Below are 54,949 nucleotides of genomic sequence, written 5' to 3' on the forward strand. Positions count from 1 at the left end.
CGGAAAGCTCGGACAAGATCGAGCAGCGCTACGACCGCGCCTCCGGCGAACTGGCCGAGCGGATGCGTCTCAGCGAAGAGCGCACCGCCCGTCTGCTGGCCGAGGCCCGCGAAAGCATCGACGCCCGCGCGCCCACGCCGATCCGTGACAAGCCGCTGGACAATGAGCCGGCGTGGACGCCGGCGCGACAGGTGCTGGAACGCGCCGGCTCGGCGACGATACAGGCGCCGATCCAGTCCGCATCCATCGAAGGCGACTGGCGCGCCGCCGCCTTCCCCGATGAGACCTTCACCGACCAGGACGCCTGGTCCAGCGATCCGGTAACGCCCGAAGTCGCGACCGCCGCGCCCTTCCCCTCGTCGCCCGTCGCCCAGACCGAGGCCGAGCCCGCCGAGGCGCTGGCTGACGACATGCCGATGCGCCAGGTCGATCCCGACGGCGTCGAACCCATCATCCAGCCCTTCAGCGGTTTCGGCGGCGCCGACGTCGAGGACGCGCTGGAGGCGACGTCGCCGGGCTTCTCGACCGCACCGGCCGAAAAGCGCAACGCCGCCGTCCTGGATGCGGACGACGACGATTTCGGCGGTGAGACCGAGTTCGTGGATCCGCGCCGGCTGCGCTCCAGCATGGAAGCCGCCGCCGCCGCCGGCCGCGCCGCCTCGACCCGCAGCACCATCGACGCCGCCCGTGCTGCGATCACCGCGCCGGCCGAGCCGGAACCTGCGCCCCGCTCGGGCTTCGGCCTGAAGCGCGGCGGTAAGTCCAAGCTGCAGGAACGGCTGGACCGGCAGGCGTCAAAAGACGGCTCGACGGTCAAGAAGACCTTTCTGGCTTCGGTCACTGCGGTCGCCCTGACCGGGGGCGTCTATGGCTATCTGTCCCTGACCGACGGCGGCGCCCCGGACTTCGAGATGCCCAGCTTCGGCGGCGGCTCGACGACGAACGGCGCCGTGCCTCTGGCCGCGTCGGCGGTGACGCCGACCGGCCCGAAAGCGACCTTCGACATCGGCGGCCCTGGCGCTGCGGACTATGAGGCTGCGATCGGCAAGCTTGAGGCCGGCGACAACTCGGGCCTGGACGGCATGAAGCGCGCCGCCAACCTGGGCTACGCCCCCGCCCAGACCTATCTGGGTCAGCTGTATCTAGATGGCGCCAACGGCGTGCCCGCCGATCCGGTCCAAAGCCGTCAGTGGGGCCGTCGCGCGGCCGAGGGCGGCGATCCGCGCGGGATGCATCTGTATGGGATGCAGCTCTATGAAGGCGACGGCGGCGCGACCAATCAGGCCGAGGCCCTGACCTGGCTGCTGAACGCGGCCGAGCGCGGCCTGCCGGACAGCCAGTACAATGTCGCGCGCATCTATGAGACCGGCGCCGACGGCGTGGCCAAGAATCCGACCGAAGCGCTGAAGTGGTACATGATCGCCGCGCGCGGCGGGGATGCGGAGGCCCAGGCCGCCGTGACGCGTCTGCGCCCGACGGCCAGCGCCACGGCCCAGCGCGCGGCCCGCACCGCCGCCGACGCCTTCGTGGCTCAGTCGCAGGGTCAATCGCAGGCCCAAGCCCAGGCGACAGGCTAGATTCCCAGGCGCCGGGCGGCTATCGGTCGCCCGGTCGTCCCCGACCTCGCCCGCCTGACGGCGATTCTTGTGTCCGCTCCAGCCGAAGGCGCGTCCTTTGGACATCTATCTGCCGATCGCCGAGGTTTCGGTGAACTGGCCGACCCTAGTGATCCTGGGGGCGGTGGTCGGATTCGTGTCCGGCCTGTTCGGCATCGGCGGCGGCTTCCTGATGGCGCCGATCCTAGTCTTCCTGGGCATTCCACCGACCGTCGCTGTCGCCAGCCAGGCCAGCCATGTCGTGGCCTCCTCGACCTCGGGCGTCATCCGCTATGCCGGGGCGGGTTCGGTCGATTTCAAGATGGGGTCGGTGATGGCAGCCGGCGGCGCGGCCGGCGCCCTGGCGGGGGTCGAACTGTTTCGCTACCTGCGCCTTCTGGGCCAGGCCGACCTGGTCGTGGCCCTGTCCTATCTCGTCTTCCTGGGCGCGATCGGCATTCTGATGCTCAACGAGAGCCTGACCGAGATCCTGCGCCGTCGCCGGGGGCTGCCCGCGCCGCACAAGCAGCGTCGGCGGCCGATGTGGCTGTATGGCCTGCCGCTGAAGATGAAGTTCCCGAAGTCAGGTCTCTATATCAGCGCCCTGCCGCCGTTCGGCCTGGGGGTCTTCGCAGGCGTCCTGTCGGCCATCATGGGGGTGGGCGGCGGGTTCATCTTGGTGCCGGCCATGCTCTATATCCTGCGCATGCGGGCGGGCGCGGTGGTGGGCACCAGCCTGTTCCAGATCATCATCACCACCGCCATCACCACCATTCTTCAGGCCGGGCGTAACCAGACGGTCGACATCGTCCTGTCCACAATCCTGCTGCTGGGCGGCGTCGTCGGCGCCCAGATCGGCGCGCGCTTCGCCGGGCGGTTCCGCGCCGAGGAACTCCGCGCGGCGCTGGGCCTGATCGTGCTGCTGGTCGGGATCCAGATGGGGCTGGATCTGTTCGTGCGGCCCAACGACATCTTCATGATCGCGCCGGGGATCGCCGACTGATGCAGGCGCTTCCTCCCCCTCCGCCCCCCGTCGCGGCCCCGCCGCTTGATCGGTCCGAAGCGACGACCGGAGAGCTGCGCGTCGCCGCCGCCCTGACCGACGCCCAGGTTCGGGTCGACAGCAGTTTCCGGGGCGCGTCCATTGTCCTCTACGGCGCGGTGTTCAATCCGACGCCTGAACCGGCCGACGTGGTGGTGGTGGTGCGGGGGCCGGACGCGCCGATCCGCCTGGTCAAGAAGACGCGCACCTCGGGTGTCTGGCTGAACAGCCGGCCCGTGCTGTTCGAGGGCGCGCCCGGCTTCTACATGACCGCCTCGACGCGCCCGCTCAGCGACATCGCCGACTTCGGCCAGCTGCGCCGCCTCGGCGTCGGCGTCGATCACCTGCGCATCGACGCGCCCGAGGAAAGCCGCACCGTCACCCGCTACGGCGTGCGTGACGTGGTCGTCAGCCGTCTCGGCGACGACTATCTGGACTGGCGTCGCGCGGTGATCCGGCTGAAGGAAGCCGCCGCCCTTTACGATACCGATTCCGAAGGGGTCGAGTTCGTCGACCGGGGCCTGTTCCGCGCCGAGGTCAAACTGCCGACCGTCGCGCCCACCGGAAAATACTACGCCGAGGTCTGGCTGTTTCAGGACGGCGAGCCGCAGTCGGTGTCGAACCTGACCCTGACGGTCGAGAAGGTCGGGCTGGAGCGCGACATCTATGAGTTCGCCCACCGTCGGCCGTGGCTGTACGGCGTGCTGTGCGTCGTGCTGGCCGCGCTCACAGGCTACGGCGCCTCGCGCATCTTCAGCCGGCGGAGCTGAAGCCCAGCTCGGCGCGCAGGCCCTCGGCCGTCAATCCGTCGGCCCTCAGCTCGGCCAGGGTGATGGAACGATCCCGCTTGGCGTAGCGCCGTCCGTCCGGCCCTATCAGCAAGGCATGATGGCGATAGGTCGGCGCCGGCCACCCCATCAGGGTCTGGATCAGCCGCTGCACATGCGTGGCCTGAAACAGGTCCTGGCCGCGGATCACATGGGTGATCCCCTGCAGGGCGTCGTCATGGGTCACGGCCAGATGATAGGCGACGCCCGTGTCCTTGCGCGCCAGGACGACATCGCCCGCCGCCTGCGGATCGACGGCGATGACGCCGGTTTCGCCGTTCGGACCCTCGCCCTCCTCGACGAAACTCAGGCCGTTCCAGGTCGCCTCGCCCAAGGCCTCTCGCGCCCGATCCAGCGACAGCCGCCAGGCGAATGGCGCACCCGAGGCCAGCAGGTGCGCCTCCTCGTCCGCTGAATGCGGACCGGGTCTCGCTGCCTCCATCGTCCCGTGCGGCGCCTCGCCGATGGCGCTCAGGATCTCCTTGCGCGTGCGGAAACACCGATAGAGCAGGCCGCGCGCCCGCAGAATCTCGATCGCGGCGGCATACTCGGCCAGATGATCGGACTGGCGCCGGACCGGCGTCTCCCAATCCAGACCCAGCCAGACCAAGTCCTCCAGAATGCCCGCCTCGTATTGCGGCCGGCATCGTGTCGGATCGATATCCTCGATGCGCAGCACGAACCGCCCGCCCGCCGCCTTCGCCGCCGTCCAGGCGGTCAGGGCCGAAAAAGCGTGGCCCTTGTGAAGGCGGCCGGTAGGCGATGGAGCGAAGCGGGTGGCGAACATCACGACGCTCCTTAGCGGTTTGCGGCCCTCAACGGCGCCCCCGCTCTTTCCGACAAGCGCGACGGGCCGTAAGCATGGCGAATGCCGTTCGCACCCACGCCCGATGACATCGCCGCTGCGCGCCAGGCGCTGGTCGCCGCCGATCCGGCGCTCGCGCGCGTGGACGCCCAGACGCCGCCGCTGGAATGGCGGTTGAGAGTGGGCGGGTTCGAAGGCTTGTTCCGCATGATCGTGGAGCAGCAGGTCTCGGTGGCCTCGGCCGCTTCAGTCTGGGCGCGGCTGCGCGAAGGCATGGGCGGCATCACGCCCGAGCGATTGCTGGCGCACGATCTGGATCAACTGCGCGGCATGGGCCTGTCGCGACAAAAAGCGACCTATGGACAGGGCATCGCGCGGGCGCAGATCGCGGGCGAGATCGATCTGGAGCATCTGGCCAACCTCGATGACGAGGCGGCGATCGCGTCCCTGACGGCGCTGAAGGGCGTGGGCCTGTGGACGGCCGAGGCCTATCTGATGATGTGCGAGGGGCGGCTGGATGTCTTTCCCGGCGGCGACGTGGCCTTGCAGGAGGCGATCCGCTGGGCGGACGGCGCAGAGGTGCGGCCCGATCAAAAGGGCGCCTATGCCCGCGCCGAGATCTGGCGGCCCTATCGTGCGGTCGCCACTCATCTGCTGTGGGCGTGGTACACGGGCGTGAAGCGCGGCGAGATCGCGCTGGATGCGCCGGTATGACCCCGCTCGATCCCGCTCTGACCGAACCGCTGCGCAATCCGCAGACCGTGCTGACCGCGCTGGATTTCGCCGGCGTGGCGGTGTTCGCCGCCACCGGCGCCCTGGCCGCCGCGCGGGAGAAGCACGACGTCGTCACCTTCGCCTTCTTCGGCGCCATCACCGGCGTGGGCGGCGGGACGCTGCGTGACCTGTTGCTGGGCCTTCCGGTCTTCTGGGTGCAGGACTGGCGCTATCTGGCGGTCTGCCTGTTCGCCTCGACGGCCCTGTGGCTGGTGGGGCAGCGCGACTGGCGGTTTCGCGCCCTGCTGTGGCTCGATGCCGTGGGTCTTGCGGCCTATGGCGTGATGGGGGCGGCAAAAGCCGAGGCGGCCGGGGCGCCGGCCCTGATCTGCATCGTCATGGGCACGCTGACGGCCTGTTTCGGCGGGGTGGTGCGCGACACCCTGGCGGGCCAGCCGTCGATCCTGCTGCGGCGAGAGATCAACGTCACGGCCGCGATCCTGGCGGCGACGGTCTATATGGTGCTGCGGGGGCCAGGCGTCGGCGTCTGGCCCGCCGCCATCGTCGCGGCGCTGTCGGGCTTCCTGCTGCGCGCGGCCGCCTTGCGCTGGGGCTGGACCCTGCCGGGGTTCCCGACCCACGCGCGCCGGGTCTGAGGCAGGACGTCACGAAAACGCTGCACACTGGTCATGGCGATGAGCGGGAATCAGGGGTAGGCTGATCTCACAAGACTAGGGAAGGAGACGTGTCCTCACCTCTGTCGCCTCAAAATCCCCCCGTCCGCGCGGGAGGGCCTGATGCAGGTTCTCCATCGACCGCCTTCCGGCTTCCCCGCGTTGGTGTTGAACGCCGACTTCCGGCCGCTGTCCTACTATCCGCTGTCGCTGTGGCCGTGGGAGGAGGCGGTCAAGGCGGTCTATCAGGACCGCGTGGACGTGGTGTCCCTGTATGACAAGGTCGTCCGCTCGCCGTCGATGGAGATGCAGCTTCCCAGCGTGATTGCGCTGCGCAGCTATGTGGATCAGGACCGCAGCCCCGCCTTCACCCGCTTCAACGTCTTTCTGCGCGACGGCTTCGCCTGTCAGTACTGCGGTCAGTCGGCTGAACTGACCTTCGACCACGTCATCCCGCGCTCACAGGGCGGACGCACGACCTGGGACAATATCGTCGCGGCCTGCAGCCCCTGCAATCTGGCGAAGGGCGGACGAACGCCGCGCCAGGCCATGATGCCGATCCGCCGCGAACCCTATCGCCCCAACGCCTGGCAGCTTCAGGACGCCGGCCGACGCTTCCCGCCGCACTATCTGCACCAGAGCTGGCTGGACTATCTCTATTGGGACATCGAGCTGGAGCCCTAGAGCGAAATCGGTTGAGTTGGACCCAGTCCAACTCGGCTCAGATTTCGCTCCAGCATGAATCTGGAGCCTGACTCACGGCATCAGCGGAATCGCGAAGCGATTTCTCCTCAGCCGATCAGGCCCTAGGGCCGCAGGACTGCGACGCCCGGGCGGCTGGTTTCGACGCGGCGACGGCGCAGCCGGCGATCCAGACGATCGATCTCGGCCAGAGTCATGTCCGGATGGCGGCGGAAGGCCTGGCGCAACTGTTCGATCCGGCCGGGCGCCCAAGCGGCGGCGACGCCGGCCGCGCCCGCCAGGAAATCGATGACGGAGACGCTTCGGCCGGTCAGAGCCTGAAGCAGTTCGGCGCCGAAAGCGGCGGCGATGACATAGAGGGCCAGGTCGTCGCGGCGCTGGTTCGGCGCGATCAGAAACAGGCCGCTGGCCACGCCATAGAAGGCGATGACGTGGGCGGCCTTGTCGTTCAGCCCGAAGACCTGTTCCAGACCCTGGAACGGTCCCAGCATCAGGACGGCCATGCCCAGCGCCGCCAGGGCGAAGCCGAGGCGGGCGGCCATGACGATGCGGCGGGGCGTGAGCATGAGGCGGGTGTCCGTAACCTTGATCCGCCGTCATCCTGCATCGCCGTCCGCCAAGATGCGGTGAAGCGACGTGCTGAACGCTTTACGAACAACTTATCGCAGGATCGCCCAATCCAGAGCGTGGACACGGTCTCGTCCCAGGGCGGCGGCCATAGGAGGGGCGGCGAACAGGTCGGCGATGGCGGGATCGAGCACGTTCAGCCCGCCGGTGAAGGCCCCGAAGGCCGGCAGGACGATCCGCGATCCGTCCGTGACGAAGCAAGGACGGCGCACGCCGCGCCCATAGGCGGCGATCTTGGCGGCGGGATGCAGGTGGCCCGCGACCTCGCCGCGCCGGTCCTCGCCGGCCGTCAGCGCCTCCGGCTCGTGGGTCAGGCGCAACGCGCCGAGGATCATATCGCCGACGATCCGGCCGGGCAGGCGGGACGCCGTGTCCGCATCGCGAGCCATGCTGCGATTCAGGGCCTCGCGGTCGTGATTGCCTTCCAGCCACAGCCAGTCGCGCCCGGCCGCCAGCCGGTCCAGCCGCGCCCGGTCGTCGGCCGCCATGCGGGGAATGGCCTTGGTGTCATGGAAGCTGTCGCCCAGCAGCACGACCACGGCCGGGTTCAGTTCGACGATCTCGGCTTCCAGCCTGTCCAGCGTGGCGCGGCTGTCATAGGGCGGCAGAAGTTGGCCGCGCACCGCGAAGGCAGAGCCCTTTTCCAGATGCAGGTCTGCGACGATCAGGGTGCGGTGTGCCGGAACCCACATCGCGCCGGAACAGCGCAGCACGCAGGCCTCGCCCGCGATCCGCACGCTCAGCGAACCGCAGATCTTGCGGGCCGGGGACAGGGTCTGGCGCAGGGCGGCGTTCATGCGGCGGCCCCAGACTGGCTGGGCGGCTCGGCGTCGTCCATGACCTCGGCGATCAGCAGGTCGGCGCTTTCGTCCAGGATCATTTCGGCGGCGTCTCCGCTGACCCGCTCGCGTCCGATCTGGACCAGCACGGGCACGCAGAAGGGCGAGGCGCGGTTCAGGGGTTGGTGGCGGATGCGTCCCTCGATGCGGGTCAGCATCTGGCCCAGGCGCGCCACGTCCAGCAGGCCGGATGCGGCGTCGGCGCGGGCGGTCTTGAGCAGCAGATGGTCAGGTTGGTGGCGGCGCAGCACGTCGTAGATCAGGTCGGTGGAGAAGGTCACCTGCCGGCCGGTCTTTTCGGCGCCGGGCTGGCGACGTTCGATCAAGCCCGAGATCAGGGCGCAATTGCGGAAGGATCGCTTCATCATGAAGCTTTCCTCCAGCCAGGCTTCCAGATCGTCGCCCAGCATGTCCGGCTGGAACAGGGCGTCCAGATCGATCGTGTCCATCGGCTTGATCGACCAGATCGCCAGCGAATAGTCGGTCACGACAAAGCCCAGCGGCCCGACGCCCATCCGGTCCAGCCGCCTGGTCAGCAGCATGCACAGGGTGGTGTGGGCCAGATTGCCCTCGAACGGATAGGCCACCAGGAAATGCCGGCTGCCGCGCGGAAAGGTTTCGACCAGCATGGATTCGGCGTCGGGAATGACCGAGCGGGTTTCCTGCAACTCCAGCCATTCCTGCACGTCGGGCGGCAGGACACGCCAGTGGTCGCGGTCGTGGATCATCGTCCGCACCCGGTCCGCCAACGAGGTCGACAGCGGGAACTTCGATCCGCCCCACGACGGAATCTTGGGGTCGCTGTCATTGGCGTGGGTGACCAGGGCGTCGGTGCCGGTGATGCCCTGAAACGCCCAGGTCTGGCCGGCGAACTGGAAGGTGTCGCCGGGTGTCAGCTGTTCGAAATACCACTCCTCGGCCTCGCCCACCTTGCGGCCGCCGATCAGCTGGCGCGAGGCGCCGCCGCGACGGCTGGCGACGCGGACGTTCAGCGTGCCGGCTGAGACGATGGCGCCGACGTTCATGCGGTGGCGCTGGGCGATATGCTGGTTTCTGACCTTCCAGCGTCCATCCGGCGTGCGCACGATCCGGGCGAACCGGTCGTAGGTGCGCAGCGCATAGCCGCCGGTGGCGACGAAGTCGACCACCTCCTCGAACTGCTCCCACGTCAGGGCGCGATAGGGGCCGCAGCCGGTGATCTCGTCATACAGGACCTGCATGTCGAACGGCTCGGAACAGGCGACGCCCATGACGTGCTGGGCCAGGGTGTCGAGCGTGCCGATGTGGACCGGCTCCCAGTCGAAGGCGTTGTCGGCGACGGCCTCGCGCGCCGCCTGGCACTCCAGCATCTCGAACCGGCTGGCGGGCACCAGAAGCGCACGCGACGGCTCGTCCAGCCGGTGGTTGGCGCGGCCGATCCGCTGGACCAGGCGGCTGGAGCCCTTTGGCGCCGCCATCTGGATCACCAGATCCACATCGCCCCAGTCGATGCCCAGATCCAGCGTCGAGGTGCAGACCACGGCCCTGAGGTCGCCGCGCGCCATGGCGGCCTCGATCTTGCGCCGTTGTTCGGCGGCGAGCGAGCCGTGGTGCAGGCCGATGGGCAGATTTTCGTCGTTGATGGCCCACAGCTGCTGGAACACAAACTCCGACTGCCAGCGGGTGTTGACGAAGATCAGCGCCAGGGTCGAACGCTGGATGGCGGCGTATACCTCCGGAATGGCGTGCTGGCCCGTGTGGCCGGCCCAGGGCACCTTGCCCTCTGAAATCAGCACGTCGATAACCGCAGGCGCGCCGGGGTCGCCGCGGACGAGGGTCACCGCGTCAAGAGCCCCTCCACCGCCTTCAGCGGTCCCCCTCCCCATGGCATGGGGAGGAGACAAGTCGGCTTGCGTCTCCTCACCGCTTTGCGGGGAGGGGGACCGCGAAGCGGTGGAGGGGTTCTTCGTCTCCGCATCGCCCGGCGCCAACCATCCCCGGATCAGATTGGGATCCTCGATGGTCGCGCTCAGCCCCACCCGGCGCATATCGGGTGCGAAGCTTTGCAATCGTCCCAGACCCAGCGACAGCAGGTCCCCCCGCTTGCCACTCCAGATCGCGTGCACCTCGTCCAGCACCACGCACTTCAGATCGGCGAAATAGGACCGGGCGCCTTCCCAGGCGCAGAACAGCGCCAACTGCTCGGGCGTGGTCAGCAGGATGTCGGGCGGAAAATCACGCTGTCGCTGGCGTTTGGACTGTTTGGTGTCGCCGGTGCGCGTCTCGACGTGGATGTTCAGCCCGATCTCGCGGATAGGGGTCATCAGATTGCGCTCGACGTCCGTCGTCAGGGCCTTCAGCGGCGACAGATAAAGCGTATGCACGCCTGACCCCGGTCCGGTTGCCGGCTTCGGTCCGCGCTCGGCCAGGTCGATCAGGCTGGGCAGAAACCCCGCCAGCGTCTTGCCCCCGCCGGTCGGCGCGACCAGCAGGGCGTGGCTGCCGGCCGCCCCCGCCGCGACCATCTCCAGCTGATGCCGCCGGGGCGACCAGCCGCGCGACGCGAACCAGTCGGCGAACAGAGGCGGAAGCGTTGCGGGAGCGGCGGCGGTCGTCACGGACGGGATATAGCATGTTCCCGTTCCGTTTCAGCCCCAGGCTCGCTATCTATCGGAAGTGTTCGACGAATCCGTCCTTTCCGAAACCCGCCTGACCGGCGCCCAGCCGTGGGCGGACTTGCCGCCAGCGCTCGCCACGCCGCCGGGCGCAGGTGCGGTATGCGACGAGGCGGGGGCCAGGAAGATCGGGCGCGGGGCGGCCGAGGGGTTCTTCAGCACCGGGCCGGTGATGGTGGCGCATGCCTCGCTGACGGCGCGCCGGCTGGGGCTGACGCCGCCGCCGCGATCAGCTGATCTGATGGATGTGCTGGAACTTTACGCCTTCGTGCGGCCGGCGCGGTTCTGTGCGCCGTCGCCGACGGGGCTGGCGCTGTCGCTGGGGCTGGCCGAGCCGAAGTCGGCGGAGGAACAGGCGGCGGCCCTGCGTGAGGCGGCGGGGCTGCTGCTGCGCGAACTGGCTGATCCGGCCTATGTCGAGCGCGAGGCGGCCTATGTCCTGGCGCTGACGATGCAGCGGGCGGGCTGGGCCTGGGGCGAACGTGTCGTTCAGGCGCTGGAGGCCGGTGGCGTGCGGGCGCGCCAGCATCGCGGGTCGGGGATGGATGTCTGGTCGCGCCTGACCGAATGGGAGGACGAGGCGCCGCGCGGCGAGGCGGGATCGGCGCCGGTCGACAGCGAGAGCGCCCGCATTCGGCTGGAGAAGCTGCTTCAGGCCTCGGGTCTGGACGAGACGCGGCCGACCCAGTCGGACTACGCCGCCGAAGCCGCCTTCGCCTTTTCGCCGAGGAACGAAGAGGGGCGGCCCCGCATGCTGCTGGCCGAGGCGGGGACCGGCACGGGCAAGACCCTGGGCTATCTGGCGCCCGCCTCCCTGTGGGCCGAGCGGAACCAGGGAGCGGCCTGGATCTCGACCTACACCCGCGCGCTGCAACGCCAGATCGACCGTGAAAGCCATTCGCTGTGGCTCGATCCGGCCGAGCGCAAGAAGAAGGCGGTGATCCGCAAGGGGCGCGAGAACTATCTGTGCGTCCTTAATCTGCAGGACATGGTGCAGGCGGCCCAGCTGGGGAATGGCGACCTGATCGGCCTGGCGCTGGCCGGGCGCTGGGCGCTGCATACGCGCGACGGCGATATGACGGGCGGGGATTTTCCCGGCTGGCTGCCTGGCCTGTTCGCCATGCCGGCCGCCCATGCGGCGGGAGCGGCTAATCTGGTGGATCGGCGCGGCGAGTGCGTCCACGCGGCCTGTCCGCACTACCGCACCTGTTTCGTGGAGAAGACCATTCGCGCCAGCCGCCGCGCGGATCTGGTCATCGCCAACCACGCCCTGGTCCTGACTCAGGCGGCGTTCGACGGCGCGCGGTCGGCGCGGGGCCAGAAGTCTGACGGTGAGACGGCGGCGCTGAAGCGGATCGTCTTCGACGAGGGCCACCACCTGTTCGACGCCGCCGACAGCGCCTTTTCCGCCTGCCTCTCGGGGCAGGAGGCGGCCGAGCTGCGCCGCTGGATTCGGGGGCCGGAGGGGCGGGGGCGTCGCGGTCGCGGGCTGGAACAGCGGCTGGGCGACATGGTCAACGACAATGAGGCGGCGATGAAGGCGCTGCAGGACGCCATCCGCGCCTCGGCCGCCCTGCCGGGGGAAGGCGTATCGGGCCGCGTTGCGCCAGCCTCCGGCGAGGTCAATCCGATCGGCCCGATCGAGGCGTTCCTGGCCGCCGCCCTGGACCAGCTTCGGGCGCGCACCGCCGAGACCAACAGCAATGGCGGATTCGGGGGCGGGCCCGAGTTCGGCATGGAGTGCGCGCTGAAGCCGGTGACCGATCCCGTCGCCGAAACGGCGCGTGCGGCGGCCCAGGCCCTGGCCGCCATCGAGGCGCCGTTGCTGGCCCTGTCGCGACATCTGGAAGACATTCTGGACGACGAGGCGGCCGAGCTGGACGGGTCGCAACGGTCGCGGATCGAAGGGGCGCTGCGCGGACTGGATCGGCGCGCGCGCATGACCCTGCCGGGGTGGCGGTCGATGCTGGCGGCGCTGGAGGACGGGGGCGATCAGCCCGATCCTGATTTCGTCGATTGGCTGTCGGCCGAGACGGCGTTCGGCCGTATCCACGACGTGGCGCTGCGTCGCCACTGGATCGACCCGACGGTTCCGCTGGAGGCCGCCGTGATCGTGCCGTCGCACGGGGTGCTGGTGACGTCGGCCACCCTGTCCGATCCCTTGCAGGAAGACCCGTTCGATCTGGCGCGGATGCGGACCGGCTCGGCGCGTTTGATCGAGCCGCCTCGCACCCTGAAGGTCGAGAGCCCGTTCGACTATGCGGCCAACAGCCGGGTCATCGTCGTCAACGATCTGGTCAAGGACGATCCGCGCCAGACGGCGGCGGCGATGCGCGAACTGTTCCTGGCGGCGGGCGGCGGGGGGCTGGGCCTGTTCACCGCCATTCGCCGATTGAAGGCGGTCTATGAGCGGCTGGGGCCGGATCTGGCGAAGTCGGGCGTGCCTCTGTATGCCCAGCACGTCGATCCGCTGGAGGTCGGGGCGCTGGTGGACATGTTCCGGGTCGAGGAGAATTCCTGCCTTTTGGGCACCGACGCCGTGCGCGACGGGGTTGACGTGCCGGGACGGTCGCTGCGGGTGCTCGCCTTCGACCGTGTGCCGTGGCCGCGCCCGGATTTGCTGCACAAGGCGCGGCGCGAACGGTTGGGAGGCAAGGGCTATGACGATGCCCTGGCCCGCGCTCGCATCGCCCAGGCGTTTGGCCGGCTGATCCGGCGCGGCGACGACAAGGGGGTGTTCCTGATGCTGGACGCCGCCACTCCCACCCGCCTGTTCGCCAGCCTGCCGCCCGGGACCGAGGTCCAGCGCATGGGCCTGGCCGATGCGGTCGAACTGACCCGCACTTTCCTGAACCCCGAGACGACGTAGGATGTCCAAGACCACGCCTGCCACCGTCGCCCTGACCAAGGCCGGCGTCGCCTTCGATCTGTTTCCCTACGACTATGATCCCGACGCGCCGCGCGTGGGATTGCAGGCCGCCGAGGCGTTGGGCGTGGCGCCAGAGCAGGTGTTCAAGACCCTCATGGTCCTGATCGACGGCGCTCCGGCCTGCGTCATCGTGCCGTCCGACTGCGAGGTCAGCATGAAGAAGCTGGCGGCGGTGCTGGGCGGCAAGTCGGCCCAGATGATGAAGCCGGCCGACGCCGAACGTCTGACCGGATACAAGGTCGGCGGGGTCAGCCCGTTCGGCCAGCGAAAGGCCGTGCCCACTGCGATGGACGAAACCGCCATCCTGTTCGATCAGGTCCTGATCAACGGCGGTCAGCGGGGGCTGCTGCTGGGCCTGGCGCCGGAGGATGTGCGTCGGGCGGCCAAGGCGGTGCTGGCCGATCTGACCGCCTAGAAGGGCGAGGTGCGGCGCGCTATAGGTCCGGCATGACCGACGCCTCGACGACCAAGCGACACAGCCGCAAAGGCCTGTATGCGCCCTTCATCCTGGTGCTGATCGCGCTGGCGGCCTGGACCGGATGGTGGATCTTCCTGACGCGCCAGATCGACACGCGGCTGGAGGCCCAGGTCCAGACCCTGCGTCAGGACGGCTGGGACATCCGCTTCGCCGACAAGACCATCAACGGCTGGCCGTTTCGCACCCATGTGGCCTTGACGAACCTGATCGTTCAGGCGCCGTCGGGCCATGCGATCAAGGCGATCGAACTGACCGCAGAGGCCAACGCCTATCAGCCGACCAAATGGGTCGTGGTGGCTCCGCAAGGCCTGATGCTGACCCGCGCCGGCAAGGGCGAGGTCGCGGTCAAGGGCGACGCCATCCGCATGAGCGCCAGCGGCATCCATCAACGCTGGCCAAACTTGGCGCTTGAGATGGTCAATCCGGTCTTCACGGCCCAGACCGGCGCCGAACCCTTCCCCATCGCCCGCGCAGCGCGGATCGAATTCTACGCCCGGCCGCATCTGGAGGGCTCGACCGCGCCGACCGACGACGTCGACGTCATGTTCCGTCTGGTGGATGGGCAGGGGCGGGCGGACGGCCCCGTCGAAGGCTTCGCCCAAGACGGCCGCCTGACGACGCAGCTGGAGGCCGAGATCGGCCAGGCCAGCCTGCTGAAGACCGGCGGCGATGCGGCGGGCGTCTTCTCCGCCTGGACGAAGGCGGGCGGGACATTCCGCAATGTGCGCGGCGATCTGCAGGCCGGCGACAGCCGCGCGACCCTCTCGAGCGACGTGTTGCGAGCCGATGCGAACGGCCGGCTGACCGGCCAGGTCCAGCTTCAGGCGCAGAAGCCTTTGCCCGCCCTGGCCGGCCTGATGGCGACGCGTCAGGGGCCGGTGAATCGCATCGGTGCGGCAGGGGCCGCCGCCGCAGCGGGCGCCGCCGAGGCGACGGGTAAGGAGCAGCTGCCGCTGACGCTGGTCTTCCGCGACGGCCGCACCTGGCTCGGCCCCTTCCCGCTGGCCCCGGCGCCGAAGCTGTTCTAATGGCCCTGCTGGACGAGCCCGAAGCCGACGACGTCCTGCTGGCGCTGGATCGCGCCCTGGTCGAGGCGGTGCGGGCGCGGGTCGCCGCCGGTCCGCGCGACCGAGCCGACGCCTCGGCCATCGCCCTGCGTCAACTGTTAGACGGCGCCTCGCCCGATGAGGGTGCGGCGGTCAAGGCGGTGTGGGGCCGGATCGAGGTAGCGACCGGACCCGCGCTGGTCGTCTGTGGCGGCGTGGCCCAGGCCCTGGCCACGGACCGCTATGGCCTGCGGTCGCGGCCTATGTCCGCCGACGAGGCGTTGAAGGCGGCAGAGGCCGGCTCGCGCGCCGTGATCGACCTGTCGCCCGACCGGCCGTGGTGGGGCCGCCTGCTGGCGCGGCCCGAACTGAAGATCGTCGCCGCCCTGCCGGACGACCGGCGCGGCCGGCCCCAGGCCTTCGTCGTGTCCAAGGAGATGTCCGGCCCCACGGGCGACGACCGCAGCTTCTGGGTCACCGACAGCGGCTGGTCCGAGACCAAGATCGTGGACGCCCTGGGTGACGCGGGACTGGTCGCAGATCCGCTGGCGGCGGCGGGCGGGTTGAAGCTGTTCATGCTGACGGGCTATGTGCAGGTCGACGACGGGCGGCTGAAGAGCGCGCCCGGACGAATGAGCGGCGTGATCGGCGCCGCCCCCATCTTCTGAGATCAAGGCTTTCCATGACCGACGCGACCGCGCCACACGGCCCTGCCCCCAAGCCCGGCATCCTCGACATCGCCCCCTATGTCGGCGGCAAGTCGTCCATCGCCGGCGTCGCCGAGCCGATGAAGCTGTCGTCCAACGAGAACATGCTGGGCGCGGGCGAAAAGGCGCGTGCGGCCTATGAGACGGCAGTCAAGAATATCCACATCTATCCCGACGGCCGGGCGACCAAGCTGCGGAACGCGGTATCGGAACTGCACGGGCTGGAGCCTGACAGGCTGATCTTCGGCAACGGCTCGGACGAGGTCTTCGCCCTGTTGAACCAGACCTATCTGACGGCGGGCGACAACATCGTCTGCGGCCAGTACGGTTTCCTCGCCTACCGCATCAGCGCCCTGGGCTGCGAAGCCCAGGTCAAGCTGGCGCCCGAGCCGAACTTCAAGGCCGAGGTCGATGCGCTCCTGGCCCAGGTCGATGACCGCACCAAGATCGTCTATGTCTCCAATCCGTCCAACCCGACCGGCAGCTACAACACGGGCGAGGAAATCCGCCGCCTGCACGCCGCCCTGCCGGCCCACATCATCCTGGTCGTGGACGAGGCCTATGCGGAATATGTGACCGAGGCCGACTGGGAAACCGCCTTCCCGCTGGCCAAGGACGCCGGGAACATCGTCGTCACCCGCACCTTCTCCAAGATCCACGGCCTGGGCGGTTTGCGCATCGGTTTCGGATATGCGCCGCTAAAGGTCGCCGAGGCCATCGACCGCATCCGCCTGCCGTTCAACGTCTCTGTGCCGGGGCTTGAGGCCGCAACGGCCGCGCTGTCGGATGAGGCGCACCAGACGGCGTCGCGCGATCTGATCTCGAACTGGAAGCCGCGCCTGACCCAGGCCCTGCGCGGCTTTGGGCTGAACGTCCTGCCCAGCGCCGGCAACTTCGTGCTGGTGCTGTTCGATAGCGCCGACCGCGCCGCCGCCGCCAACGACTATCTGAACACCAAGGGCATCATCGTCCGCCCTGTCGGCGGTTATGGCCTGCCTCAGGCCCTGCGCATCACCATCGGCACCGAAGACCAGAACCGCGCCGTCATCGACGCGCTGAGTGAGTTCGCGGCCACCTGATCAAAGGGCAAGAAGCGGCGGCCGCATCCGCAGCCGCCGCCTTGCTATCAGCCGCCGAAGCGACGGGCGATGAAGACGCCGGTGCGGACGGCGTCGTCGCTTTGCGACAGGGGGCTGTCGGCCACGTCGCCCAGGCGGCGTTCGTAGTTGAGCAAGGCCCCCGCGCCCCATTTGTCGCCGATTGGGACCAGCAGGACCAGGCTGGCGCCCGCGCCCTGCAGACCGCCGCCGGGGGAATAGGCGCTGATGCCATTTGCGGCCGCCTCGGCGGTGCTGACGCCATAGTAGGCATCGGCCAGTTTGGAATCGCCGCCGCGCACATAAACCGAGGCGTTCAGCAGGCCGACCGACGTCACGCGCTGATGACCGACGGAGGCATAGTATTCCGTGCCCTCGCTGACGTCGGACACGTCGCGGCTGATCCGACCGCCGACCACCACATTGCCGGGCAAACGCTTGTAGGCGTAGGCGGCCAAGTCGGCGCCGAAGCCCGGACGATCCAGCGTCAGGCCTTCGATATCATCGGCCGAAAAGCGCGGGCGCAGTTGCAGGCCGGCACGGAATTCATCGGTCTTGATCGCGTTCCAGCCCAGGCCGTCGATCGGGTTCAGATAGACCAGGTCGCGATAATTGGCCGAAACCCACGGGGCGACCGTCGTCTTGGAGCCCGTGTCGCCGTTGGAGTCGTTGCGATAAAGGACGCCCGCGCCGAGATCGACGGTCCAGTTCTGGGGAGTAGGCCGGACCTGCTCATACGGTTGCGACTGGGCCAGGGCGGAGCCGGCGACGGCGGCGAAGGCGACGGAGAGCAGAAGGGAACGAAGCATCGGACGATTTCCATTGAACGCGCCCGAACGGGGAGGTCAGGCCGGTTCAGAATGCGCAAGCTGGGCCTTTGGCTCCAGTAGCGCCAACGACGCCGTCTCTATGCGACTTTCCAGCAACGCCATCATCGCGCCGCGCTTCAGCAGGGCCGGAATCGGCTCAAGGAATTCGAAAACGACCGTGCCGGGATACCGGCGGAAACCATGAGCCGGCCAGTGGACGCCGGAGTTGGTGGCGACGGGCCAGCAGGGGCCTTCCAGATCGCGATAGATGGCGGCGACGCCGGGCTTGTAGTCGCCGGGCACGCCCGGACTGTTGCGAGTGCCCTCGGGGAAGATGACGATCTGGCGGCCTTCGGACAGGCGGTCGCGCGCCTGTCGCGTCATGTCCTTCAGCGCCTTGGCGTGGCCCGCGCGATCCACGGCGATCATCTTGGCCTTCCAGGCGAACCAGCCGAAGAAGGGCAGGGGCATCAGCTCCTTCTTCATCACGAAACAGGCGTCGGGCAGGACGGCCAGCAGGGCCACGATGTCCAGCATCCCCTGGTGTTTAGACGCGATCAGGGCGGCGCCGGACGGGGCGTGCTCCAGACCGCGCACCTCGACCTTGACCCCCACGATCCAGCGCAGGCCGAACAGGACGATCTTCGCCCACAGCTTGCACACGCCCTGCACATAGCGGTGCGGCAGCAGCAGGACCGGCGACAGGCCGATGGCGATGATCGGCATCGACAAATAGAGCCAGGCGGTGAAGATCAGGGAACGCAGGGTGTTCACTTAGGACGCGGCCTTTTCGTCAGGGGCGGTTTCGCTCTCGGCTTGTACGGCGGCGGGCCGGTCGCGGGTGATGCGGCGCACGCCCTCACGGCCCAGGACGGCGAGGTATTTCATATATTCCAGCGTCATCCGACGCGCGGTCACCGCCGCCCGCCACCAGCGCGCATTGTCCAGCGAGGGGGTGGAGATGGCGTAGGGCGTCAGTTTCACGCCCGGCAGCTGGCCCCGAATCTCGACCAGCGAACGCGGCATATGATAGTCGGAGGTCACGACGATCAGGCTGCGATAGCCCTTGGCGCGGCTCCAGGCGGCGATCTCCTGGGCGTTGCCGACGGTGTCCTCGGCCTCGAAGCCCAGATCGACGCAGCAGTTGAACAGGCGGCTGGAGCCGGGGGTCAGCTCACGCAGCTCCTGACGGCGCACCTCGCGATTGACGCCGGAGATCAGCACCCGCTCGCCCTTGCCCTGTTCCAACAGGCGGATGGCGGTGTTGACCCGTTCGGACGACGGACCGGTCAGGGCCACGATGGCGTCGGCGCGGGCAGGGTCGTCGGCCGGCGTCAGTTCGCGCACCCGGTGGGCGAAGGCGAACAGGCCGACCAGCCAGATCAGACCGGCGATGAAGATTACGCTCAACAGTCTCATGCGCCCCCTCCCTCTTTCGGCCGTCCTGAAGCCAGCATTCGCATGGCGGCGAATCTCGCCGCGAGAACCGCAACCGTAGCCGCGAGCAGCGGGCAAGGCGAGAGCAACGCCAGGTCGCTCCAGCTGATCGGCAGGGCCGCCGTCAGGCCGCCCGATCCGCCGATGAACCGCAGGAGGATCAGAAGGACCGCCGCCAGTCCGGCGCCGATCGCGCCCGCGCCGGCCGCCATAAGGCCGAACCGCCGCTGGAACAGCCAGGCGATGGCGCCGTCGGTCGCGCCGTTCAGGCTCAGGGTCTCGATCACGCCTTGACCCGCCGCCAACCCAGCCCGGGTCGCATAGGCGATGGCGGCGGCCGCAGCGAAGGCGACGGCCAGGAAGGCGGCGCCGGCCAGGACAGTGATCATGCCGGCGGACCGCTCGACCTCGCCGCGCCACAGGCTGTGATCGTCCACCGTGGCGTCCAGCCCGGCCTCGGCCAGGGCGCGGCTCAGGGTGACGGCGCTGGCCGGCGCCTGGGCGTTCAGCCGCACCGTCACCAGATGGGGCAGGGGCAGATCGGGCAGGACCGCGTCGCCCAGCCAGGGGCGCAGCAGATCCTCGGCCGCCTTGCGGCTCAGGGCGGCGGCCTCTTCCACCCCATCCACGCCGGATAGGGTCTCGGCCGCGCGGGCGGCGGCGGTGTCGCCGGTTTCGCCGACGCGGGGACGGACCTGCACGGTGGCCTCCGCGCCCAGCTGTCGGGCCCAGCCGTGCGCGGCGCGGTCGGCGGCCGAGGCGGCGACGGCGGCGAGGCAGGCCAAAAAGCACAGGACGGCGATGACGGTCATCAGCCACGGCTCGCCGGCTGCGGCGGGCGGCAGCAGGCCGGGCCGGCGGCTGGAGAGACTAAAGTCGGACAGACGGATCATGCGGCGACCCGCGAGGGTTCGCTGAGCCGTCCGGCCTCCAGCCTCAAGACGCGCGCGCCCGACCGCTGGGCCAGGGCCTCGTCATGGCTGGCGATCAGGACGGTGGCCCCCAGCTTGTTCAGCGACTGGAACAGCCGCAGCAGCTTGTCGGCCATCACGGCGTCCACGCTGCCGGTCGGTTCGTCGGCCACGATCAGGCCGGGGCGGGTGATGACGGCGCGGGCGATGGCCAGCCGCTGCTTCTCACCGCCGGACAGGGCGGGGGGACGGGCCTCCATCCGGCGACCCAGGCCCACCCATTTCAGCATCTCGCGCACGTCGTCGGCGTACTCGGCCTCGGATCCGCTCGCGAGACGCAAGGGCAGGGCGACATTGTCGAAGGCCGACAGATGATCCAGCAGGCGAAAATCCTGGAACACCACGCCCATCCGCCGCCGAAAGGCCGGGATGTCGCGACGATCGATGCGCGTGACATCCGATCCGAACAGGCGGAGGGTTCCCGTCCGGGGTTGGTCCGCCAGCGTCAGCAGACGCAGCAACGAGGACTTTCCGGCCCCGGACGGCCCGGTAAGAAAGTGGAAAGAGCCGCGCGGCAAAATGAGGTTAACGTCCCGCAGCACGTCGGGCGCGCCGACATAGCCGAAGCCGACGCCGGACAGGCGAACGGTCTCGGTCATAGCGGCGGGTTCGGCGGGCGAGGACGGCATGGTATGTGTTTCAGGAACAGGGCGCGGCGTCGCGCCTTACGGGAGGGGGCGACAGCCTCGCAGTCAGCCACATGATACTGACCTGCCCCGCCTGCGCCACCAGCTATTTCATTCGTGACGAAGCCATAGGGCCCGAAGGCCGTAAGGTGCGCTGCCAATCGTGCGGCGAAGTCTGGCGCGCGACCCCTGACGAGCCGCTGGAACTGACCTTGACGCCCGACCCGGCGGTCGCAGCCGCCGCCACGCCTGCAACCTCGCCCGAACCCGATCCCGCACCGACCGCCGCCAGCCTGGCCGAAACGCCGGCGCCGGAGCTGCCTCGCGCGTTCCGCGCCCGCGCCGATCGCCAGAAGAAGCTGCGCCGCGCCGCCACCCAGGGCGTGATCTGGGCGGGTCTGGCCAGCGTCTTCATCGGCCTGATCGTTTCGGCCTTCCTGTTCCGCGTCGAGATCGTTCAGGCCTTCCCCCGAGCCGCTTCGGCCTACAAATTCTTCGGCGCGCCGGTCAATCCGGTCGGGCTGGACTTCGAGGCGCTGACGGCCAAGGCTGCGCCGAACCATCCCGGCATGGTCGTGGTGTCCGGCGCCATCCGCAATGTGCGCGACGTCGAGATCGTCTCGCCGCCGATTCGCGTGGCTCTGCTGGACGCTGCCGGCGCCGAGGTCGGGTTCAAGATCGTAAAGATCGACGCGGCGCCGGTCCTGCCGGGCAAGGTCCAAGGCTTCGCCGCCCTGATCCCCGATCCGGGCGGCCACGGGGCGGGGATCGGCGTCGACTTCGCGCCGGCCAGCCCGGCGCCTGCCAAACCCCCAGCTGAACACGGCGGACAGGATGCGAAGGCCGCGCCCGCGCACGCAGCGCAGCCCGCCGCCGAAACCTCGCAGGGACTGCGCTCGGCGACGGCGCCCGGCGCCGAGGCGCCGAACACGGCCGCGCCGATCGACGCGCGACCGGTCGGGGCTGTGGACAAGGGGCATGGTGAGGCGGTATCGGCCTCGCATCATGGCTGATCCCTCCCCGACGCCGACCGTTCTTCTGTCCGAGGCCGAGGTGGCGCGCATCGTCGCCGACCTGGCCCAGCGCATCGCGCCCGTCATCGACGACGACACGGTCGCCGCCGTGCTGCTGACCGGCGGCCTGTGGTTCGCCGCCGACCTGACCCGCGCCCTGTCGCGCGTCGGCCGCAACGTCCGTTTCGACGCCCTGTGGCTGGCCTCCTATGGCGACGAGCAGACCAGCCGAGGCCGGATCGACGTCTATGCGCCGTTCCAGCGCCCGATCGCGGGCCGCCGCGTCCTGATACTGGACGACGTGTTCGATACCGGCCTGTCGCTGGCGGAGGCCGTGCGCATCGCCAAGGACGCCGGCGCGTCCGAAGTCCTGACCTGCGTGTTCGCCAGGAAGCCCTGGCCCAAGCCCCGCGCGCCCGAGCCGGACTTCGTCGGTTGGGAGGCGCCGAACCGCTTCCTGGTCGGTTATGGCCTGGACCACGCCGGCACGCTGAGGGGCCTGCCGGACATCTGCGCCCTGGACTGAGTTTCAGACGCGGCGACAGCGGGGATAATCCGTCCGGGGCTGAATTTCCGCCCGGTTCGGCGTTGACTCTCCGACACCCTTCCGTATATGTCGCCGCTCTTCGCCGCCGGGGCCCTCTCCGGGGGCGTATCTTTTTTTGCGTTTGCGCTGAGGCTTCAACATGTACGCGGTGATCAAGACCGGCGGCAAGCAGTACCGGGTCCAACCGGGCGACACCATCGTCGTCGAAAAGCTCGACGGCGACGCCGGCGCTGAGCTGAAGTTCGACAGCGTCCTGATGCTGGGCGGCGACAAGGGCGTGACCCTGGGCGCCCCCCTGATCGACGGCGCCTTCGTCGGCGCGACCCTGGTCGAGACCCGCAAGGGTGAGAAGATCAAGATCTTCAAGAAGACCCGTCGCCAGGGCTATCGCCGCACGAACGGCCATCGCCAGATGGAATCGGTCCTGCGCATCACCGGCATCGAAGGCGCCGGCGAGACCGCCAAGTGGGACGGCAAGGTCGATCTGACGACCAAGGCCGAGATCAACCTGCGCGCTCGCAACCTGGCCGCTCGTGACGCCACCTCCTCGCTGGGTTCGACCGAGACGGTCGTGACCGACGTGGACGGCGCCGAGGTCAAGGGCGTCGTGGTCGAGAGCTCGGCTCCCGCCAAGAAGGCTCCGGCCAAGAAGAAGGCCGCGCCCAAGGCTGAAGCCGCCGGCGACGAAGCCTAAGACATTCACCGGCGCCTCGGCGCCAGACCTAAGTTACGGACGCGCTCAAGTAGGCCGAAAGGCCGGTAGCGCACCAAGAAAGTACGGAGCGGCAAGATGGCTCACAAGAAATCCGGTGGTTCGTCGCGTAACGGTCGCGACTCCGAGTCGAAGCGCCTTGGCGTGAAGAAGTATGGCGGCGAGCGCGTGCTGGCCGGCAACATCATCGTGCGCCAACGCGGCACCACCTTCCACGCCGGTGAGAACATGGGCATGGGCCGCGACCACACCCTGTTCGCCCTGACGAACGGCGCTGTGAAATTCACCACCAAACGTGGCGGCCGTTGTTACGTGTCGATCCTCGCGGCCAATGACGACGCCGCTCAGGCGATGGCCGCCGAGTAACGCAGTCTGGACCTTCCCGGATCGCGTTGCTCCTGCCAGCAGCCGATCCGGACCAGGGATGATAATCCGCGGGGAGTCTGGATCACCAGGCTCCCCGTTTGCGTTTCCCCGCCTCGAAGACCGTCCGAGCCCTTCAAGGAGATGGTCGACAATCCGAGGCAACGCCCATGTGCGTCATCGAAACCTCTCCTGTCGTCGAGACCCGGCGCCTGATCCTGCGCGCGCCCGCGCCCCAGGATGCGCCGCGCATCGCCGCCCTGGCCAACGACCTGGACATCGCGCGCATGACCAAGCGGATGCCGCATCCGTTCCAGATGCGCGACGCCGACGACTTCGTGCTGCAGGTGGCCTCCCAGGATCCCAGGCGAGCCAACACCTTCGTCATCGACCATGAGGACGTGGGGCCTATCGGCGTCATCGGCCTGTTCGAGGGCGAGGACCGGGTGCCGGAAACCGGCTACTGGATCGGGCGTGAATACTGGGGTCGGGGCTTCGCCACCGAGGCGCTGGACGCCGCCCTGGTCTGGGCCAGCCGCAAGTGGAAGCGCCGGGCGCTGGTCGCCGGGCATTTCGCCGATAATCCGGCCTCTGGCCGCGTGTTGGAAAAGGCGGGCTTCCTCTACACCGGCGAGACGCGCCGGGCATGGAGCCGGGCGCGTCGGGCCGAGGCCGATACGCGCATGATGGTGTGGCTGGCCTGACGGCCAGCCCGCAATGTCAGCCGCCCGCCAGGGCGGGGCCATAGACGGCCGCGACGGCGACGGCGCCCACCACCAGCATGGCGCCCGCGCCGGCGATGAAGGTGGCGATGGTCTTGGACCGGCGACGCCGCATGCCGCCCGCCTTGTATTTGCGGATGATGACCGAAGGCCCTCGCGTAAAGGCCTCGGATCCTATGATATTGTGTTGGGACAAGAAAAAAGCTCCCCGAACTCTCGCACAGAAGCAGCGATCAGTCCGGGGCGCTCGTGGTCAGAAGATGGCGATCCGCGTTACCGGGGTCGCATCTTCGTGAGAAGGGGCACGCGGGTCACAGGGTGACGGAGACGACCCGGCCGCCGCGCGTCTGCACCGACTGCATCAGCACCAGGGGCGCGTCGCCCGAGGTGACCGGCACGATCAGGAACCAGCCGCCGTCCGGCAGGCCGTCGAAGCGGAAACGGCCGTTCTCGCACCGCTCGGAGCGGACATAGTTGCGATAGTCGGCGTTGGCGTCGGCGACGGTGCGGGCGCGGACGACGGCGGCAGGCACGGCTGCGCGCTGGGTCGAACCATAAAGGGTGCGAATGCGGGCGCGGGTGTAGGGGGTGTCCGGCGTCAGGCCGACGCTGGCGACGCAGTCGAAGGCCTTGCCGTCCCGGGCGAAGGCGATCTGGCCCTGAATGCTGTTGCGGCCGGGCATTTGGGACCAGCCGAAATCGGCCTCGTTGAAGGCGGCGGGGCCCCCGTTAGGCAGGCCGCCGCCGGCGGTCGGCGCACAGGCGGAGAGGGCTGCGGCGGTCAGGGCGAGAGCCAGGCCAGGGGCGGCGAACGAACGGATCGACATGGGGCTTCCTCCGGGATTTCGGGGTCGTGGGGGACGACGGGCCTCACTATCGCACGACAGGCCGGGCGACTTCCACGCCCAAGATTCCCCCTCTGGACCCGGACCCGACAACGCGCGAAACAGGCCCGACAACGCGCCCAGTCGTCGAGGCGCGACAGCTCGGAAACGCCCCGTATGACCGTCACCTTCGCCGATATCCAAGCCGCGCGCACCCGGATCGCCGGCGCGGTCGACCGCACCCCGACCCGCTATTCCAGAAAGCTGTCGCAGCTGACCGGAGCCGAGGTCTGGGTGAAGTTCGACAATCTGCAATTCACCGGCAGCTTCAAGGAGCGCGGGGCCCTGAACCGGCTGCTGATGCTGAGCCCCGAGGAGATGAAGCGCGGCGTGGTGGCCGCCAGCGCCGGCAACCACGCCCAGGCCCTGGCCTATCACGGCGGACGGCTGGGCGTGCCGGTGACCATCGTCATGCCCGAGGGCACGCCCTTCGCCAAGATCAACGGCACCCGCTCGCACGGCGCGACCGTGGTGATCGAGGGGCTGGACTTCACCGGCTCGACCGAAGCGGCCAAGCGGCTGGAAGCGGAAAAGGGCTATGTCTTCGTCTCGGCCTTCGACGACGAAGGCATCGTGGCGGGCCAAGGCGTCTGCGCGATCGAGCTTCTGGAGGATGCGCCCGAGGTCGAGGCCCTGATCATCCCCATCGGCGGCGGCGGGCTGATCGCGGGCTGCGCCATCGCGGCCAAGGCGATGAAGCCGGACATCAAGGTCTTCGGCGTCGAGGCCGCCCGCTATCCGTCCTTCACCGCCAAACGGGCGGGCAAGCCGCCGGTCTGCACCGGCCAGACCATCGCCGAGGGCATCGCCATCAAAGCCGTGGGCGACATTCCCTTCGCCCTGGCCGACCCGCTGGTGGACGAGGTCTTCGTCTGCCAGGAAGCCGACTTCGAACGGGCCGTCGCCACCTATGTCACCTATGAGAAGACGGTGTCCGAAGGCGCGGGCGCCGGCGGTCTGGCGGCGCTTCTTGCCTATCCCGACCGGTTCAAGGGGATGAAGGTCGGGCTGGAGTTGTGCGGCGGAAACATCGATGCGCGCATGCTGGCGGTCGTCCTGAACCGCGAAATGGTCCGTGAGCGCAGATTGATCGTCTATCGCATCCTGGGCGACGACCGGCCGGGCATGTTGTCGGCCATGGCGGCGGTGATCGGCGGCCTGGGCGGCAACATCATCGACGTGGTCCACAACCGCCTGGCGCTGGACGTGCCGGCCAAGGGCGCCGAGTTCGACATCATGGTCGAAACGCGCGATAGCGCCCACGCTGACGAGATCGGCGAGGCCTTGAAGGAACGCGGCTATGAACTTCGGATGGGGTAAGGCGGCAATCGTCGCGGCCTTCTTGCTGTCGGGCTGCGGCCAGGCCGAGCCGGTCGATCCGAACGCGGGCAAGGCCGAGGCGGCCGCCTTCATGGCCAAGAACGCCAAGGAAGAGGGCGTCCAGACCCTGCCCAGCGGCCTGCAATACAAGGTGGTGCAGGCGGGACCGGCCGGCGGCGTCAGCCCGGACCGCAATGACCTGGTCAAGGTCGACTACGAGGGCAAGCTGGTCGACAACAGCGTGTTCGACAGTTCCTTCGCGCGCGGGGCGCCGGCGGTGTTCACGCCCGAGGAGGTGGTCAAGGGCTGGACCGAGGCGCTGCAGAAGATGCGCGTCGGCGACGAATGGCTGCTCTATGTCCCGCCCGAGCTGGGTTATGGCGAGCAGGGCAATCCCAAGATCCCCGCCAACTCGGTGCTGATCTTCCGCCTGAAGCTGCTCGACGTGGCCAAGGTGCCCGGCGGCGGATCGGGCGTCGGCACGGCGATGGGGTGACCCTCACGCAATTCGTCGACTCGCTGCGAAGCGGGACCTAGACCTCAAGCGCGCCGCCATTCGCCTAGAACCTGAGGCTCGGTCTCGGTCGTCGCCTTGGCCAGGGCCGCGAAGTCGTCGGGCGGCGTCAGTTGCGACAGGGCCCAAACCGCCGCGCCGCGCACCAGGGGCGAGGGGTCGGCCAGCAGGGCTTTCGTCGGGGCGATCAGGGTCGCGTCGTCCGAGTTGCCGACGGCGTAGAGGACGTTTCTGAGGAAGCGGTCGCGGCCGATCCGCTTGACCGGGCTCTTGGTGAAAAGGGCGCGGAAGGCGGCGTCGTCAAGCGCCAGCAGGTCATGCAGGCGCGGGCTTTCAAAGGCCGGGCGGGGCGCCAGCCGGATCTCGCGGGCTTCCTGGGCGAACTTGTTCCACGGGCAGACCGCCAGACAGTCGTCGCAGCCATAGATGCGTGACCCGGTCAGGGTGCGGAACTCGACCGGCCAGGGACCGGCGAACTCGATGGTCAGGTAGGACAGGCAGCGCCGGGCGTCGAGCTGGAACGGGGCGGGGAAGGCGTTCGTCGGGCAGGCGTCTAGACAGGCGGTGCAGCGGCCGCAGTGTTCGCTCTCGGCCGCGTCCGGCGCGATCTCGGCGGCGGTCAGGATGGTCCCGAGGAACAGCCAGTTGCCGTGGGTGCGGCTGAGCAGATTGGTGTGCTTGCCCTGCCAACCCAGGCCGGCGCGCTGGGCCAACGGCTTTTCCATCAGGGGGGCGGTGTCGACGAAGACCTTGATGTCCGCGCCATTGCGGGCGGCGATCTGGCCGGCCAGCTGTTTCAGCCGGCCCTTGATGACCTCGTGATAGTCGTCGCCGCGCGCATAGACCGAGATGTATCCGGCCGAACGGTCGGCCAACTGGTCCAGCGGGTTCTCCTCGGGGCCGTAGTTCATGCCCAGGACGATGGCGGTCCTGGCCTCGTCCCACATGGCGGTGGGGTGCTGGCGGCGATCCAGCGTCGTTTCCATCCATTCCATGTCGCCATGCCGGCCCTCGTCCACGAAACGCCGCAGCCGCTCGCCCGCCGGCCAAGCGTCGGCCGCCGAGGCGAAACGGCAGACATCGAAGCCCAGCTCGGCCGCGCGCTGGCGGATGAAGGTTTTCAGGCGGTCGGACACGGGGCGGGGGATAGCATGAAGTCGCCTCCCTGCGGAGCGGGGAGGTGGCGCGGCGCGTCTTCGCGTCGTGACGGAGGGGTTCTTCAGCGCATCACTGGCGTCTGTGGGACTTCAAGAGCCCTTCCACCGCTACGCGGTCCCCCTCCCCACAAGTGGGGAGGGGACGACGTCGTCATTCGCGCGATGCAGGCTCGCCGTCGAACAGTTCGAGAATTTGGGCCCGAGCGTCAGTGGGCCAGGGGGCGATCAGGGCCGTCAGACGATCGCGATCGCCCGCGAACAGGGCGCGGCTGGCCTCTTCGAAGTCGGGGGCGTCGCCGGCCATCTCGACCATGAACCCGTAGGCGGCGTCAGTGCGACGGCGGCGTGCATCGTTTCCGGCGCCGGTCTTGCGGGCCTGTTCCACCAGACGGCGCAGGGCGGCCGAGGCGCCGCCCGGCTGGGTCGCCAGCCAGTCCCAGTGGCGAGGCAAAAGCGTGACCTCGCGCGCGGCGACTCCCAGGCGCGGACGGCCGCGCCTGGGAGTTTGGGCCAAAGCCGGTTCTTGTTCCCGAAGATCCAGATCGACCAGGCGACCGGTCGCCAGATCGAACACGCGCAGCGCAGCTTGAGGCGAGGCCGCCAGGGTTTTGCGAAAGGCGGCCGCCACGGCGGCGTCCGAGCCTCTTGCGATGCGTCGGGGGCCGTCGAACAGGACCAGATCACGATCTTCGTCGCTCATGTATTTACCCGGATGAAATTATCTGTCATGTTTCTACCCAGATAAATAAGAGAACGCCATGACCCCGACAAATCGCAAGAGCCTGATCGCCGAATATAAGGAGCGCGCGACCATCGCCGGGGTCTATGCCGTGATCTGCAGCGCGACGGGTCAGGCCTGGGTCGGCAAGAGCCGCCACATCGACACCGAGCAGAACGGCCTGTGGTTCGCGCTGCGCCACGGCGGCAGTCCGTATCGGTCGCTTCAGGCGGCGTGGACGGCGCACACGCCCGAAGATTTCCGCTTCGAACAGCTTGACCGTCTGCCGGAAGACATCTCGGATCTGAGGCGCAAGGACGAACTGGTCAGTCGCGCCAAGCTGTGGATCGCCCGGTTGAGCGCGGAGGCGCTTTAGAAATCCAGATCCGCATACCATGCCGAAGGCGGCACGCCGACGAAGCGGTCGGCGAGGAGGGGGCGGAAGCAGGGGCGGGATTTGAGCTTGGAGTACCAGGTCTTCAGACCGGGCCAGGTTTTCCACTGGATTTCGCCGAAATAGTCCAGCACCGACAGGTGGGCGGCGGCGATCAGGTCGGCCTGGGACAGGCGGCGGCCGGCCAGCCAGTCGCGCGCGGCGACCAGGTCCTCCAGCATGGCGAGATGTGATTTCAGGGCGTCGCGGCCGTCGCGCAGGGCGCGGGCTTCGGGCGGGCCCAGCTTGAGCAGCGGCTTTTCCATCCGCTCGTGCAGCAGGACGGCGTCGACCTCGTCCATGAAGCGGCGCTCGAACCAGCCGGTCAGGCGGCGCGCCTCGGCCCGTTCGGCGAGGTCGGCGGGCAGCAGCAGCGGCCCCTTCTGCTGATCCTCGATCCAGCCCAGGATGGCGGGCAGTTCGCACAGCACCAGCGGACGGCCGCGATCCATTGTCTGGATCACCGGCGGCAGGCCGGACGGATTGAAGTCATTGACCGGGCAATCGTCCTCCCACGGACGGACCGGGGTGTCGGTCCATTCGATCCGCGCCTCTCCCAGGGCCAGTCGCGCGGCGCGCGAGGCGGGCTGGAAGGCGAAGTGGAAAAGAACGCAAGGGTCGGCCATCTAAGGGTGATGCGCCCGGACCCGTTAAATCGGCGTTTACCGCATCAGGACCACGGCCCCTTGGGCGCGGGGCCGGTCGGGGCGGGCGTGGCTTGCGGGTCGGCGGGTGCAGCGGCGGGGATCACGGGCTGCGGACGGGCGTGGCCGCGCGGGTCGGCGTGGATCAGGATGTCGGCGGCGGGATATTGAGCCAGCACCCGGTTCTCGGCGGCGACGACGATGGCGTGGGCGGCGTCCAGGGTCTGGTGCGCGTCCAGGTCGACATGCATCTGGATCATCATCACCTGACCGGACATGCGGGTGCGCAACTGGTGCACGCCGAAGACCTGGGAGTCGGCGAGGACGGCCTTGGTGATGGCGGCGCGGTCGGCCTCGGGCACGGCGCGGTCCAGCAGGTGATCGGCGGCGGCCTTCAACATGCCGGTCGCGCCCCAGAACAGCCAGACGGCGACGACGATGCCTGCGGCCGCATCCAGTCCCGGCGCACCCAGGAAGGCGCCCGAAATCACGCCGATCAGCACCACGACGTTGGCAGCGAGGTCCGCCGCATAGTGGGCGCGGTCGCCGGCGACGGCGACAGAGCCGGTCTTCTTCAGCGTCTGGGTCTGCATCCACACCAGCCAGGCCGTGATGACGATGGTGGCGACCACGATCCCGCTCGCCCACAGACCAGCGGTCACGGGGCGAGGATCGAAGATGCGCTGCACGCCCTCCCAGGCGATGAAAATGGCCGAGGCGAAAACCAGCCCGGCCTGGACCAATGCCGACAGGGCCTCGCCCTTGCCATGGCCATAGCGATGGTCCTCGTCAGCCGGCGCGGCGGCCCAGCGCACGGCGAAGAAGGTGGTCAGGGACGCCGCCAGATCCAGAACAGAATCCGCCAGGGTCGCCAGGATGGAGACCGATCCTGAGGCGCCCAGCGCAAAGGCCTTCATCGCGATCAGCACCACCGCGACCCCGACCGACAGTCGGGTGATGCGGCGCGTGGCCAGATGGGCGTCGTCAAGCGAGGCGGGAGCGGGGGCGGGCGTCGTCATTGTCGGCTTCTTCTCGCGCAATCGTGGCTGAAAGCCAACCGCTGGCCCAAACGGGTCGTTCCGTCAGAAACGATCATGCTCTAGGGGGAAGGCATCCGGGCGCGGCGCGTTCCGGGCGCATTGGTTTTCGAGGGTCTCATGTCGGACTGGCTTGCCGCCATTATTCTGGGTCTGGTCGAGGGGCTGACCGAGTTCATTCCGGTCTCGTCGACCGGCCATATGCTGCTGCTGGGCCACTTCATGGGCTTCGAAAGCGCGGGCAAGACCTTCGAGATCGTGATCCAGCTGGGCGCATTGCTGGCCATCGTCAGCGTCTATTTCAAAAAGCTGTGGATCCTGGCGACGCGCTGGCCCTTCGACGCCGAGGCGCGCCGGTTCCTGATCGGGCTGCTGGTCGCCTTCGCGCCGGCTGTCGTGATCGGTTTCCTGGCCTATGACTTCATCAAGACGGTGCTGTTCGAGACGCCGCAGGTGGTGTGCATCGCCCTGATCGTCGGCGGCGTGATCCTGCTGCTGCTTGACCGGATGGACAAGACGCCCAAATGGCTGGACGCCGAGGCCTATCCGATGCGCATCTATTTTCTGATCGGCCTGTTCCAGTGCCTGGCCATGATCCCCGGCGTGTCGCGGTCCGGCGCCACCATCGCGGGCGGACTGCTGCTGAAGACCGACAAGCGGTCGGCGGCTGAGTTCAGCTTCTTTCTGGCCTTGCCCACCATGGGGGCGGCGGTGGCCTATGACCTGCTGAAGAACCACAAGACGCTGGATTTCAGCGACATCGGCCTGATTGTCGTGGGCTTCGTCGTGGCCTTCATCTCGGCCCTGGCGGTGGTGCGGTTCCTGCTGGATTTCGTGTCCAAGCGCGGCTTCGGCATCTTCGCCTGGTGGCGGATCGTGGTCGGGGTCGTAGGGTTGGCGCTGTTGCAGGCGGGGTTCTGAGACCATGACCACGCTTCTGTATGGCCGGCCGCCGGTCGTCTTCGATCCGCCCGGCGATGCGATCCAGACCTCGCCTCTGATCCCGGACTCGGCTGCGCTGGAGGCGCAGGACCCTGGCTCGGCCGACAGCGTCACGATCTACGCCCCGCCCGGCGTGCTGGAGCGGCGCTATGTGCTGGCCCTGGCGTTGAAGGCGCTGAAGGTCGGCGGACGGCTGGACGTCATGGCGCCCAAGGACAAGGGCGGCTCGCGCCTGGGCAAGGAACTGAAGACGTTCGGCCTCGAGGTCGCCGAGACCGCCAAGGCGCACCATCGCCGCTGCATCGTCATTCGACCCGAAACGGTCGAGGGGCAGGGCGAGGCCATTGCGGCGGGCGGGCCGCAGATCGTGCCAGGACTGGAAGCCTGGTCGCAGCCCGGCGTGTTCGCCTGGGACCGGATCGATCCGGGTTCGGCGCTGCTGGCCGAACATCTGCCGGCGATGAAGGGCGAGGGGGTCGATCTGGGCTGCGGCTATGGCGCGCTGTCGATCGTGGTGCTGCGCTCGCCTGCCGTGACCAAGCTGAAGATGGTCGACCTGGACCGCCGCGCCATCCAGGCCGCACGACGCAATATCGAGGACGACCGCGCCAAGGTCTGGTGGTTGGACGCCCGCACCCTGGAGGCCAAGGGCGACAAGGATTTCGTGGTCAGCAATCCGCCCTTTCACGACGGCGGGGCCGAGGACCGGCGGCTGGGTCAGGCCTTTATCCGGAAGGCGGCGGAACTTCTGAAGAAGGGCGGCGTCGCCTGGGTCGTCGCCAACCGGCACCTGCCCTATGAGGCCGAGCTGAACGCGGCGTTCAAACGGGTGCGGCTGGTCGCCGAGGCGGGCGGCTACAAGCTGTTCGAGGCGGTGAAGTGACCGCGCTCAAGCAGTCCGAAGGGCGGTAGCGCATGAAGAAAACCCCGACGTCGAGGGTCGATCGTCTGCTGGGCTCGATGGGCTATGGATCACGCGCCGAAATGGCGCGGATGGCCAAGGCGGGCGGCATCGTGCTGGACGGGGCGGACCTGACGGACGTGTCCAAACGCATTGCGGTGACGCCGGACCTGCCCACGCGAATGGAGATCGACGGCGAGCCGCTGGACCCCGTGCAGGGGCTGGTGATCCTGCTGAACAAGCCGCTGGGCATGACCTGCTCACACAAGGAAGAGGGGGCGCTGGTCTATGACATCCTGCCGGGACGGTGGCGGGCGCGCGATCCCGCCATCTCGACCATCGGACGGCTGGACAAGCAGACGACGGGCCTGCTTCTGCTGACCGACGACGGCGATCTGCTGCACCGGGTGATCAGTCCCAAACGCCATGTGGCCAAGGTTTACCGGGCGGGTCTGGCGCGGCCTCTGACGGGCACGGAAGGCGCGCTGTTCGCCTCGGGCGAGCTGGTCCTGGAGGGCGAGGACAAACCGCTTGCGCCGGCGGTGCTGGAGGTGGTGTCGCCGACCGAGGCCCTGCTGACGGTGACTGAGGGGCGCTATCATCAGGTGCGCCGGATGTTTGCGGCCGCCGGCAACCATGTCGAGACCCTGCATCGCGAACGGCTGGGCGGGCTGGTCTTGCCACCCGACCTGGCGCCTGGTCAGTGGCGCCTCGCGACGGCGGACGAGGTCGCTTCGATCTTCACGGCGCCCGAGAGCCTGGGTTGAGGCTCTTGACGCCTGCGGGATCGGACGCGCAGGTCGAGGCATGACCACCAAGATCAAGATTTGCGGCCTGACCACGCCGGACACGCTGGATGCCGCGCTGGATGCTGGGGCGGATTTCGTGGGGGCGGTGGTGTTTCCCAAAAGTCCACGCCATCTGGCGCCCGAAGCCGCCGCCGCCCTGTTCGAGCGGGCGCGGGGGCGGGCGAAGATCGTGGCGGTGACGGTCGATCCCGACGACGCCCTGCTGCAACAGATCGCCCGGACGCTGAGGCCCGACTTCATCCAGTTGCATGGGTCTGAGGCGCCGGCACGGGCCGAGCGCGTGCGGGCGCTGACGGGGGCGGGTGTGATCAAGGCCCTGCCGATCCGGCAGGCGGACGACTTCGCCGCCGCCGATGCGTGGGATGATCATGCTGATCATCTTATGTTCGACGCCAAGCCGCCGGAGGGGTCGGCGCTGCCCGGCGGGGTGGGACACAGCTTCGACTGGACCCTGCTGGCTGGTCGCGCCTTTCGCCATCCGTGGTTCCTGGCGGGCGGTCTGAACTCGGACAATGTGGCCGAGGCGCTGAGGATTACGGGCGCGCCCATGGTCGATGTGTCCTCTGGCGTGGAAAGCGCGCCGGGTGTTAAGGACGCCGACTGGATCGCGACCTTCATCCAAAACGCGAGCCGGTCGTAATTGCGACGCCTCTCCGCGTGAAAGTCGAAACCGTGAACGCCCAGACCCCCATTCAAGCCGCCGCTTCCACCCAGCCGCTGTCGAACGCCTACGCCTGGCCGGACGCGCAGGGTCGCTTCGGTCCGTATGGCGGTCAGTTCGTGGCCGAGACCCTGATGCCGCTGATCCACGAGCTGGACGCGGCCTACAAGGCGGCCAAGGCGGACCCCAGTTTCCAGGCCGAGCTTGACGGTTATCTGGAGCATTACGTCGGTCGCGAGAGCCCGCTGTATTTCGCCGAGCGCCTGACCGAACATTTCGGCGGGGCCAACATCTGGCTGAAGCGCGAGGACCTGAACCACACGGGCGCGCACAAGATCAACAACTGCATGGGCCAAATCCTGCTGGCCCGCCGCATGGGCAAGACGCGCATCATCGCCGAGACCGGCGCGGGGCAGCACGGCGTCGCCTCGGCGACCGTGTCGGCGCGCTTTGGCCTGCCCTGCACAGTCTATATGGGCGCGGTGGACGTGGAGCGGCAGCAGCCGAACGTGTTCCGCATGCGTCTGCTGGGTTCGGAAGTCTTCTCGGTCACGGCCGGCGCCGCGACCCTGAAGGACGCGATGAACGAGGCGATGCGCGACTGGGTCACCAACGTCTCGGACACCTATTACATCATCGGAACGGCGGCGGGTCCGCACCCCTATCCGGCCATGGTGCGCGATTTCCAGTCGGTGATCGGCAAGGAGATCAAGAGCCAGTCGATGGCCCGGATGGGCAAGCTGCCCGAAGCGGTGGTCGCCTGCATTGGCGGCGGGTCGAACGCCATCGGCGCCTTCCACCCCTTCATCGAGGACGAGGGCGTGCGGCTGATCGGCGTCGAAGCGGCCGGCCATGGTCTGGATACGCCGGATCACGCGGCCTCGCTGAAGGGCGGGCGGTCGGGCGTGCTGCACGGCAACCGGACCTATTTGCTGCAGGACGAAGACGGCAACATCGTCGAGGGCCATTCGATCTCGGCCGGGCTGGACTATCCGGGCATCGGTCCGGAACATGCCTGGCTGCACGACATCGGCCGGGCGGAATATCGTTCGGCGACGGACAACGAGGCGCTGGAGGCGTTCCAGCTGTGCTCGAAGCTGGAAGGCATCATTCCGGCGCTGGAGCCGGCCCACGCCCTGGCGCGGACAGGGGAAGTGGCGCGCGAAGTCGGCAAGGGCGGCGACGTCGTCCTGCTGATGTCGGGGCGCGGCGACAAGGACATCTTCCAGGTCGCCAAACATCTGGGAGTGAACCTGTGATCCGTACCCTTCTTGCGGCGACCGCCGTCCTGAGCCTGTCCGCCGCCGCTGCGCAGGCCCAGACGCCTACCCCGACGCCGGCCCCCGCTGCGCCGCAAGGCGGTCCGGCCGACGTCGGCCTGCTGCCCGGCGCGGAGCTGTCGCCCGATTGCGGAGGGCTGAACAATCTGACGGGGCGGGCCTATTGCGTGACCGCACAGCTGGGCCAGATCGGCGCTCTGGCCGACGCCTATATCGCCGATCTGGAAACCAAGAACTGGCTGGCCGCCGGCGGCGACGACAACCGCGTCGTCTTCATCAAGCGCCGCGAGGCCGGCGGCTGCGACGGCATGCAGATGGTCGCCTTCTACGACACCACCAAGACCGCCGTCGCCGAACTGCCTGGCTATCTGGGCTTCGCCACCATTCCGGGCGACGTGTGCGCGGCTGCCGCGGCCGCGACACCGCCTGCCGCCGCCGGATCTCCGCAACAATGACCACCGCCCGTATCGACGCGCGCTTCAAGGCGCTGAAGGCCGAGGGCCGTGCGGCCTTCATTCCTTACGTCATGGGCGGCGATCCGTCGCGCGAAGAGGCGCTGGCGATCCTGAACGGCCTGCCGGCTGCGGGCGCGGACATCATCGAACTGGGCTTTCCGTTCAGCGATCCGATGGCCGAGGGGCCGCCGATCCAGCGGGCGGCGATCCGGGGCATGGCGGCGGGCTTCGGCCTGCGCTCGACCATGGATCTGGCCAAGGAATTCCGTAAGGGCGACGACGCCACGCCCATCGTGCTGATGGGCTATCTGAACCCGATCGAGAGCTTGGGCTATGACGCCTTCGCCGCCTATGCCGCCGACTGCGGCATCGACGGGCTGATCGTGGTGGACTGTCCGCCGGAAGAGGCCGGGCCACTGATCGAGGCGCTGGACAAGGTGTCGATCTCGCTGATCCGCCTGGCGACGCCGACCTCGGATGACGACCGGCTGAAGATCGTTGTCCAGGGCACCTCGGGCTTTGTCTATTATGTCGCCGTCGCGGGCGTGACGGGCGTCAAGGAAGCGAACGCGGATGTCGTGGCGCCGGCCGTGGAGCGGGTGCGCAAGGCCTCGGGCCTGCCGGTCGCGGTCGGCTTCGGGGTCAAGACGCCGGAACGGGCCGCCGAGATCGCGCGCGTCGCCGATGCGGTGGTCGTGGGCTCGGCCCTGGTGGACGAGGTGGCGGCGGCGCTGGAGGCGAACGCACCCGTCGCGCCGCGCGTTCTGGCCCGGGTGAAGGCGCTGGGCGATGCGGTTCGATCCGTCGCCGCTAGTGCTTCCGTGGCGGAAACCGTCTAAGAGCGCGCGGATGAACGACAAGACCAAGCCTCAGGAAAAGCGCGGCGGCTGGCTGAGCCGCTTTGCGCCCGGCGTCCGCAAGATCGTGTCGCGCCGCGACACCCCGGACAATCTCTGGGTCAAGGATCCCGACAGCGGCGAGATGCTGTATCGCTCGGACCTAGAGGCCGCCCTTTGGGTGACGCCGTCGGGCCGGCATATGCGCATCGATGCGCCGACCCGCCTGAAGGCCACCTTCGACGGCGGCGTCTTCCAGGCCATCGACACGCCGGACGTGCCGGAAGATCCGCTGAAATTCTCGGACGGCAAATCCTACAAGGATCGCCTGAACGCCGCGCGCAAGGCCGCGGGCCGCAAGGATGCGATGGCCATCGGCTATGGTTCGGTCGGCGGTCAGAACGCGGTCGTGATTGTTCAGGATTTCACCTTCATGGGCGGGTCGCTGGGCATGGCGGCGGGCGAAGCCTTCATCAAGGCGGCGCGCGAGGCGGTGAGCCGCAAGGTTCCGCTGGTCTGTTTCACCGCCGCCGGCGGCGCGCGGATGCAGGAGGGCGCCCTGTCGCTGATGCAGATGGCGCGCACCACTCTGGCGATCGAAGAGCTGAAAGACGCCAGACTGCCCTACGCCGTGGTCCTGACGGATCCGACGACGGGCGGGGTGACGGCCTCCTACGCCATGCTGGGCGATGTGCATCTGGCCGAACCGGGTGCCCTGATCGGTTTCGCCGGACCGCGCGTGATCGAGGCGACCATCCGCGAGAAGCTGCCGCCCGGCTTCCAGCGCGCCGAATATCTGCAGGAAAAGGGAATGGTGGACAGGGTCGTGACCCGCGCCGACCTGCCGCGCACCCTGGGTCAGATCCTGTCCATGCTGATGGGCGGAACCCGCGCCGCCGCCTGAGACCGTCTGAAGGGCCAGTCGATCGCGGTCGAGGCCCACAGGCACCACCAGACGATGACCGGCTGAAACAGCAGGCGCGGGCCGTGATAGGCCCAGCCGAACCCTGCGCCCGACGTCATAAAATTGAGCGCATGCTGGATGTTGGCCGGATAGACGCAGACGGCGTAGGTGGCCAGCGCCCATCCGGCGGCGACCCGCAGGCCCGGGATCAGCAAACCCGCCGCGCCCAGCAGTTCGGCGATCCCCGTCAGGGCCACGACCAGGGCCGGCTGCGGAACCCACGCCGGCGTAATCCGCACGAAGGGGCCGGGGACCGTCAGATGCAGCACGCCTGCGCCCAAAAATACGGCCGCGAGGACGAGGCGCGCTGCGGTTCTGATCTGCGGCCTGGAAGTCATGTCGCGGTTCTCGAAATCAGGGGGTAAAGGAGGCGGATGGATCCCGTCTCCGAACGACTACGCGCGCGCCACCCCCAGCGGATCGACCTTTCGCTGGAAAGAATGCGCGTTCTGTGCGCGGCCCTTGGCGATCCACAGCACAAGCTTCCGCCGGTGATCCATGTGGCGGGCACCAACGGCAAGGGATCGACCGTCGCCCTGATCCGCGCCATCGCCGAGGCGGCGGGGCTGAAGGTGCACGCCTATACCTCGCCGCATCTGGTCCGGTTCAATGAGCGAATCCGGCTGGCCGGCAAACTGATCGAGGACGACCATCTGAACGCGATCCTGGACCGGATCGAGGCGGTCATGGCCGAGACGGACAGCGAGGCCACGGTGTTCGAAAGCACCACCGCCGCCGCCTTCCTGGCCATGTCCGAGACGCCCGCCGATCTGGCCATCATCGAGGTGGGCTTGGGCGGGGTGCTGGACGCCACAAACGTCATCGAACGGCCGCTGCTCAGCGTCATCGCTCCGGTCGACTACGACCATGCGGAGTTCCTGGGCACGGATCTGGCCGCCATCGCCTCGGAAAAGGCCGGGGTGCTGAAGGCCGGAGCGCCGGCCGTGATCGCGCGACAGAGGGAAGAGGCGATGGCCGCCATCGAGCGGCGGGCGACGGACGTCCATGCACGGCTGACCGTGCTGGGGGTCGATTTCGACGCCTGGGCCGAGCGGGGCGGTCTGGCGTTCCAGACGGCCGAACTGTTTATGGACCTGCCCGCGCCGGCCCTGGCAGGCGCGCACCAGATCGACAATGCGGCCCTGGCCGTGGCGGCGGCGGTCGAACTGGACCTGCCCGAGGCTGCGATCGCCGAGGGGCTGAAGCGCGTGCGCTGGCCCGCACGGCTGCAGAGGATTTCGGCGGGGCCATACGGCGCTGCGGCCAAGGCGGCGGAGGCGGAGCTGTGGCTGGACGGGGGGCACAATCCCCATGCAGCACGGGCGCTGGCGGCGTTTCTGGCCGAGCGTCAGGCGCGGGCGCCGCGTCCCCTGGCCCTGATCTGCGGCATGTTGAACAACAAGGATGCGGGCGGTTTCTTCGCCGCGCTGAAGGACAGCCAGGCCACCGTCTTCACGGTCGGCTTCGACGGGGCGGCGGCCGAGCCGACGGCCCTGGCGGCCGTGGCCCGCGGGCATGGGCTGGCGGCGACCCCGGCGGGTTCGGTTTCCGAGGCGCTGGACCTGGCGCTGCGCCTGGGCGCAGGCCGGATCGCCATCTGCGGATCGCTGTATCTGGCCGGCGAGGTCCTGGGCGCCAGCGAGGAGACTTGGCCGGTCTAGCGCGTCATCCAGGGCTTGGACTTGCCGGCGGCGATGCGGGCGGCCTGTTCGCGCTGGAAGCGACCGCCGCGCGGCGGCTTGGCGCGCGCATCCAGCTTGGCGGTCTTCAGCCGCAGGGCCTTCTGGACCGGGGTCTCGCCGGGGATGTCGTCAGCCGGGTTCGGGGTGTCTTCGTCGCTCATGGCGTCATCCTAGCATGAAAAACGCCCGCCGGTCGGACCGGCGGGCGCTTGATCTGACAGGGTCGAAAAGGCTCAGGCCTTGACGCCGGCCTCGGCCAGCCATTCGACGATCTTGCCCTTGGGCATGGCGCCGACCTTCATCGAGGCCATCTGGCCGTCCTTGAACAGCATCAGCGTCGGAATGCCCTTCACGCCCAGCTTCGACGGGGTCATGGGGCTGTCGTCGATGTTGATCTTGGCCACGGTGACCTGACCGCCCAGTTCGTCGGCGATCTGTTCCAGCGCTGGGCCGATCTGTTTGCAGGGGCCGCACCATTCGGCCCAGAAATCGACCAGGACCGGGGTCGAGGATTTCAGGACGTCGGCGTCAAAGCTTTCGTCCGTGACTTTCACTGTCGCCATGAATGGCTCCTTGGGCGCTATCGCTCGGCGCGCGGCGCCTCGCTGCTTGAGCGCAGGTTGATGTTGGCCGGAGCGTCCGGGTTCGGTCGCAGATGTGGGAGCGAATCGCGGGCAATTCAACTGCCCGCGAGCGCCGCCGCCAGCAGGGTTTCGGGAATGGGCATCAGCTTGGGCCCGTCGGTCCAGACCAGGGCGGCCTCGACCGGGCGATCGGGATAGAGGCGCTTCAGCACGGCGACATAGACGGCGGCCTGCAGCACATAGGCGGGATCGACCGCCTCGACGGCGTCTGGCGCAGGGCGGTTGGTCTTGTAATCGACGACCAGAACCTTCTCAGGCGTGACCACCAGCCGGTCGATGCGGCCGTTGATGGCGACGCCGGGCGGCAGGTCGGGCGCAGATCCCGTCAGGGCGACCTCGGCGCGGGAGCCGGAACCGAAGACCGGGGCGAAACGGGCGTCGTCTAGCACAGAAAAGGCAGCGGCGATCATCTCGGCGCGCTGGACCTCGTCCAGATCGGTCTCGCGGGCCAGCAGGCGACGGGCGGCGTCGGGGCGGTCGGCGGGCGCGATCTCGGGCAGGCGTTCCAGCAGCCGGTGGATCAGGTCTCCGCGCCGGAACCGCCCCAGCGATGCCCCGCCCGCCGCGCTGCGGGCCAGGGGCGAGGGGGCGGGGATGCGGATCGCGCCGCCCTCCATCCGCGAAGGCGAGGCGAAGCGGGCGGCGGCGTCGGCCGGCGGCGGCGAGGCGGCCCAGGCGGGCAGGGCGGCAGCGCACCGGACGTTATCGGCGGCGACCGGGCGACGCTCGGGATCAACGCCATAGCGACGCACGCCGTTGTCGATCTCGCGCACCTGATCGCCCAAGCGGTCGAAGGTTTCCTCGAGGATCGACCACCAGCTGCCGGCCTCGGCGCCTCGGCTTGAGGCGCGGCCCATGACGATGACGCGATCCCGGGCGCGCGTCAGGGCGACATAGAGCAGGCGCAGGGTCTCGTCGTCGGTGCGGCCCTGGCGCGCGGCGCGGGCGTCGGCCGAGGCCGGGCAGTCGTCCTTCGCCGAGCCGGGCGCCATCAGCCAGGCCTCGCCTTCGCCCTCTGGCGTAACCGCGGGCATCAGGGACGGACCTTGCGCCTTCGCTTTCATGGTGGTGTCGGGCAGGATGACGATGGGCGCCTCCAGACCCTTGGCGCCGTGGACAGTCATCACGCGGACCTCGCCGCGCGCGCCCTCCAGTTCGCGCTTCACCTCGACGTCGGCGGCCTCCAACTGGGCCAGGCAGGTCTCCAGATCGATCGCGCCACGGTTCTCGGCGGCCAGCACCTGGTTCAGGGTCTCGTCGATGGCTTCTTCCGCCTCGCGCCCCAGCCGGGCCAGGATGCGGGCGCGGCCGGACTGTCCCGTGTCGTCCACCCGGTTCAGGGCCTGGGAAAAGAAGGCGAAGGGGTCGCCGCCGCGTGCATTTATAGCGGCCTGCAACGCATCGCGGGCGCGGGCCCATTCGGGGCGTTCGTGCGCCCGGTCGCGCAGGTCGCGCCACAGCTGGCCGGCCTTGCGGTTCTCGCGCCCGGCCAGCGCGTAGAGGCCGTCCTCGTCCACATCGCACAGCGGGCTGCGCAGCACCTCGGCCAGGGACAGGTCGTCGTCGGGGAAGAGGGCGAAACGCGCCAGCGAGATCAGGTCGTCGAAGACGATATGGCTGGACAGTTTCAGCCGGTCCGCGCCGGCGACGGGCACGCCTTCGGTCTTCAGCGCCCGAATGATCTCCTCGAAGGTCGCGTCGCGACGTCGGACCAGGATGATGTAGTCGCCATAGCCGGCGGGGCGCAGGTCGCGGGTGCTGCGATCGAAGACGGCGAGGCCGCTTTCGACCTGGCGGCGGATTTCGCGGGCCAGATCGCGGGCCAGGCGTTTTCGGGCGCTGCCGGCGCTTTCCTGATCGACCGGATCGTCCCAGGCGTCGTTTTCGGGCGCGGGCTCGTCCAGGAACAGGGGCCACAGGTCGATGGCGCCGTGCTGGCCTACCCGCGCGGGGATGTGGCGGGCGATGTCGCCCTGGGGGCCGGTCAGGGCGCGGGTGCGGTCGGGATCGGCGAAGACGGCGTCGACGAAGGCCAGCACCTCTTCGGTCGAGCGGTAGGAGGTGTTCAACTCCGGCCCGGCGAAGGGCTCGCCGGCGCCCTCGGCCAGGGCAAGGAAGGCGCCGCGTTCCTGACGCAGCCGCTCCGGCCGGGCGCCCTGGAAGGAGTAGATCGACTGTTTCTCGTCGCCGACGGCGAAGACGGTGCGGCCGGACTTTTCGCCGGAGTAGAACTCGCCGGTCAGGGCGCGGACGATGGCCCATTGTTCGGGGGCGGTGTCCTGGGCCTCGTCGATCAGGACGTGATCGACCCCGCCGTCCAGCTTGTACAGCACCCAGGCGGCGGCCCCGTTTTGGGTCAGCAGGGCGGCGGCGCGCGCGACCAGGTCGGGGAAGTCGAGCGCCCCACGCTGGGCCTTGGCGGCTTCGTAAAAGGCGGCGTGGGCGCGGGCCAGGGTCAGGACCTTGACCGTATCGTCGGCGACCTTGGCCTTGCGCAGAGCCTCGCGCGTGGCGAGGAACTTGGTCTGAAGGTCCAGCAGCCAGCCGACCGCGCCTTGCGGCGCCGACTTTGTGCCCATGCTCTTTCGCGGTTCGCCCGCCAGGGTGCAGAAGACCCCGGCCAGGGCCGCGAACCCGGCATGGGGCGGGGCGGCGATGCTCATGGCGTCGGCGATCTTCTTGTCGTTGGCCGAGCCGGTTTCCATGGCCTCGGCCATGCGGTTCCACTCGCCGGGATCGATGAAGGCGACGAAATCGCGCTCCAAATCCTCCGGGCTGCGGTCGCGTTCGGCGCCGGTCAAGGACCAGGGATCGGGCGCGGTCCCGGCCTCGGCACGGTCGATATAGTCCAGCAGATCGGCGCGCTTGGCCTCGATCATCGACAGCAGGGCCTGGAACCGCTGCCAGTCCAGCTCGACGGCGAAATGGCTGTAGGCTTGGCCGATGGGGCCGTCCGGATCGGCGACGGCGGCGCGGGCCAGATCTTCACGCGCCGCGTGGCTGAGGGCGGTCGCGGCCTGGTCTTCCAGCACAGTGAAGCGGGGCGAGACCCCGGCCTCCAGCGGGAATCGCCGCAGCAGCTTTTCGCAGAAGGCGTGGATGGTCTGGATCTTCAGCCCGCCCGGCGTCTCCAGCGCGCGGGCGAACAGCTTGCGCGCGCGGGAGAGCGCGGCGTGATCCATCGCCTGCGGGTCGCCGTCGTCCAGCCGGGCCAGTTCGCGCGACAGTGCGGCGTCGTCCAGCACGGCCCAGCCGCCGAGCTGGTCGAACAGCCGGGCCTGCATCTCGGCGGCGGCGGCCTTGGTGTAGGTGACGCACAGGATGGCGCCGGGATCGACCTGATCCAGCAGCAGCCGCGCCACCCGGTTGACCAGGGTGGTTGTCTTGCCCGAACCGGCGTTGGCGGTGACGAAGACGGTCAGGCGCGGATCGGCGGCGACGATCTGAGGGGGGATGCTCATTCTTCGTCCCCGTCGCCGATCACAGACCATTCCCAGACACGGGCCAGATGATCGTAGTTGCCGCCGTGGTTGCCCATGAACTGGGGCGCGGCCCAGGAGACGTAAGGCGTGTTCTCGTCGTCGAACCGTTCGACGCAACGCTTCAGCCCGTCCAGCGCAGCCTGCGCCAGGTCGGCGGCCTCAAGGCCCGAGGCGCGGGTGACGACTTCGCCCGCCGTCTTTCGCCCGACCACGCGGACATAGGTCAGTTCGTCGGGCGTGACCGGGCCGTTGGTGTCCTTGAAGCCGCCGTCGGCCAGGATGGCGGCGGTCAGGGTCAGTTGCGGCGCGAAGCCGGACTTGACCTGTTTGGCGGACGGCGCCGCCCCGGTCTTGAAGTCCATGACCGCCGCCCCGTCGGACGCCAGCTCGATCCGGTCGGCGAAGGCCTTGACCGTGAAGGGGCCAGCGGGGGCGTCGAAGGTCATCGTCCCCTGCTGTTCCACCAGGATATCGACGCCGCGCGCCCGACGCCGGCGCTCGAACTCGGTCAGCCAGCGGGCGCAGTTGCGGGCCAGCGGCGCCTCACGCGCCATGGCCGCATCCTCGAACCCGCGCGCGCCCAGTTCGCGCAGCAGATGGTCGTGCAGGATGGCCTCGCAGTCGTCGGGCAGGTCGTTCGGCCAGTCCAGCGTCAGCCGCTCGATGGCGGCGTGGACGGCGTTGCCCCGAGCGAGCGCTTCGGCAGACGCGCCGGGCCGCTCCATCGCCTCCAGCCCCAGCACCCACAGGGTGTAGATGGCGTAGGGATCGCGCACCCAGCGTTCGATACGGGTGACGTACAGGCTGCGCGGACGGCGATGCACGGGCGGGCGCGGCTCTGGGCGTTTGGCGAACTGCGGCGGGCCGGGCGGCGGCGCATCCAGGGCGCGGGCCCAGTCGATGACGGCGGCCGGGCGGGCGATGGCGACGGGCGTTTCGACAGCGTTCGCGCCGCGCGTCAGCATCTCCAGTCGCCACAACCAGCGCGAGCGGACGGCGGGCTGGCCGCCGCGCCGCTCGCTGTGGATCAGGATGACTTCATCGGCGCAGGCGGCCTGGACAAAGTCCTGCGCCGTCTGGCCCAGGCGGCGTTCGGGCGGGGGCAGGCCCAGAGCCTTGCGCATCGGGCGCGACAGGAAGGGATCGGTCGGGGCTGCCTGGGGCCAGACGCCTTCCTCCAGCCCGGCAAGGATCATCCGGTCCGCCCTGACCAGACGCGCCTCGATGGCCCCGAGAATACGCAGCGACGGATGGGTGGCGCCGCCGGTGCGCACGACGTTTTCCTTGACCAGGGACGTGACCAGTTCGGCCAGTTCCCCGCGGCGGATGAGGCCGAGCGACGCCCCGCCGTCGATCAGGCCGGACAACAGGGCGGCGGCCGCCTCACCGTCGGGGCCGGCCCAGGCGTTCTGGCCGGCCAGGGTTTCGATCAGCCGGGTCAGGGCCGAGGCGGCGACGTTCAGACCCGCATCGGGGGTGAACACGGCGGTCGCGGCCTCGACGGCGGCCTGAAGCTGATCGACCAGGCGGGTCGCGGCCGACAGCCGGACCTGTTTCCATTCCGGCGGCGCCTTGCCGCGCCGGTCGGGCTGCACCGCTTCCAGCAGACGGCGATGGATGGCGGCGAAGTCGCGTGGACGGGGGCCGCGCAGGGCGTGTTCCTCCAACGCGGCGACGGCTGCCGCTTGAGAGGCGTCGCCCAGGTCGAACCGGACCAGCGGATGTTTGACGACGGCCAGCAGCAGATGCGGCTGGACCGGATCGGCGATCCAGCGGGCGCACAGATCGACCAGGGCGCCGGCGGGCAGGCGCGACAGAGGGGCGCCGGCGGACGAATCGGGGATGACGCCCCAGCGCTCCAGCCGGGCGGTAACGCGACGGCCCAGGGCCTGATCTGGCGTGACCAAGGCGCAGGTCTTGCCCGGCGTTTCCAACGTCTCGCGCATCATCAGGGCGATGGCGGCGGCGGCCTCTTCCTCGGCGCGGACGGTCAATAGGGACAGGCCCTGAAGCCCTTCGGCGATGGGGTCGCGCGCCTCGCTGCGCGCGGCGGCGGCTGAGCGGATGTCGCGGATGGCGCGGCGCCAGTCGTCGGTAGCCTCGGCGGGACGCAGGGCCTCGTTGACCAGTCGCTGGCGGGCCAGGCCGCGCGCCTCGACGGCCGCAGGAACGGCGGGACGGAACCAGGGGCGGACGGTTTCGCGCGCGATCTCGCAGCGGTCCAGCAGCCGCTTCATCGCACTTTGCGGATGCTGTTCGTCCAGCCGGTCCCAGACGCCGGCGTCTAGATCGAGGTCGAGGCCGGGCAAGACGACGCAGCCCAGCGGCGCCCTCGCCACGGCCTTCAGGACGTCGCCGGCGGCGGGGACGGTGCCGGTCGAACCGGCGGCGATGACGGGCTGGCGCGGCGGCTCGCGGTCCCACAGGTCGGCGAGGCGGCGCAGCAGGGTCGCGCGACGCCAGGCCGGATCGACCAGACCCAGTTCGGCCAGACGCTTCGGCCAGGCCTCGACCGCCAAGCCCAGGAACTCGGCCGACCGTTCCCAGTGTTCGGCCATTTCGCCGTCGACCAGGGTCGCGATCCGCTCCGGGTTCTGAACCTCTTCCAGTTGGCAGGAATCGAGGAAGCCGCCGAGCGCATCGGCGAGGTCCAGCGCGCGCATCGGGCTCAGGGACGCATCGAACTGTTCGACGATCATCCGCGCCATCTCGAACCGGCGGGTCAGGGCGGGGATGGCGGGCGGCAGGTCCAGACCCAGGGCGCCGGGCGTAAACGGCGGCTCGTCCTCCTCCAGATCGCCTAGCGGCCGCACCTGAGGCAGCAGGATGGGGCGACCCTGCGACAGCTTGGACAGGGCGCCGGTGAAGGCGCGCGCGGCCCGGCGGTTGGGCAACAGGATGGTGGCGTCCGACAGGGTTTCGGGCGGCAGATCGCCCAGCCAGGCCAGGACGCCGGCGGCCAGGTCTTCAAGGAACGGCCGGTGCGCGGGGATGGCGTACCAGCGCGGCGTGTCGCCGAGGAAGGGATCGAAGACGCTCACGCCTCTCCCGCCAGTTTCGCCTCGGCTTCATCCCGCGCCTGCGGGTCGCCGACGTGCATCCAGTCTCCGTCCAGGACACAGCCGAACAGACGTCCCTCAGCGGCGGACTTGCGCCAAAGGGGGCTGAGGGAGAAGGGGCCGTCGGGGCCGCGATCTGCATAGCCCGGCCGGGTGATGTGGACGCCCATATAGGCGAACGGCGCGGACGGGGCGTCGCCACGGAAGGTCAGCTTTCCATCGTCGGCCATGAAGAAATCGCCGTCGCCCTCAAAGCCGATGGAGCCTTCGCGGCGGGCCAGCAGCAAGGCGGCGTCCATCGTCTCAGGGTTCCACAGGCGGATCAGATCAGTGAGGGCGTCGCCTCGGTCGATCCAGACGCTGTCGATATTGGCGACGAAGACGGGATCGTCGCCCAGCAGGGCGTGGGCCTTCTTCAGCCCGCCGCCGGTCTCCAGCAGTTCGGCGCGTTCGTCGGAAATCACGATTTCAGGGCCCCGATTTTTAAGATTTTGGCCGCGCGCCGCCAGATGCGCTTCCAGTCGGTCGGCGAACCAGTGAACATTGACCACGGCCTTTTCGACGCCGGCGTCCGCCAGACGGTCCAGCACATGGTCGATCAGGGCGCGGCCCTCGACCTCGACCAGCGCCTTGGGTCGGTCGTCGGTCAGAGGGCGCATGCGGGTGCCCAGGCCGGCGGCGAGGACCATTGCGGTCTTCGGAGCGGTCATGCGCGCACCTCGGCAGGAACGTGACGGTCGAACCAGCCGGCGACGGGCGCCAGGGCCGGCTGTTCCAGATTGGCGTTCAGATGGCGCCACATGCGCGGCAGGAACTGGCGGTATCGCGGTTTGCCGTCGCGCGCGATCAGGCGGGCGAAGATGCCGATGATCCGCGCCTCGTTCAGGGCGGCGAGGCCTGAGTAGTCGGCCATGAAGGCGGCGCGGTCGACGCCGGGGCGCAAGGCGAAATAGCGGTCCAGGGCCTCGGCCTCCAGCGCCGGCGACACGTCGCGGCGGGCGTCCTGCAGCAGGGAGTGAAGGTCCCACGACGGGTGGGCGCGCACTGCGTCCTGGAAGTCGATCATGCCGACGCGGGCCGGGCCGTCGCGCTCTGGCAGCCAGATCAGGTTCTCCGCGTGATAGTCCCGGTGGGCCATGACCGAGGCCCCAGCCGCGCCGGAGGCGACGATTGGCGCCCAGGCGGCGCGCCAGTCGGCGACGGCGGCGGCGTCGAAGCGAACGCGGTCGTCGAGCTTCGGCAACCATTCGACGAACAGGTCGGCCCCACCCTGAAGCGCCGTCTCGTCATAGGTCAGCAATGGCCAGTCGCCGCCGGGGCCGTGCAGGGTTTCGGGCGGAGCGCCGGCCTCGTGCAGAACGGCTAGGGCCTCGATGGCGGCCAGATAAAGCGGCGTCTCGTCGGCGCCGCTCTCGATCACGCGGGCGAAAAGGTCGTCGCCGAAATCCTCCAGCACGGCCAGGCCGTTGGCGGCGTCCAAGGCCGGGATTTCGGGGGCGGACAGGCCCAGAGATTTCAGATGGGCGGCGACGGCGGCGAAGGCCTCGATCCGGCCAGCGGATAGGCGGGCGACGGCGTTCCAGCCTGCGGCGTGGCGCTGCTCGGGCGTCCAGCCTGGATCGCACGGCTGGCTTTCGGCGGCGGGCGCCTGATCCATAAGCATCAGGGTCGGGCCAGTCTCAGGCGTCAGCCGCTCATAACGCCGCGTCGAGGCGTCGCCGGGAAGGGGGGCGCGCGCGGCGTCGGCCAGGCCGGCGGCCTTCAGGAAGTCGAGACGGAGGGTTTCGCGGTCAGACATGCAGATCCTTCAGCCTCGTCTCCCATCGGCCTACGCCGGAAACGGTCGCAAGGCGGCCGTCGCCCTGTTCGGAGATTTCGATAATCAGCTGGTCCGCTCCTAAGAATCGGCCAGGATCGTCGCCCAGACGCTCGGGCCATTCGATCACGGCGCATCCCTCATCCAGCGCCTCGTCCAGCCCGATCTCGAACGCCTCTTCCGGCCGGGTCAGGCGGTAGAGGTCGAAATGGGCGACGGGCGGGTCGCTTTCGTAGAACTGAACCAGGGTGAAGGTCGGGCTGGGCACGTCCTCATCCGGCGTGGTCAGGGCGCGGATCAGGCCGCGCGCCAGGGTCGACTTGCCCATGCCCAGCGGACCGTAGAGCAGCAGACTGTCGCCCGCCGCCAGCAGGGGGGCGATGGCCTGGCCCAAGGCGGTGGTGGCCTCGGCGTCGGTCAGGGCGATCTTCATGGAAACACCGCGTCGTGGTCGGCGGCCAGGGTCCGCTCGGTGAAGGTCTTCAACGCCTCGGTGGCCTTGCCAGCGTCCACGTCCAGCCGATCGGCGGGAATGGGCAGGCCGACATCGACGCCGAACGGCTTGCCTTCCTTGTTCAGCAACTCGTGGAACAGGGTCACGTCGCGCAGCTCCTGCGAGACCTTGTCGAACAGGTGAAACAGCCGGCTGTACGGGCCGGTGACGTGCATGGGTACGACCGGCGCATCGTATTTGCGCGCCATCGAAGCGGCGGTCGGGGCCCATCCGGGATCGGTCAGGACGCCGTTCTTCTCGCGCGCCAGACGGCCGGCGGGGAACATGACGACGCAGCGTTCAGCCTCGAACGCCTCCCTGGCGGCGTTCAGTGTGGCGCGGGTCTTTTCGCGGGTGCGTTTGTCGTGGACCCATTCGACGGGGATGATGGTCTCGTCCAATCGCGGCGAGACGCGGATGGCGTCGGCGTTGGCGAAGAAGATCATGTCGCTGCGCCGCTGCTTGATCGCGTCGAACACGGCGACCCCGTCGGCTATGCCGGTGGGGTGGTTGCAGACGACGACGCAACGGCCGCTCGCCGGCAGACGGTCCAGGTTCGTCGTCGTCACCTTCAGCCTCAGCAGGTCCGAGACGTAGTCGAAGGTCTCGGTCCCCGACAGGTCGCGTATGGCGTCGGCCATCCGCACCGCCGCCCCATAGCCCAGCACGCCGTAGAGCGCCGGCCGCACGACCGGCCACAACGGCGAGGCGGTCAGGCGCGGGGCGCGTTCGGCGATCAGCACATCGACGATGTGGGGCTGACGGCGGGCGGGAAGGGTGGCGGCGGTCATGAAAGATCGCTTGTCGCCGGTTCGGTCGGAGGGGGCAAGATGCGCGGCGTCGTGGACGCTTGGCGATCGGACGGGCGGCCCCTATCACTGTCGAAAAGCTGTGGGGGATGAAGACATGACGCGTACACGCTGGATGGCGGCGGTCGCCTTTGGAAGCCTGATCCTGGCCGCTGCGCCGAGCCTGGCGCAGCAGGCCTCGCCGGCGCCGGCCGCCGCCCCCGCCGTCCAAGCGCCCGCATCGCGCGGCCTGTCGCTGAAAGATTTGGCGATGATGGAGCGGGTCAGCGAGCCGCGCGTCTCGCCGGACGGCCGCCAGATCCTCTATGCCGTGCGCACCACCGACTGGGACGGCAACAAGGGCGTCAACGGCCTGTGGCTGGCCGACGTCGCCCCCGGTCAACAGTCCGGCGAGCCGCGCAAGTTGGCGATCTCGGAAGGCGGCGCCTCGGGCGCGCGCTGGGCGCCGGACGGCGGGGCGATCTATTTCCTGTCGTCGCGGGGCGGATCGAACCAGGTCTGGCGCACGGATGCGGCCGGGATGGCGGCGGCCCAGGTGACGACCCTGCCTTTCGACGTGTCGGGCTTCCGCATCGCGCCGGATGGCAGGTCGCTGGTCTTGGCCGTCTCGGTCTTCGTCGATTGCGACACCCTGGCCTGCACCAAGACGCGGTTGGATGCCCGGGGCAAATCGACGATCCAGTCCTATGACCGTCTGCCGCTGCGCGACTTCGACCACTGGGTCGATACGCGCCGCACCCATCTGTTCGTCCAGCCGCTGAACGGGTCTGGTTTGAGTGGCGGCGAACCGCGCGACCTGTTGGCGGGTCTCGATGCCGATGTCTCGGCCGGCGATTCCAGTTTCGACATTTCGCCGGACGGCCGAACCCTTGTTTACGGCACGCAGACGCAAGGGGCGGGCGAACCCTTCACTAGCAACAGCGACGTCTTCCGCGTGGCGTTAGATGGCGGGACGCCGGTCAATCTGACGGAAGGCAACAAGGGATCGGACGGCAATCCGGTCTTCTCTCCGAACGGTCGCCAACTGGCCTGGCTGTCGGCGCCGCGAGAGAACGTCGGCGGGGATCAGGCGGCGGTCTGGGTAGCGGACGCCGATGGCTCCGGCGCGAGGAAGCTGACCGACTGGGATCGCGGCGCGGGCGGCCTGCAATGGCGCACCGATGGCCGGTCGCTGCTGGTCTCGGCGGCGGACGAGGGCCAGAACCGGCTGTTCTCGGTCGACGCCCGCACCGGCCGGATCACGCTCCTGACCGGAAACGGCACGGTTGGCGCCTATGAGGAGAAGGCCGGGGTCCTGGCCTATGCCCACGAAAGCTTCGTCGCCCCGACCCAGATCTTTGTTCAGACGCGCGGCGAACCCCGCCAGATCAGCCGCCAGAACGCCGAGGTGCTGGCGCAGATGGACCTGCCCAAGGGCGAGGCCTTCACCTTCGCCGGCTGGAACAATGAGCCGGTGCAGGGCTGGGTGTTCAAACCGGCGGGCGCGGTCGAGGGCCGGCGCTACCCGGCGGTCTATCTGATCCACGGCGGGCCGAAATCGCCCTGGACCGAAAACTGGTCCTATCGCTGGAATCCGCAGGTCTATACTGCGGCGGGCTATGCTGTGGTGATGATCAACTTCCACGGCTCGCCCGGTTACGGCCAGGCCTTCACCGACGCGATCAACGACCATTGGGGCGACCGGCCGCTGGAGGACCTGGAGAAGGGCTGGGCGGCGGCGCTGTCGAACAATCCGTGGATCGACGGCGACCGAGCCTGTGCGCTGGGCGCCTCCTACGGCGGCTATATGGTCAATATGATCGCCGGAAAGTGGAATGGGCCGTGGCGCTGCCTGGTCAACCACGCCGGGGTGTTCGACGTACCCCAGCTGATGAACGCCATGGATATCGGCAACTTCATCTGGGAGTTCGGCGGTCCGAGCTGGGAGCGCAAGGCCGTCTATGACGCCTTCAACCCTGAAACCTATGCCGGCGACTGGAACAAGCCGATGCTGGTGCTGCATGGCTCCAAGGACTTCCGCGTGCCGATGGAGCAGGGGCTGGCGACCTTCTCGGCGCTTCAGCGTCAGGGCGTGCCCAGCCGCTTCGTCCATGTGCCGGACGAGAACCACTGGGTGCTGAAACCCCGGACCTGGGTCGACTGGCAGCAGGAAATCCTGGATTGGGTCGGTCGCTATACGGCGCCGGCGGGCTGAGCGACCCATTGACGCGCCTTGGCAGGGTGCTACGCCTCGCGGCCAGAAAGCTTCGCGAGGAAGATCTTGATGCGTCACCGTTCCCTTCTGTCCGCCGCCTGCGCGGCTGTTGCGCTGATGAGCGCCGCGCCTGCCCTGGCCCAGGTGCCGCCCGCGCCGGTTCCGGCCGCGCCCGCGACGCCTGACGCCTTCACCTATCAGGACATGATCTCGGCCAATCGGCTGGGCGATCCGCAGGTGTCGCCGGACGGCCGCTATGTCGTCTATTCGGTCACGACCACCGATGTTCAGGCCAACAGCCGCGCCGGCAGCCTGTGGATCCTGGACCTGAACGCACCGGACACGGCGCCGCGCCGCCTGGCCATCTCGGATCAGGGCGCCAACACCGCGCGCTGGGGCGGGGACGGCAATCTGTATTTCCTGTCGGGCAAGTCGGGCGCGAGCCAGGTCTGGCGGGTGGCCTCGCCCACGTCGGCGCCGGTTCAGGTGACGAACCTGCCCACCGACGTGAACGCCTATCGGATCAGCCCTTCGGGCGACAAGGTGGCGGTGTCGCTGGCCGTCTATCCGAACGCGGCCGACCTGAACGCCTCGGTCCAACAGGGCAAGGCCATCGCCGAGCAGAAAACGACGGGCCAGGTCTATGACCGCATGTTCGTGCGTCACTGGGACACCTGGAACGACCACACCCAGAACCACCTGTTCGTCCAGTCGATCGGCCGCGACGGCAAGGCTACGGGCACGCCGACCTGGATCACCAAGGGCTTTGACGGCGACACGCCCTCCAAACCCTTCGGCGACGAAAGCGAGTTCGTCTTCACGCCGGCGGGCGACGCCGTGGTCTTCTCCGCGCGTCTCGCCGGTCAGACCGAGCCGTGGAGCACCAACTTCGACCTGTGGAAGACCAACGGCCTGTCGGGCGACGGCACCTTCACCAACCTGACCGACGGCAACGACGCCTGGGACACCGGCCCGGTCTTCTCGCCGGACGGACGGACCCTGGCCTATCGCGCCATGGCGCGGCCGGGCTTCGAGGCCGATCGCTATCAGATCGTGCTGATGGACGTCGAAACGGGCCAGAAGCGCGAGATCGCCTCGAACTGGGATCGCTCGGCCGACACGCTGCAATGGTCGCGCGATGGGCAGACGCTGTACACGACGGCAGGCGACGTCGGCTCGACCAAGCTGTTTTCGGTGGATACGCGCAACGGCGTGGTCACGCCGATCACGGGCGCGGGCCACGTCTCGGCCTTCCAGCAGACGCCGTCGGGCTTCGTCTTCGCCCAGGACAGCCTGCGCGAGCCGGGCGACCTGTATTTCAAGACCTATCTGGGTCGCGAAATGCCGCGTCGTCTGACGCAGTCCAACCCCGCCTTCGCCGCCAAGCAATTTGGTGAGTATGAGCAGTTCAGCTTCGCCGGCTGGAACAACGAGACAGTCCACGGCTATGTCATCAAGCCGGCTGGATACGTGGAGGGCCGCAAATATCCGGTCGCCTTCCTGATCCACGGCGGGCCGCAAGGTTCGTTCGGGGACGGCTGGTCCTATCGCTGGAACCCCGAGACCTATGCGGGCGCGGGCTATGCGGTGGTGATGATCGATTTCCACGGCTCGACCGGCTACGGCCAGGCCTTCACCGACGCGATCAGCCAGCACTGGGGCGACCGCCCGCTGGAAGACCTGCAGAAGGGCTGGGCGGCGGCTCAGGCGAAATACAGCTTCCTGGACGGCGACAACGCCTGTGCGCTGGGCGCCTCCTACGGCGGCTATATGATCAACTGGATCGCCGGCAACTGGTCGAACGAATTCAAGTGCCTGGTCAATCACGACGGCGTCTTCGACACCTTCGGCATGGGCTATTCGACCGAAGAGTTGTGGTTCACCGAATGGGAATACGGCGGCACGCCCTGGGACAAGCCGGAGGGCTATCAGAAGTTCAACCCGGCCAACCACGTCGATAACTGGAAGACGCCGATGCTGGTGGTTCAGGGCGACCGCGACTTCCGCATCCCGACCGCCCAAGGCCTGTCGACCTTCACCGCCCTGCAACGGCGCGGCATCGACAGCCGCCTGATCGTCTTCCCCAACGAAAACCACTGGGTGCTGAAGCCGGTCAACAGCCTGCAATGGCACAATGAGGTGTTCGGCTGGCTGAACAAATATCTGACGCCGACGCAGTAACAGGCGTCCGTCCGGAAGACAAAAAAAGGGCGCGGTCCGACGACCGCGCCCCTTCTTCATGCGCGTTTGGTCGGGGTCAGAGCGCGGCGCGCTGCATCGGCGCCCCGGCCAGGCGGTCATACTGATGCGCGGTCATGCAGCGCGGCGCGGCCCACCGCTGGCCCGACTGATAGGCGGCGACCGCCTGTTGAGCCGTGACGAAGGTGGGCGTTGCGCCATGGTCGCGTTGATAGGCTGTGCGTGAGGCCACGTCGGTTCCGCAAACCTTGACGGCTTGCAGCACGGCCGCGCGCTCGGCGGGGCGCGGACTTTGCGCCAGCGCCGGCGTCGTTGTGGCCGCCAGGGCGGCGGCGATCAGGGCGGGGGTCAGAAAACGGGTCATCGGCAATCCTCCACGGCCTGAATTAAGATCAGGACTCTGATGAATTATGCGCCGATCCTGAGATTTGTAAAGATTATGCGACAACTTCGCGTCAAATCGACGACAAGCTGACCCTGCGGCGCCAAACTGAAGCTGGTGCGTTTCCTCTGGCTGACGGAGACGAGCGATTGTCGAACCCATGGAATTGGCGCACTTTTCGAGCCGACCTGAACCGGCGGGCATGGGCACCGGCCGGGGCGCGTTTGCGCACCTGGCGCGACTGGGTGCGCGACAACGATCCCGTCTATGCGGCGGCTCGGCGGCCGGGGGCTGCAGAAAAATGGGCGGCGGGCATGGTGCTGGTTCTCGTGGCGGCCGTGATTCTTTTCCTGGCCCTGTTCGACTGGAACATGCTGCGCGGGCCCATCGGCCGCTGGGCCTCGGTCAAATACGATCGCGAAATCGCCCTGACCGGCGATCTGGACGTCAATCTGTTCAGCTGGACGCCGTCCGCCGTGGTGCGGGGGTTGAAAATCGGCGGCCCCGACTGGGCGCGCGATCGCAACACGGCAGACGTCGATGAGGTCCAGGCCTCGGTTCGGCTGAGAAAGCTGCTGGCCGGTCAGGTGGAGATGCCCCTGCTGAGCTTCACCCGGCCCCGGGTCGTGCTGATCTCCACCAAGGACGGCCGCAAGAGCTGGCAGTTGAATCCCAACAAGCCCGATGACGGCGAGGGG

General features: G+C 68.8%; 56 protein-coding genes (2 of these 56 cut by a window edge). 31 read left to right on the forward strand and 25 right to left on the reverse strand.

Annotated features, from left to right (window positions below; all coding sequences use genetic code 11):
- From ASF81_RS08660 to ASF81_RS08670, 3 genes are all read left to right on the forward strand, one after another.
- On the forward strand, positions 1-1,577 hold the 3' portion of the coding sequence (locus tag ASF81_RS08660) for a hypothetical protein (RefSeq protein WP_235559282.1). The gene continues 1,294 nt to the left of window position 1, outside the view; the window shows 1,577 of its 2,871 coding nt (coding positions 1,295-2,871); its start codon lies off the left edge, out of view; the stop codon is at positions 1,575-1,577.
- Between the two features lie 97 nt (positions 1,578-1,674).
- Entirely contained in the window at positions 1,675-2,598 is a 924-nt protein-coding gene (locus ASF81_RS08665) for a sulfite exporter TauE/SafE family protein (protein WP_017506607.1), read from the forward strand.
- Positions 2,598-3,407: a TIGR02186 family protein gene (locus ASF81_RS08670; protein WP_055807706.1), complete on the forward strand. Its 810-nt coding sequence runs from the start codon at positions 2,598-2,600 to the stop codon at positions 3,405-3,407. The genes ASF81_RS08665 and ASF81_RS08670 overlap by 1 nt, the downstream gene beginning before the upstream one ends.
- On the opposite strand, the gene gluQRS is transcribed toward ASF81_RS08670, so the two are convergent.
- On the reverse strand, positions 3,391-4,254 hold the full coding sequence (gene gluQRS, locus ASF81_RS08675; RefSeq protein ID WP_055807709.1) for a tRNA glutamyl-Q(34) synthetase GluQRS: 864 nt from the start codon (positions 4,252-4,254) through the stop codon (positions 3,391-3,393). The genes ASF81_RS08670 and gluQRS overlap by 17 nt on opposite strands.
- A gap of 78 nt (positions 4,255-4,332) precedes the next feature.
- Here gluQRS and ASF81_RS08680 point away from each other — a divergent pair, with 78 nt between their 5' ends.
- The 3 genes from ASF81_RS08680 (at position 4,333) to ASF81_RS08690 (ending at position 6,341) form a co-directional block, all read left to right on the forward strand.
- Positions 4,333-4,983 carry a DNA-3-methyladenine glycosylase gene (locus tag ASF81_RS08680; RefSeq protein ID WP_055807712.1) on the forward strand — a complete coding sequence of 217 codons (651 nt, stop codon included), beginning with the start codon at positions 4,333-4,335 and terminating at the stop codon, positions 4,981-4,983.
- Positions 4,980-5,639: a trimeric intracellular cation channel family protein gene (locus ASF81_RS08685; RefSeq protein ID WP_055807715.1), complete on the forward strand. Its 660-nt coding sequence runs from the start codon at positions 4,980-4,982 to the stop codon at positions 5,637-5,639. The genes ASF81_RS08680 and ASF81_RS08685 overlap by 4 nt, the downstream gene beginning before the upstream one ends.
- A 141-nt stretch (positions 5,640-5,780) precedes the next feature.
- Positions 5,781-6,341, forward strand: a complete 561-nt coding sequence (locus ASF81_RS08690; protein ID WP_026108602.1) for an HNH endonuclease — start codon at positions 5,781-5,783, stop codon at positions 6,339-6,341.
- Between the two features lie 122 nt (positions 6,342-6,463).
- Here the strand turns inward: ASF81_RS08690 and ASF81_RS08695 are convergent, their stop codons facing one another.
- From ASF81_RS08695 to ASF81_RS08705, 3 genes are all read right to left on the reverse strand, one after another.
- Positions 6,464-6,925: a hypothetical protein gene (locus ASF81_RS08695; protein WP_055807718.1), complete on the reverse strand. Its 462-nt coding sequence runs from the start codon at positions 6,923-6,925 to the stop codon at positions 6,464-6,466.
- Positions 6,926-7,018: 93 nt separating this feature from the next.
- Positions 7,019-7,783: a ligase-associated DNA damage response endonuclease PdeM gene (gene pdeM / locus ASF81_RS08700; protein ID WP_055807721.1), complete on the reverse strand. Its 765-nt coding sequence runs from the start codon at positions 7,781-7,783 to the stop codon at positions 7,019-7,021.
- Positions 7,780-10,329, reverse strand: a complete 2,550-nt coding sequence (locus tag ASF81_RS08705) for a ligase-associated DNA damage response DEXH box helicase (RefSeq protein ID WP_235559290.1) — start codon at positions 10,327-10,329, stop codon at positions 7,780-7,782. Before ASF81_RS08705 ends, pdeM begins: the two co-directional genes overlap by 4 nt.
- A 151-nt stretch (positions 10,330-10,480) precedes the next feature.
- Between ASF81_RS08705 and ASF81_RS08710 the strand changes: the two genes are divergently transcribed.
- Genes ASF81_RS08710 through hisC form a run of 5 tightly spaced genes read left to right on the forward strand, consistent with a single transcriptional unit; the run spans position 10,481 to position 16,718 of the window.
- On the forward strand, positions 10,481-13,348 hold the full coding sequence (locus ASF81_RS08710; protein WP_055807728.1) for an ATP-dependent DNA helicase: 2,868 nt from the start codon (positions 10,481-10,483) through the stop codon (positions 13,346-13,348).
- Position 13,349: 1 nt separating this feature from the next.
- On the forward strand, positions 13,350-13,823 hold the full coding sequence (gene ybaK, locus ASF81_RS08715; RefSeq protein ID WP_055807730.1) for a Cys-tRNA(Pro) deacylase: 474 nt from the start codon (positions 13,350-13,352) through the stop codon (positions 13,821-13,823).
- Between the two features lie 32 nt (positions 13,824-13,855).
- Positions 13,856-14,914: a DUF2125 domain-containing protein gene (locus tag ASF81_RS08720; protein ID WP_055807732.1), complete on the forward strand. Its 1,059-nt coding sequence runs from the start codon at positions 13,856-13,858 to the stop codon at positions 14,912-14,914.
- Complete coding sequence (locus ASF81_RS08725; protein WP_055807734.1) at positions 14,914-15,600, forward strand: hypothetical protein; 687 nt, start codon at positions 14,914-14,916, stop codon at positions 15,598-15,600. Before ASF81_RS08720 ends, ASF81_RS08725 begins: the two co-directional genes overlap by 1 nt.
- 14 nt (positions 15,601-15,614) lie before the next feature.
- Entirely contained in the window at positions 15,615-16,718 is a 1,104-nt protein-coding gene (gene hisC, locus ASF81_RS08730) for a histidinol-phosphate transaminase (RefSeq protein ID WP_055807736.1), read from the forward strand.
- A 47-nt stretch (positions 16,719-16,765) separates the two neighbouring features.
- Here the strand turns inward: hisC and ASF81_RS08735 are convergent, their stop codons facing one another.
- The 5 genes from ASF81_RS08735 to ASF81_RS08755 are packed head-to-tail and all read right to left on the reverse strand — an operon-like array spanning position 16,766 to position 20,582.
- Positions 16,766-17,545, reverse strand: a complete 780-nt coding sequence (locus ASF81_RS08735; protein WP_055807738.1) for a MipA/OmpV family protein — start codon at positions 17,543-17,545, stop codon at positions 16,766-16,768.
- A gap of 36 nt (positions 17,546-17,581) precedes the next feature.
- Positions 17,582-18,319: a 1-acyl-sn-glycerol-3-phosphate acyltransferase gene (locus ASF81_RS08740; RefSeq protein ID WP_055807739.1), complete on the reverse strand. Its 738-nt coding sequence runs from the start codon at positions 18,317-18,319 to the stop codon at positions 17,582-17,584.
- Positions 18,320-18,964, reverse strand: a complete 645-nt coding sequence (locus tag ASF81_RS08745) for a YdcF family protein (protein ID WP_055807741.1) — start codon at positions 18,962-18,964, stop codon at positions 18,320-18,322.
- Positions 18,961-19,875, reverse strand: coding sequence for an ABC transporter permease (locus ASF81_RS08750; protein ID WP_055807744.1), 915 nt, complete (start codon positions 19,873-19,875; stop codon positions 18,961-18,963). Before ASF81_RS08750 ends, ASF81_RS08745 begins: the two co-directional genes overlap by 4 nt.
- Positions 19,872-20,582, reverse strand: coding sequence for a cell division ATP-binding protein FtsE (locus tag ASF81_RS08755; RefSeq protein WP_055807746.1), 711 nt, complete (start codon positions 20,580-20,582; stop codon positions 19,872-19,874). The genes ASF81_RS08750 and ASF81_RS08755 overlap by 4 nt, the downstream gene beginning before the upstream one ends.
- A 71-nt stretch (positions 20,583-20,653) precedes the next feature.
- Here ASF81_RS08755 and ASF81_RS08760 point away from each other — a divergent pair, with 71 nt between their 5' ends.
- From ASF81_RS08760 to ASF81_RS08780, 5 genes are all read left to right on the forward strand, one after another.
- The gene (locus ASF81_RS08760) at positions 20,654-21,592 is read left to right on the forward strand and encodes an MJ0042-type zinc finger domain-containing protein (protein ID WP_055807748.1); all 939 of its coding nucleotides are present in this window, start codon (positions 20,654-20,656) and stop codon (positions 21,590-21,592) included.
- Positions 21,585-22,118 (forward strand): phosphoribosyltransferase, encoded by a 534-nt coding sequence (locus ASF81_RS08765; protein WP_055754434.1) that lies wholly within the window; start codon positions 21,585-21,587, stop codon positions 22,116-22,118. Before ASF81_RS08760 ends, ASF81_RS08765 begins: the two co-directional genes overlap by 8 nt.
- Positions 22,119-22,278: 160 nt before the next feature.
- Positions 22,279-22,833, forward strand: a complete 555-nt coding sequence (gene rplU / locus ASF81_RS08770) for a 50S ribosomal protein L21 (RefSeq protein WP_017506418.1) — start codon at positions 22,279-22,281, stop codon at positions 22,831-22,833.
- A 96-nt stretch (positions 22,834-22,929) separates the two neighbouring features.
- Positions 22,930-23,217 carry a 50S ribosomal protein L27 gene (gene rpmA / locus ASF81_RS08775; RefSeq protein ID WP_039244031.1) on the forward strand — a complete coding sequence of 96 codons (288 nt, stop codon included), beginning with the start codon at positions 22,930-22,932 and terminating at the stop codon, positions 23,215-23,217.
- Positions 23,218-23,384: 167 nt separating this feature from the next.
- Entirely contained in the window at positions 23,385-23,918 is a 534-nt protein-coding gene (locus tag ASF81_RS08780) for a GNAT family N-acetyltransferase (RefSeq protein ID WP_045810625.1), read from the forward strand.
- Positions 23,919-23,934: 16 nt separating this feature from the next.
- Here the strand turns inward: ASF81_RS08780 and ASF81_RS08785 are convergent, their stop codons facing one another.
- Entirely contained in the window at positions 23,935-24,132 is a 198-nt protein-coding gene (locus ASF81_RS08785; protein ID WP_039244035.1) for a hypothetical protein, read from the reverse strand.
- 115 nt (positions 24,133-24,247) lie between these two features.
- The gene (locus ASF81_RS08790; RefSeq protein WP_055807750.1) at positions 24,248-24,763 is read right to left on the reverse strand and encodes a hypothetical protein; all 516 of its coding nucleotides are present in this window, start codon (positions 24,761-24,763) and stop codon (positions 24,248-24,250) included.
- Between the two features lie 174 nt (positions 24,764-24,937).
- Between ASF81_RS08790 and ASF81_RS08795 the strand changes: the two genes are divergently transcribed.
- Both ASF81_RS08795 and ASF81_RS08800 read left to right on the forward strand, forming a co-directional pair.
- The gene (locus tag ASF81_RS08795) at positions 24,938-26,140 is read left to right on the forward strand and encodes a threonine ammonia-lyase (protein ID WP_045810623.1); all 1,203 of its coding nucleotides are present in this window, start codon (positions 24,938-24,940) and stop codon (positions 26,138-26,140) included.
- Positions 26,121-26,636 (forward strand): FKBP-type peptidyl-prolyl cis-trans isomerase, encoded by a 516-nt coding sequence (locus tag ASF81_RS08800; RefSeq protein ID WP_055807752.1) that lies wholly within the window; start codon positions 26,121-26,123, stop codon positions 26,634-26,636. Before ASF81_RS08795 ends, ASF81_RS08800 begins: the two co-directional genes overlap by 20 nt.
- Before the next feature lie 44 nt (positions 26,637-26,680).
- On the opposite strand, the gene queG is transcribed toward ASF81_RS08800, so the two are convergent.
- Both queG and ASF81_RS08810 read right to left on the reverse strand, forming a co-directional pair.
- Positions 26,681-27,790, reverse strand: a complete 1,110-nt coding sequence (gene queG / locus ASF81_RS08805) for a tRNA epoxyqueuosine(34) reductase QueG (protein WP_055807754.1) — start codon at positions 27,788-27,790, stop codon at positions 26,681-26,683.
- A 172-nt stretch (positions 27,791-27,962) separates the two neighbouring features.
- On the reverse strand, positions 27,963-28,511 hold the full coding sequence (locus tag ASF81_RS08810) for a DUF2239 family protein (RefSeq protein WP_055807756.1): 549 nt from the start codon (positions 28,509-28,511) through the stop codon (positions 27,963-27,965).
- A gap of 58 nt (positions 28,512-28,569) precedes the next feature.
- Between ASF81_RS08810 and ASF81_RS08815 the strand changes: the two genes are divergently transcribed.
- Positions 28,570-28,905 (forward strand): GIY-YIG nuclease family protein, encoded by a 336-nt coding sequence (locus ASF81_RS08815; RefSeq protein ID WP_055807758.1) that lies wholly within the window; start codon positions 28,570-28,572, stop codon positions 28,903-28,905.
- Here the strand turns inward: ASF81_RS08815 and ASF81_RS08820 are convergent.
- Positions 28,902-29,588: a glutathione S-transferase family protein gene (locus tag ASF81_RS08820; protein WP_055807760.1), complete on the reverse strand. Its 687-nt coding sequence runs from the start codon at positions 29,586-29,588 to the stop codon at positions 28,902-28,904. The two genes, ASF81_RS08815 and ASF81_RS08820, sit on opposite strands and share 4 nt — an antisense overlap.
- A gap of 44 nt (positions 29,589-29,632) precedes the next feature.
- Positions 29,633-30,625, reverse strand: a complete 993-nt coding sequence (locus tag ASF81_RS08825; RefSeq protein WP_055807762.1) for a cation diffusion facilitator family transporter — start codon at positions 30,623-30,625, stop codon at positions 29,633-29,635.
- Positions 30,626-30,763: 138 nt separating this feature from the next.
- Here ASF81_RS08825 and ASF81_RS08830 point away from each other — a divergent pair, with 138 nt between their 5' ends.
- From ASF81_RS08830 to accD, 8 genes are all read left to right on the forward strand, one after another.
- The gene (locus ASF81_RS08830) at positions 30,764-31,564 is read left to right on the forward strand and encodes an undecaprenyl-diphosphate phosphatase (protein WP_055807764.1); all 801 of its coding nucleotides are present in this window, start codon (positions 30,764-30,766) and stop codon (positions 31,562-31,564) included.
- Positions 31,565-31,568: 4 nt separating this feature from the next.
- Positions 31,569-32,468, forward strand: coding sequence for a class I SAM-dependent methyltransferase (locus ASF81_RS08835; protein ID WP_055807766.1), 900 nt, complete (start codon positions 31,569-31,571; stop codon positions 32,466-32,468).
- A 32-nt stretch (positions 32,469-32,500) separates the two neighbouring features.
- On the forward strand, positions 32,501-33,253 hold the full coding sequence (locus ASF81_RS08840; RefSeq protein WP_055807768.1) for a pseudouridine synthase: 753 nt from the start codon (positions 32,501-32,503) through the stop codon (positions 33,251-33,253).
- 40 nt (positions 33,254-33,293) lie between these two features.
- On the forward strand, positions 33,294-33,935 hold the full coding sequence (locus tag ASF81_RS08845) for a phosphoribosylanthranilate isomerase (protein ID WP_055807770.1): 642 nt from the start codon (positions 33,294-33,296) through the stop codon (positions 33,933-33,935).
- 77 nt (positions 33,936-34,012) lie between these two features.
- Entirely contained in the window at positions 34,013-35,215 is a 1,203-nt protein-coding gene (trpB, locus tag ASF81_RS08850; protein WP_168189973.1) for a tryptophan synthase subunit beta, read from the forward strand.
- Complete coding sequence (locus ASF81_RS08855; RefSeq protein WP_055807772.1) at positions 35,212-35,691, forward strand: hypothetical protein; 480 nt, start codon at positions 35,212-35,214, stop codon at positions 35,689-35,691. Before trpB ends, ASF81_RS08855 begins: the two co-directional genes overlap by 4 nt.
- On the forward strand, positions 35,688-36,530 hold the full coding sequence (gene trpA, locus ASF81_RS08860) for a tryptophan synthase subunit alpha (RefSeq protein WP_055807774.1): 843 nt from the start codon (positions 35,688-35,690) through the stop codon (positions 36,528-36,530). Before ASF81_RS08855 ends, trpA begins: the two co-directional genes overlap by 4 nt.
- 10 nt (positions 36,531-36,540) lie before the next feature.
- Entirely contained in the window at positions 36,541-37,431 is an 891-nt protein-coding gene (accD, locus tag ASF81_RS08865; RefSeq protein WP_055807775.1) for an acetyl-CoA carboxylase, carboxyltransferase subunit beta, read from the forward strand.
- Here the strand turns inward: accD and ASF81_RS08870 are convergent.
- Complete coding sequence (locus tag ASF81_RS08870; protein WP_055807778.1) at positions 37,386-37,829, reverse strand: DoxX family protein; 444 nt, start codon at positions 37,827-37,829, stop codon at positions 37,386-37,388. The genes accD and ASF81_RS08870 overlap by 46 nt on opposite strands.
- Before the next feature lie 36 nt (positions 37,830-37,865).
- Here ASF81_RS08870 and ASF81_RS08875 point away from each other — a divergent pair, with 36 nt between their 5' ends.
- Positions 37,866-39,152, forward strand: coding sequence for a folylpolyglutamate synthase/dihydrofolate synthase family protein (locus ASF81_RS08875; RefSeq protein ID WP_055807780.1), 1,287 nt, complete (start codon positions 37,866-37,868; stop codon positions 39,150-39,152).
- Here ASF81_RS08875 and ASF81_RS08880 read toward each other — a convergent pair.
- The 8 genes from ASF81_RS08880 to ASF81_RS08915 form a co-directional block, all read right to left on the reverse strand.
- Positions 39,149-39,334: a hypothetical protein gene (locus ASF81_RS08880; protein ID WP_017506225.1), complete on the reverse strand. Its 186-nt coding sequence runs from the start codon at positions 39,332-39,334 to the stop codon at positions 39,149-39,151. The genes ASF81_RS08875 and ASF81_RS08880 overlap by 4 nt on opposite strands.
- A gap of 72 nt (positions 39,335-39,406) precedes the next feature.
- On the reverse strand, positions 39,407-39,736 hold the full coding sequence (trxA, locus tag ASF81_RS08885; protein ID WP_017506226.1) for a thioredoxin: 330 nt from the start codon (positions 39,734-39,736) through the stop codon (positions 39,407-39,409).
- Between the two features lie 116 nt (positions 39,737-39,852).
- Positions 39,853-43,278, reverse strand: a complete 3,426-nt coding sequence (addA, locus tag ASF81_RS08890; protein WP_055807782.1) for a double-strand break repair helicase AddA — start codon at positions 43,276-43,278, stop codon at positions 39,853-39,855.
- Positions 43,275-46,340, reverse strand: a complete 3,066-nt coding sequence (gene addB / locus ASF81_RS08895) for a double-strand break repair protein AddB (RefSeq protein WP_055807784.1) — start codon at positions 46,338-46,340, stop codon at positions 43,275-43,277. The genes addA and addB overlap by 4 nt, the downstream gene beginning before the upstream one ends.
- Complete coding sequence (gene murU, locus ASF81_RS08900; RefSeq protein WP_055807786.1) at positions 46,337-47,068, reverse strand: N-acetylmuramate alpha-1-phosphate uridylyltransferase MurU; 732 nt, start codon at positions 47,066-47,068, stop codon at positions 46,337-46,339. The genes addB and murU overlap by 4 nt, the downstream gene beginning before the upstream one ends.
- A complete protein-coding gene (gene amgK, locus ASF81_RS08905) occupies positions 47,065-48,156 on the reverse strand; it encodes an N-acetylmuramate/N-acetylglucosamine kinase AmgK (RefSeq protein ID WP_055807789.1) in 1,092 nt (363 codons plus the stop codon). Before amgK ends, murU begins: the two co-directional genes overlap by 4 nt.
- On the reverse strand, positions 48,149-48,607 hold the full coding sequence (gene tsaE, locus ASF81_RS08910) for a tRNA (adenosine(37)-N6)-threonylcarbamoyltransferase complex ATPase subunit type 1 TsaE (RefSeq protein WP_055807791.1): 459 nt from the start codon (positions 48,605-48,607) through the stop codon (positions 48,149-48,151). Before tsaE ends, amgK begins: the two co-directional genes overlap by 8 nt.
- Complete coding sequence (locus ASF81_RS08915) at positions 48,604-49,458, reverse strand: GNAT family N-acetyltransferase (RefSeq protein WP_055807793.1); 855 nt, start codon at positions 49,456-49,458, stop codon at positions 48,604-48,606. Before ASF81_RS08915 ends, tsaE begins: the two co-directional genes overlap by 4 nt.
- A 115-nt stretch (positions 49,459-49,573) precedes the next feature.
- On the opposite strand from ASF81_RS08915, the gene ASF81_RS08920 reads away from it, so the two are divergent.
- Positions 49,574-51,670 (forward strand): S9 family peptidase, encoded by a 2,097-nt coding sequence (locus ASF81_RS08920; protein WP_055807795.1) that lies wholly within the window; start codon positions 49,574-49,576, stop codon positions 51,668-51,670.
- A 69-nt stretch (positions 51,671-51,739) separates the two neighbouring features.
- The gene (locus ASF81_RS08925; protein ID WP_055807797.1) at positions 51,740-53,851 is read left to right on the forward strand and encodes a S9 family peptidase; all 2,112 of its coding nucleotides are present in this window, start codon (positions 51,740-51,742) and stop codon (positions 53,849-53,851) included.
- 76 nt (positions 53,852-53,927) lie between these two features.
- Here ASF81_RS08925 and ASF81_RS08930 read toward each other — a convergent pair whose 3' ends face one another.
- The gene (locus ASF81_RS08930; RefSeq protein WP_055807799.1) at positions 53,928-54,233 is read right to left on the reverse strand and encodes a hypothetical protein; all 306 of its coding nucleotides are present in this window, start codon (positions 54,231-54,233) and stop codon (positions 53,928-53,930) included.
- A 242-nt stretch (positions 54,234-54,475) separates the two neighbouring features.
- Between ASF81_RS08930 and ASF81_RS08935 the strand changes: the two genes are divergently transcribed.
- Positions 54,476-54,949, forward strand: partial view of an AsmA family protein gene (locus ASF81_RS08935; protein WP_235559283.1) — the start only. It continues 1,497 nt past the right edge of the window; the window shows 474 of its 1,971 coding nt (coding positions 1-474); the start codon lies at positions 54,476-54,478; the stop codon falls past the right edge of the window.

Origin of the sequence: Brevundimonas sp. Leaf168 (assembly GCF_001423685.1) — a bacterium.
Classification (GTDB): Bacteria; Pseudomonadota; Alphaproteobacteria; order Caulobacterales; family Caulobacteraceae; genus Brevundimonas; species Brevundimonas vesicularis_C.

What these genes read in the sequence shown, in the direction of transcription:
- ASF81_RS08670 (WP_055807706.1), top strand. Translation starts at nt 2,598, where the DNA reads ATGCAGGCGCTTCCTCCCCCTCCGCCCCCCGTCGCGGCCCCGCCGCTT.
- ASF81_RS08680 (WP_055807712.1), top strand. Translation starts at nt 4,333, where the DNA reads ATGCCGTTCGCACCCACGCCCGATGACATCGCCGCTGCGCGCCAGGCG.
- ASF81_RS08685 (WP_055807715.1), top strand. Translation starts at nt 4,980, where the DNA reads ATGACCCCGCTCGATCCCGCTCTGACCGAACCGCTGCGCAATCCGCAG.
- ASF81_RS08690 (WP_026108602.1), top strand. Translation starts at nt 5,781, where the DNA reads ATGCAGGTTCTCCATCGACCGCCTTCCGGCTTCCCCGCGTTGGTGTTG.
- ASF81_RS08695 (WP_055807718.1), bottom strand. Translation starts at nt 6,925, where the DNA reads ATGCTCACGCCCCGCCGCATCGTCATGGCCGCCCGCCTCGGCTTCGCC.
- pdeM (WP_055807721.1), bottom strand. Translation starts at nt 7,783, where the DNA reads ATGAACGCCGCCCTGCGCCAGACCCTGTCCCCGGCCCGCAAGATCTGC.
- ASF81_RS08705 (WP_235559290.1), bottom strand. Translation starts at nt 10,329, where the DNA reads ATGGTCGCGGCGGGGGCGGCCGGCAGCCACGCCCTGCTGGTCGCGCCG.
- ybaK (WP_055807730.1), top strand. Translation starts at nt 13,350, where the DNA reads ATGTCCAAGACCACGCCTGCCACCGTCGCCCTGACCAAGGCCGGCGTC.
- ASF81_RS08720 (WP_055807732.1), top strand. Translation starts at nt 13,856, where the DNA reads ATGACCGACGCCTCGACGACCAAGCGACACAGCCGCAAAGGCCTGTAT.
- ASF81_RS08725 (WP_055807734.1), top strand. Translation starts at nt 14,914, where the DNA reads ATGGCCCTGCTGGACGAGCCCGAAGCCGACGACGTCCTGCTGGCGCTG.
- hisC (WP_055807736.1), top strand. Translation starts at nt 15,615, where the DNA reads ATGACCGACGCGACCGCGCCACACGGCCCTGCCCCCAAGCCCGGCATC.
- ASF81_RS08735 (WP_055807738.1), bottom strand. Translation starts at nt 17,545, where the DNA reads ATGCTTCGTTCCCTTCTGCTCTCCGTCGCCTTCGCCGCCGTCGCCGGC.
- ASF81_RS08745 (WP_055807741.1), bottom strand. Translation starts at nt 18,964, where the DNA reads ATGAGACTGTTGAGCGTAATCTTCATCGCCGGTCTGATCTGGCTGGTC.
- ASF81_RS08750 (WP_055807744.1), bottom strand. Translation starts at nt 19,875, where the DNA reads ATGATCCGTCTGTCCGACTTTAGTCTCTCCAGCCGCCGGCCCGGCCTG.
- ASF81_RS08755 (WP_055807746.1), bottom strand. Translation starts at nt 20,582, where the DNA reads ATGCCGTCCTCGCCCGCCGAACCCGCCGCTATGACCGAGACCGTTCGC.
- ASF81_RS08760 (WP_055807748.1), top strand. Translation starts at nt 20,654, where the DNA reads ATGATACTGACCTGCCCCGCCTGCGCCACCAGCTATTTCATTCGTGAC.
- ASF81_RS08765 (WP_055754434.1), top strand. Translation starts at nt 21,585, where the DNA reads ATGGCTGATCCCTCCCCGACGCCGACCGTTCTTCTGTCCGAGGCCGAG.
- rplU (WP_017506418.1), top strand. Translation starts at nt 22,279, where the DNA reads ATGTACGCGGTGATCAAGACCGGCGGCAAGCAGTACCGGGTCCAACCG.
- rpmA (WP_039244031.1), top strand. Translation starts at nt 22,930, where the DNA reads ATGGCTCACAAGAAATCCGGTGGTTCGTCGCGTAACGGTCGCGACTCC.
- ASF81_RS08780 (WP_045810625.1), top strand. Translation starts at nt 23,385, where the DNA reads ATGTGCGTCATCGAAACCTCTCCTGTCGTCGAGACCCGGCGCCTGATC.
- ASF81_RS08790 (WP_055807750.1), bottom strand. Translation starts at nt 24,763, where the DNA reads ATGTCGATCCGTTCGTTCGCCGCCCCTGGCCTGGCTCTCGCCCTGACC.
- ASF81_RS08795 (WP_045810623.1), top strand. Translation starts at nt 24,938, where the DNA reads ATGACCGTCACCTTCGCCGATATCCAAGCCGCGCGCACCCGGATCGCC.
- ASF81_RS08800 (WP_055807752.1), top strand. Translation starts at nt 26,121, where the DNA reads ATGAACTTCGGATGGGGTAAGGCGGCAATCGTCGCGGCCTTCTTGCTG.
- ASF81_RS08810 (WP_055807756.1), bottom strand. Translation starts at nt 28,511, where the DNA reads ATGAGCGACGAAGATCGTGATCTGGTCCTGTTCGACGGCCCCCGACGC.
- ASF81_RS08815 (WP_055807758.1), top strand. Translation starts at nt 28,570, where the DNA reads ATGACCCCGACAAATCGCAAGAGCCTGATCGCCGAATATAAGGAGCGC.
- ASF81_RS08820 (WP_055807760.1), bottom strand. Translation starts at nt 29,588, where the DNA reads ATGGCCGACCCTTGCGTTCTTTTCCACTTCGCCTTCCAGCCCGCCTCG.
- ASF81_RS08825 (WP_055807762.1), bottom strand. Translation starts at nt 30,625, where the DNA reads ATGACGACGCCCGCCCCCGCTCCCGCCTCGCTTGACGACGCCCATCTG.
- ASF81_RS08830 (WP_055807764.1), top strand. Translation starts at nt 30,764, where the DNA reads ATGTCGGACTGGCTTGCCGCCATTATTCTGGGTCTGGTCGAGGGGCTG.
- ASF81_RS08835 (WP_055807766.1), top strand. Translation starts at nt 31,569, where the DNA reads ATGACCACGCTTCTGTATGGCCGGCCGCCGGTCGTCTTCGATCCGCCC.
- ASF81_RS08840 (WP_055807768.1), top strand. Translation starts at nt 32,501, where the DNA reads ATGAAGAAAACCCCGACGTCGAGGGTCGATCGTCTGCTGGGCTCGATG.
- ASF81_RS08845 (WP_055807770.1), top strand. Translation starts at nt 33,294, where the DNA reads ATGACCACCAAGATCAAGATTTGCGGCCTGACCACGCCGGACACGCTG.
- trpA (WP_055807774.1), top strand. Translation starts at nt 35,688, where the DNA reads ATGACCACCGCCCGTATCGACGCGCGCTTCAAGGCGCTGAAGGCCGAG.
- accD (WP_055807775.1), top strand. Translation starts at nt 36,541, where the DNA reads ATGAACGACAAGACCAAGCCTCAGGAAAAGCGCGGCGGCTGGCTGAGC.
- ASF81_RS08870 (WP_055807778.1), bottom strand. Translation starts at nt 37,829, where the DNA reads ATGACTTCCAGGCCGCAGATCAGAACCGCAGCGCGCCTCGTCCTCGCG.
- ASF81_RS08875 (WP_055807780.1), top strand. Translation starts at nt 37,866, where the DNA reads ATGGATCCCGTCTCCGAACGACTACGCGCGCGCCACCCCCAGCGGATC.
- ASF81_RS08880 (WP_017506225.1), bottom strand. Translation starts at nt 39,334, where the DNA reads ATGAGCGACGAAGACACCCCGAACCCGGCTGACGACATCCCCGGCGAG.
- trxA (WP_017506226.1), bottom strand. Translation starts at nt 39,736, where the DNA reads ATGGCGACAGTGAAAGTCACGGACGAAAGCTTTGACGCCGACGTCCTG.
- addA (WP_055807782.1), bottom strand. Translation starts at nt 43,278, where the DNA reads ATGAGCATCCCCCCTCAGATCGTCGCCGCCGATCCGCGCCTGACCGTC.
- murU (WP_055807786.1), bottom strand. Translation starts at nt 47,068, where the DNA reads ATGACCGCTCCGAAGACCGCAATGGTCCTCGCCGCCGGCCTGGGCACC.
- amgK (WP_055807789.1), bottom strand. Translation starts at nt 48,156, where the DNA reads ATGTCTGACCGCGAAACCCTCCGTCTCGACTTCCTGAAGGCCGCCGGC.
- tsaE (WP_055807791.1), bottom strand. Translation starts at nt 48,607, where the DNA reads ATGAAGATCGCCCTGACCGACGCCGAGGCCACCACCGCCTTGGGCCAG.
- ASF81_RS08915 (WP_055807793.1), bottom strand. Translation starts at nt 49,458, where the DNA reads ATGACCGCCGCCACCCTTCCCGCCCGCCGTCAGCCCCACATCGTCGAT.
- ASF81_RS08920 (WP_055807795.1), top strand. Translation starts at nt 49,574, where the DNA reads ATGACGCGTACACGCTGGATGGCGGCGGTCGCCTTTGGAAGCCTGATC.
- ASF81_RS08925 (WP_055807797.1), top strand. Translation starts at nt 51,740, where the DNA reads ATGCGTCACCGTTCCCTTCTGTCCGCCGCCTGCGCGGCTGTTGCGCTG.
- ASF81_RS08930 (WP_055807799.1), bottom strand. Translation starts at nt 54,233, where the DNA reads ATGACCCGTTTTCTGACCCCCGCCCTGATCGCCGCCGCCCTGGCGGCC.